The sequence below is a fragment of the Serratia sp. LSHTC3 genome, from assembly GCF_057197125.1.
Genome location: NZ_JBXUNP010000009.1, coordinates 1 through 55,603 on the forward strand (window position 1 = coordinate 1; position 55,603 = coordinate 55,603).

Genomic DNA, 55,603 nt, shown 5'->3' on the forward strand with positions numbered 1-55,603 from the left:
ACGCCGGGCAGCACCAGCTGTTCAGAAAGCAGGGCGTCGCGCTGCAGGCCGACGGCCTCGCCGAGGCGCAGCCAGGCTTCGATGCCGCCTTCGCTGCCGCCGTAACCGTCATGATCCAGGATGCGCTGCACCCATTTACGGCGGGTGTCCGGCTGCGGGCAGTTGGCCATGATCGCCGCATCCTTGATCGGAATGCTGGTCTGATAGTAGAAACGGTTGGCCACCCAGCCCTGGATCTGCTCGCGGGTCGCTTCGCCGTTGTGCATCGCGATGTGGTACGGGTGGTGAATGTGGTAATAAGCGCCTTTGGCGCGCAGCGCCGCTTCAAATGCCTGCGGCGTCAGGGGGCGTGGTTGCGTCATGGCGATTCCCTACAGTTCGATGTTCATGCCGTCCCAGCTCACTTCGATGCCGGCGGCGGTCAGACTTTGCCGCTCTGCCGAGTCTTCATTGAGGATCGGGTTGGTATTGTTAATGTGGATCAGGATTTTGCGTTTGGCGGGCAAGGCGCTGAGCAGGGCCGCCAGCCCGTGCTCTTCCGCCAGCGCCAGGTGCCCCATGTCCTTGCCGGTGTTGCGCCCCACGCCGGCGTTGGCCAGCTCATTGTCGCGCCACAGCGTGCCGTCGATCAGCAGGCAGTCGGCGCGGCGCAGCCAGGGCATCAAGGCCTCGTCCGGCTCACCCAGGCCCGGCGCGTACAGCAGACCGGCTCCGCGCGCGATATCTTCGATGAACAGCGCCACATTGTGGCCCGGCAGCGGGCGATCGCGGTACGGCGAATAGGGCGGCGCGTTGCTGAGCAATGGAATGGCGGTAAAGCGTACGTTCGGGCAGACCGCCGTGTGAAAAGGTTCGCCGGGCGTTACCGGGTGGTGAATCAACCCGCCGTTCCAGTGGGAGAGCATGGGAAACACCGGGAAACCGGTGCTGAGATCGTCATGCACTTCAGGGGTGCACCAGACGTGGTGCGGGCAGCCCTCACGCAGATTGAGCAAGCCCGCGCTGTGATCGATCTGGCTGTCGGTCAGCACGATCGCGCCGATGCCGGTGCCGCGCAGCACGTCGGGATTGTTCAATTCGGGCGAGGCCAGCAGCTGATGGCAAATGTCCGGTGAAACGTTGCACAGCACCCAGTTTTTACCGTCGTCGCTGACGGCGATGGAAGACTGCGTGCGGCGCGTGGCGTTGATGCTGTGGCTGCGAACGCCCCGGCAGTTGTCGCAGTTGCAATTCCACTGGGGAAAGCCGCCGCCCGCTGCCGAGCCGAGAACTTTTATCTGCATGTCTGAACCAGAAAAAGAGGGAAAGAAATGCCCGCGCGAAAGGCGGGCAGACGGGCGATTAACGGTTGGAAATGTACAGCGTCACTTCCAGCCCCAGACGCAGGTCAACAAACTCAGGTTTTTGCCATAACAGCATGATGTTTACCCTCTTTATGTAAAGTAACGGCAGCTAAGCCAAAAAATCCGTTCTATTCCGGCTCAATTCAGGGAGATATCATCAGATATCTCCCTTATTCACGACTACTGCCCGGTATATTCAAAGACCAGAATCGAACCGGGGTTGCTGTGATCGTGCGTAGGATGGTTGGTTTCATCCATAACGTTGCCAAAATTATCTGTCGCTACATAGATTTTCCGCGTATCAGGGCTCACCAACACCGTACGGTAACGATTCGCGGTGTGGAAATATTTAATCACATCCCCCTGCACATCCTTCTTATCCGCATTTAACGGCACTCGGTACAATGCCCCCATTTTCATGGAAGTGATAATAACCGAGTTGCGCCAAGCTTTTATCACGCCATTCTCAGGATAATACGCAATGCTGGAAGGCGCGATTGTCGGCCAACACATATAGGATGAATCGCCCTGACAACTGGCGTTGTTATAAGTAAACCCTTCTCTTACGGTAAAGAAGGTTTTCAACGGCGCTTTGAAATCAGGTGCGCTCCATTCGGTCTCTTTCTGGATCGGTACGCCCGCCGGGATATGGTTCGGATCCCATTGCAGAGACGGGCAATTTTTAGCCTCGGAGTAGTTCGCGTAAACATATGCTTGATCGTCGCGATAGCCTGCGACATGAGGCCAGCCATAGTTGCCGCCGGCTTCGAGGATATTCAACTCATCGTCGGATGAAGGCCCTTGTTCTGTGGCGTACAGCGTATTGCCGACGAAAACGAGACCTTGCGGATTACGGTGACCGTAGGTGAAAAGATGGCTTTTTATCCCGTGAATCACCGGATTATCACTTGGAACAGTGCCGTCGACATTTAAGCGAATGACTTTACCGGCGTAAGAAGAATAATCTTTTTTAGCCAGCTCGGCTTCGGTCGGGATTCGCTGAGCGTCAATTTTCTTGCAGAAATTGGCACCCTGGTTGTGGCCCTGCTCGCCGATCGTGTAATACAACTTGCCATCAGGCCCAAAACGCAGGCGCCCGCCGTTATGATCGTTGCCTGCCGGGAAACCCGCCAGAATTTCTTTCTCATTCCCCAGTTTTTTGGTTTTCTCGTCGTACTCGAAACGGACGATTTTTGCGTGCTCGTCATTGCCATTCATATAGGTATAGGAGGCGTAGACATAGTTATCCCCTCCCGGCTTCATGAAGTTCGGGGACAGCGCCAGCCCCAATACCCCTTCATGCTGCGGCCCGACATGCACGCCGTCAATCTTGATCGCCACCTGCTTTTCACCCGTTTGCGGGTTGATACGAACGATTGACGCAGCCTTGCGCTCCGTTACCCAGAGGTCGCCATCTGGCCCCCAAATCATGTCCCAGGGCGCATCAAGCCCATTAATCAAAACATGGGCCTTGAAAGGTTCTGCCGTTTGAACAACCGATTGTTCCCCTTTCGGCGAGTGAGAAGCATCCGCCGCATAGGCCATACCGCAGGTCATCAGAGATATGGCAATCGCGTTGAACATCACACTGAATTTGTTATTCATAATTTCCCATCCTATGCCCAGAAACTTTTATAGATGAATATAAAGAAAAAAGGCCTGTCGATTTAAGCTCAATCACAGAGCTCTGCGATAAGGGAAAAAACACTAGCATGATGCAACGCAACACATGCATCATGCCAAATATATGCAAAAAAGAGCGTTAGAAGATTACTTCTCGCTCATTTTATTAAAGCTGGTAATCAGATTTCTGTAATCTGGGATATGTGCTGAGAACAGCGCGCCCAATCCTTCAATATCATTACGCCAATCACGGTGCAATTCACAGGCAACGCCAAACCAGGTCATTAACTGCGCGCCAGCCTGAGACATTCTGTCCCATGCGGAGTCACGCGTAAGTTCATTGAAGGTGCCTGATGCATCAGTCACGACGAATACATCAAAGCCTTCTTCCAGCGCCGACAGCGCAGGGAATGCGACGCAAACCTCCGTAACGACCCCGGCGATAATCAATTGCTTTTTACCGGTAGCTTTAACGGCTTTAACAAAATCTTCATTATCCCAAGCGTTGATATTCCCAGGGCGAGGAATAAACGGAGCATCAGGATGGATCTCTTTTAGCTCCGGCACTAACGGGCCGTTCGGGCCAACTTCAAAACTGGTTGTTAACACCGTAGGCAGCTTGAAATACTTTGCTAAATTAGCCACAGCCAGGACATTATTTTTAAATTTATCGGGATCGATATCACGAACGAGAGAAAGCAACCCCGTTTGATGGTCGACCAATAGCACAGCGGCATCATTTTTATCAAGGCGAACATATTTCTTTGACATATCTCACTCCTTTAAATGGACCGAACGGACCGGGTATAGAACTACAGCGCCAAGACCAGCTGAAAGATGACAAAGCATAGAATAAATTTTAGTCTCTTTCAGCAGAGAAGCAAATTGAAGGCACAAAATCGGAATATTAACAAAAGGCTGATTAAATAAGCCACTCCATCAATCATTTACCTCCCCCCCTGAAACAAAGTTGGCTTGTCTTGTGAAAAAATCTAAAAAAAAATCAACGCTTTCTTATATAACCAGGGGGGCTATCAGCTCTTAAAACCCGGTAAAAATTGAAAAAGTATTTAAAAATCAAATTTTTACCTTTCCATGATCGCCATGTGCATTCCACTGTTTTCAGTCTAATGGAGAGCGTCCTTTTTAATAGGGTTAAACGTGCCATTTTTTTTGCTCAAAGTGACAAGGCATCAAAAGCAAAAGGGGCAATCACCAGACGCCAATTAAAATTAGAATTTAACTATATTAATAATTTACGCATTCCCTCCATGACAGAGACCCGCATGGCGGGATTCATGGAGGTCGTTGAACAGTAGCTGTTATTAATCAATGCCGGAAAAGAAACCGTGCCGTTTCTGCTTAGCCGACGAATAACACCGGGTGAAAGCGTGAATGTTTTATCAATCACTCGGCTAAATGCCTGTTGACTATTGAAGCCTAACATAAAAGCAATATCAATTATTGGTATATCTGTTTCCGTCAAAGCATAGTACGCAAAGAGCGCCCTTCTCTCCCTGACATAACCGCCCAGATTGATACCGGCTCGCATTTTAAACACTCGCTGCAGATGCCATTTAGAATAACCTGACTTTCTGGATATGGCATCAATACTCAAATCCCCACCTAAGTTATTATCAATCCAAATAATAATTTCTCGAACGACGCGCTCGCTGATCTTTCCGTTAAATTCGTCAGACATCTTCTCCCTCCTCATTTAATTAACTTCATTGCACAAATAACCAATGGCAGAAAAAGAATGTGCTGTCAAATTACCCCGCAACCTGTCACTCACAGCCAATTGAGTGGCATCCAAAGCAAATTCCGGTTGAAATAATTATCATCACGGCGGTTTACTTAAGCCCCTTAAAACAATCCCCTTTGTATTACATAAGAGAATTTAATGACATCAGAAACATCATCTGATAAATCCCCGTTCAAGCGATGCAATCAACTATAATTTATGATATTTACATCTTAAGACGGAACCTATCTCTTATCATTATAGGATGATGACTTACGGCACAGAGGAAAAGGGCTGCAACTTTAATAAAAGACAATAGGAACATTCCCAGTCATGCAGTCATTTTTTAGGCAATGTGAGAAAAATAAACGTTAACGGACAACGTAAAATGGAGAGCGGTGCAATGCGAAAGGACAAGTCCTCCTTATTTAACTGGTCAACTGCCGGCATGCTTGCAGAAGAGCGGCTGAGTGAATTTGATCGCCTGCTGAAACAAAGCCTGATCAGCGTTACAACCACCATCGACGATCACTCCCGCTTCTGGTGCCATCTGTCAACGCTCAAGGCCGGGCAATTCTCCATTACTGACATTAATGGTTCAGCCAAACGCTCACAGCGCGACAGAAAGAATATTCTACGTAGCGCCAGCGACGAATACCACCTCGTGTATGCCGGCGCCACATGGCGATTTATCAATCGATACGGCCAAGAGATCACCGTGCCTGCGGGCAGCGCAATCTTGCTCGATACGCGCAAGGAATATATTTCACTTTTGCCGGAGGGTTTCCTTAATCGCACGCTGGCATTGCCTGCTGAATGGCTCAACACCTGGGTCGCCAATCCCGAAAAAATGATCGAACAAAACCTGAGCGAGCTTTCAGGCTGGGGGAAAGTATTAGCCGCCTATCTGGAACAGATTTCTCCGCCTTATCTGAGCACAATCGACTTTCAACCGCCAATGATATTGGATCAAATCGGCATGCTGCTCTCGCTGCTCTATCACGATTTGGTTAGCGAAGATGCCTTGTCCCGCAAATTTAGCCGCGATAGAAATTATCAGAAAATCGTGGAAAGTCTGCATCAAAGACACATGAATTTAGTTCTGACCGCAACGGATATCGCGCGAGAGGTCGGCATTTCAACCAGAACATTACACCGCGTGATGGCCAATCAAGGCACCAGTTTCGGCCAGGCGTTAATCAACTACCGCGCCAACTCCGCATTACGTATGCTCAATACCGAAGAATTTGACGAACTCTCCATCGCAGATATCGCCAAACGGGCAGGCTTTGTCGATGTTTCACACTTCAATCGCGTGTGTAAAACCTATTTTGGCGAGTCTCCCGGCAAGATCAGGAAGAAACGCCCTTAAGCGAATCAAAATGTGAGCATTAACGCGCGCCTTGCAGGCCGGCGAGCTCACCATGTTGCATTACGCCGTAGCGTTGGGCAGGCGCACGGTCACGCGGTTATTGGCCGTGGGCAGCTGCAGCGGCGCTTCCTGCCAGCTCACCGCGATAACCAAGACCGGCGGGGCCGGCACGCGCGGCTCACGCCCGTCGGGCCCCACGCTGTAGGCATCCCATTCAATCACGAACACGCCGCCGTCTTGCGGTTCAACTCGTTCAACGAAAAAGGTGGTGTCTGAACCACGCCCACCTGCAGGTTTGTGCGCATAAGAGAGCAGGCAGAACCACTCGCCGGCGAAATAGAGGTGGTACAGGCCATCCACGATATGCTCGCCGCGGAACTGGCAACCGCCGACGCAGAAGGCATCACCCGCCGGGGATTCCGCCACGCGTTCGAGATCGCACACGAAGCGATCGGTCGGCCGGTTATCCAGCCACAACGCATAAGGCGGTGCGTGCAGCAGCGCGGCGGGATCGTCTGCATAGCGCAGATCGGGCGGCAACATCAAACGCGCCGCCAGCGCGCGGCCGCTGGGCAAGGTGATCTCCAGACGATCCGCCGGTTCCTCTATCCACTGCGGCACCCACAGACCGCGCACCTGCCGCAACGGCGTGGCCTCCACCTGCCGACACTTCGCCCGCAGCCGCGCCAGCGCCTCGGCGGAACCGGCGGCTAAGGCTCCCTGCTCACGATCGGTCAGCGCGGGCAGCGCGTACATCACCCGGGCGGCAGGCTCGTACACCGTCAGCCCCTCTCCCTCGCGGCTGCGGGTCGGGATCAGGCGCAACCTGCCGCCGTCCACGTCCTGCGGCTCGGCACAGGCGCCATGCACCATCGCCCCGTCGCGCAGCAGCAGCGTCCAAAAGCTGGGGCCGCCCATGCCCAGTTCCCCCACGCCGCCAATCTGCCGGTCACAGTCACCGGCGTGCGCCATTTCAATCGGCTGCGAACGCCAGTCGGTCTTGCGCCACTCTGCCGCCTCTTCGGGGTCTTGCGCGCCTTTAGCGGCGTACTTCGCCCATTGCAGCACGGCAAACAGCGCGATGCACAGCACGCCGACAATCGGCTGATCCTGCCAAATCAACACCCAACCGACGATCAAAAGGGCCCAGGCGGCCATGGCGATATCCTTTTCCAAGAGAAAACCGCCTGATTCTAGCGCAGGCGGTTGGAAGGATTGAAAAAAATATCGCTATCACTCCAGGCTCTATTTGCCTTTGGTCTGGAACAGCTGATTCACCAGCGTCGTGGCCGGCATATCCAGCGCGCCGTACAGCTCGCCGGCTTTGGCATCGCCGTTATCTCCCAACCATTCCACGCCCACCGTGCCGTAATCCGTCGGTATCACCCCGGCCTGTACCAGCCGCGCCATGCCCGCCTCATGCTTGGACTGATTGAACGTGCCGGAAGCGTCGATCACCACATAGGTGTCGTATCCTGCCGCTTTGGCCGTGATCGCCGGGAAGCCGGCGCACACTTCCAGCGATACGCCGGCGATCACGATCTTTTTGCGGCCGGTGGCCTCAACCGCTTTGCGCACGTTCGCGTCGTCCCAGGCGTTGACGCTGTGGCGATCGATAATGTTCACCCCCGGCAACGCAGCCTTAAGCTCCGGAATGATCGGCCCGAAAGGACCGTTGGCGCCGGTCGAGGTCACGATCACCGGAATGCCCATCACCTGGGCCGCCTTGGCGAGCGCCACGACGTTATGTTTCAGCGTTGCGCTCTCCATGTCGCGCACGCCGGTGATCAGACCGATCTGATGGTCAACCAACAGCAGCACCGAGTTGTGGCGATCCAACAGCTGCAAGGGGCCGGACGCCGGCTGTGCCTGAGTATGCGGCTGTGGCGCTGCCGGCGCCGCGAAGGCCGGTTGCGCCGCCCCGGCCATGGCGATGGCCAGAGCCAAAGTGCGGTAAAGGTTTTTCATGATGTTTATCCTCGTTTCAACAATGGTGTGCCTGCAGGATAAAACCGCATCGATCAGGGTTAAATAGGCGATAATAGAAGCTATCATTGCAAAAATGATCATGATGGAGTGTGTGATGAAGGTGTTTCCACTCGATCTCAACGCCATGTATTTTTTCACTCAGGTGGTTGAGCACAAAGGTTTTACCGCTGCCGGCACAGCGCTGGGCATCCCGACCTCTCGCCTGAGCCGCCAGGTGGCGCAGTTGGAACGTCAACTCAACCTGCGGTTGCTGCAAAGAACCTCGCGGCGTATTCAGCTCACCGAGGTGGGCCGCGAGGTCTATCTGCACTGCGTCGCCATGATGCAGCAAGCGCATCAGGCGCAGCAGACGGCGCTGCGCACGCTGGCGGAACCGAACGGCACCGTGCGCTTCAGCGCGTCGCCGCTGTTGGCGGACGAAGTGATCGCTCCGCTCCTGCCGGCATTTATGGCGCGCTTTCCCAAAGTGAACGTAGAAACGCACGTCACCGCCCGGCGGATAGATCTGTTGGAGGAAGGATTGGACTTCACTGTCCGCGGGCTTGGCATCGCCAACGAGGCCGCAGGGCTTATCCAGCGGCGACTCGGCACCGCCAAATGGCTGTTGGCCGCCAGCCCGGCATGGCTGGCGCGACACGGCGCGCCGTCAACACCACAACAGCTGAGCGATATGCCCTGTTTGCTTTACCCGCCACAACAGGGGGCACCGAGCTGGCGGCTCTACGGGCCGCAAAACGCCGTGGTCACCGTGCCCTTCTCACCCCGCTTAAGCAGCGATAATTTGCAGGTGATCCTGCGCGCCGCCCTTGATGGGCAAGGGATCTGCGGCATTCCCTATTACGCCTGCCGCCAGGCGCTTGCGCGTGGCGATTTGCAAGAGGTGCTGCGCGGGTGGCATCCGCAAAACGGCGAGCTGGTGCTGCTTTATCCCTCGCGCCGCGGAGTGCCACCAGCGGTAAAAGCGCTGATCGACTTTTTTTACCAGGAAATACCGCCGTTATTGAACGATCGATAAACGCGGCTCTCGCCGCGTTATTCTTTAATAACTTCAATAATAAGCCTGGCAATATATAATCACTTATCGCATCGTTTATGTGACCATACCACTCACATAAATAACGCCTCATGTAAAATCTCACGTTAAAAACACAACACACTGTATCGCATGGGATATTTCTCTCAACCTAAAAGCAAAAGGCACAAACAAAGAAAAAAAACTGCAATAATTTGTGCATATTCCAAACATTGACTATGTTTAGACAGACTATTTATATGCAGTTGGACAAAGACACTGACAGCAATTAAAAAGTCCGTTTTTTAGCGGGCGGTGAAATATTTTATCAACAATATTCCGAGGAGGCTTTATCTCCATGGAACGGGTCACTTTGCGTTTTATCAAGCCAATAGGCTACACACCGCAATTAATATCATTATTAGCATTCCGGAGACCGACAATGAAAATCGTTACGGGCATTATCTTTACCTCTGTGGCAGCCTTCAGCGGCGCGGCTTACGCGGCCGATGCGCAACCTACCACCGGCAACGCGGAAGTGACGCTGGAACATGTGCACGCCGTGATGGAAAACGGCAGCCCGGCACCGCAGCACGACGCCGCCTGCAAAAAAGAACTCTCCATGCCGGAATCGAAATATATGGGCATGAAGGTTAAAACCGATTACACCATCAACAGCAGCACCATGATGATGTCGGCCAAATCGATGTTCCCATCGCCGGATTCCATGAAACCGATGGAGCTGACGGTCGATCTCTCCGCGCTGGGCCTGGCGGATGTGTATGCCTTCGGCGCCTTTAAACCGGCGGCGCTGCCGCAGGCGTATATTTATTTCACCATCGACAAGAATTTTAAAGATCCGGTCAGCACCTTTATGGTCATTAACCAAGGCAAGCAATATAACTGCGTCATCTCCAGCTCGAATAAAATGATGAGCAAAGAGATGCGCGGCAAGATGATGATGAAGAAACAGTAACGGAATGAAAAACGGCGCTTCCCTTAACAGGAGGCGCCGTCAGAAAAGCATTAAATCAGACCAGGATTGTATTTCTGGTTGAATTTCTCTTCCGATTGGAACAGATAAATAATACCTTCGATAAAGCCGACAATCGCCGGGATCCCCGTCCAGCAGAACAGCAGGTAGAACAGCCCCCACCACTTCATGCCCAGGTAAAACTTGTGAATGCCCAATCCGCCCAGGAAGATGGCCAGCAGGGCCGCCGCGAGCTTGTCTTTTCTGCTCATAGTGCACTTCTCCTAACTTCTCACCGAACCACCGGCATATCCAAAAACGGATGCCGCTCCACAGAGCGCCGCATCGCACTGCTTGAGGAGGAAAACATTCACCCATCAAGGCTCAACAGGGGTAATTATAACAGTGATTAATTAAACGGTTGTTTAACCGGCGAAAGGATAAGCAGAGGGAAGCATGGGAAGTGAGGTTGCAGATACTCGGTTTCGGCTCAAAAAACACGCACGCTCGCAGGATCTCGTAAGCATAATAGATGAACGAACATTATCCCGCAGCAGTCATTGTAAGAGATAAGGTTAAAACAAATTTTCATTGCCTGATATTGGCATACCGTTCTAATTTTTAGTTTCCCTGGTGAATGCCTGCAGACGGCTAAAAGCAGCTCACTTGCAAGTGTTCAAAAAATGATTATATCACGACGCTAAAGCCCATCGCGTTGAGTATTATGCGCCGCGATCGCATTCGCCATCAGTGCATAATCCTTGATGACACCCGGATGACGACGCCCTGAGCAGAAGATAAAATCACAGCGTTGCTCATCTTCGATCAGTTTTTTTGCCAGATGCCTGACTCGCAACTTGGGTGTTGTATTAATTCTGGTCACCCGCTCTCTTTCAGTTTCATTACTTTGCGGATGAACCTTTTCTTCATACTCGCCGATCATCAAGGTTATTTTATTAACGCTTTCAGCGATTGTTAACTTGCCATCAGGAAGCAACGCCCCATTCCCCCACCAGATCGATGGACTGGCCGCCAGATAATTTTGAAACGCGTCAGGATGGTTCAACAGCGTATAAAGTACAAAATGCCCGCCATGTGAATGACCTGCCAGCGTTTGTTTGTCTGTATTGATTGAGTAGTGTGACTCAATCCAGGGCTTAACGCATGTGGTGATAAACTGATAAAATGCCGGCGCTCCGCCACCGTCAATAAACTCCTTATCATCAGAGGGAACCGTATAGTCGCGGGTTCTTGCTTTTAGTATATCCACCCCATCCTGATAGCCGATGCCGACATAAAGAATATTATCGTTACTTCTGCGCCGATGCTGGTCGGTCAGCTTGGAGAATTGAGTATTGGCATCGAGAAAGTAAAGCGCTTTTAAATCGCCATGCGCTTGCTTGTCATGAGCAATAAAAACTCTATAACGTTGACCATTAAAGTTAAAGTCCTTCGTTCTTGAAATCAAACATCCACACATAACAACCTCACTTTATAAATAAGCCAGTGGTTTAACATTGGCGACAATGTCTTTTTCCAGATAAAAAAAGACGGTGAGGTTCAACCGTAGCAACGTATTATTCTGCTTACGACGCTTGCTGGTTGTGTGAATGATTAAACAAACGCGTTTGTATTATACCTTGCAGCGCATTGCCACGTAGCGATAAGCAGAAATATCAACCGCAAACGTTGCAGACGCCAGTGCTGCGTATTTTTACAAGGAAGGCATTGCGAGACTTGAAATGGTGCGATAATAGGAACAACAATAAAACATTATAACTATGATTTTAAATGAATTTAAAGATACACATACAACCTCTATACCTATAGATATACACAGCAAACACAGGGTGAACCCACCTTTTAGATTGCAAACGGCGCAGCGAGCCAGGCATCGTCGCAAAAAAGATTGCCGGGAAAACTGTACCCCCTGTTCACAACCCTTAACTTGTACTTTAATTTCAATGAATTAACACGTCATCAGCTATCCTATCACTGCACATCGCTGTTCACCTTAGAGTTAACACCCCAGATCCGAGCAGGTTTGGTAACAAATACCGTTATGATTTTTACCCAACGCTATAAGCGCTCCAACATCGATTTTGAACGCTGAAAAATACTGCCGACGAACGCCGCACGCATCCACCAATGAGAAGCGCTCCCGCCCCCACGTTAAGAATTATGTTTACCCTCCTGTTCCGCAAGTATAATACGGCTAAACACCCCCTCCATTTCGCGCACTTTTTTTATAAACACGTCCGGTGAATACACCACTCCGGCATGAACAACATAATGCAATGCCATTTCACGCGCTTTTTGCGCCACCCATTGATGTCTTAACATAATAGTAACCTCTCTCATATCAAAATGATGCGAGATGCCGCCCATGCAGCAATCGCTCATAATTAAATTTTTAGTAAAATAAATTAAACAGATTAAGCAGTGAGTGAGGCGTATTCTCTAACCCCAGTTTCCTCAAACCACTGATCTTTTGACTGCTGATTGTTTTGATACTTTTTCGGGTTCTAAAAGCGATTGCCGTTAAACTCATTCCTGATGCGGCGAACCGCAACACGGTATATTCAGCTTGCGATAACAGATCACCTTTTGCTGCATCAGACTCCGACCCGCCCCCCTCGACAATTTCTCGTTCAAATGCCTCAACGCTTGCGCTCTCATCAATAAATCTCAGTGTTTTCATAGATAAATAATTCATGAGTGCCGCCAGGCGCTTCTGCGTAATGAAAATAGCCTTTCTTAACCAAAAGAACTGCCGACTTCTCATTAACACCAACAACTCGGAATAGTTTTCATCGGTTACATGGATCAAAATCGTTGTATTGGCACATTCTTTATCAATTTTATAACCAGAACAGCGATACTCCATTGTGTAGCCTGTCTTATTTTCAAAAACAGTCTTTAATGCCAGATACATAAATTGACATTGACTGATCAAAATGATCTTTTTCATATCGATTAATACGCTAATCAGTAAAGTATAATGCTGAAATGTGGAATGATATTTATTAACCTCCCCACCGGTTAGAAACCACGCCGCTCAAAACGCCTGTCAAAGGGAAATAATAGCGCCGCCTCGCGTCTCAATTCGTCGGCACGCACGTATTGTTGCTGCTGGTACAAGATAACCAGCAGGTTCGCATAAACGTTCTTGTCTATACGGCGATTCAAATACGCTTGAGCCCACTGCGCATAGCTCTCTAATAACTGCTCTTCCTGTGAAAAATTGAAGGTCATCAACGTGGCCAGTTGCCGGTCAAACTGCACTCTTTCTGCCTGTGTCCAGCTTACCCACGCCGGCATCGCATCTACGTGGCGCATCTCCTGCAACCCAGTACGCTCCGCCTGGGTGAGTATCTGGCCGCAGTACAATCCCGCAGCAGCAACGGCCAGGCCCGCCAGTGACATCAACAGCATTGGGTACTTCCATCGTTTCAGCGTTCCACCTTTGCCTAAACGTGGGCTGACCAGACGATCGAGCATCGCCAGCAGCATCAAAAATACCAGCCAATGAAGCGCAGATAGGTAGAAAGGGTATTCCGTCTGGCAGTGCAACACTATCGGCAACAGAGCGATAAGCAGCCCCAACGCTTCTCCGGCAGTGGTTTTGCCGCAGGAGAAAGCCCGTTTGTCGCGCCAGTGGGCGCGCGCAACCAATTTCAGCCCCGCCCACACCAGCAACAACATGCCCAGCAGAGCGACAATCCCGCCCTCAACCCACCACAGCAACAGCTCGTTATGCGGATGTCGGGCAATCCCCACGCCGTGAGTAGATAAACCTTGCGCAAGGCGAAAGTGCTGAAAGCTGTATTCGAAGCCGCCGTACCCCCAGCCAAGCACCGGTTTCTCGGCAATCATCGCCAACGTAGAACTCAGCATCGCGTAGCGCGCCTGATTGGAGCCGGCGTGGCTGGCGTAGCGCATATCGCTACCCAACCACATCACCATGACCGCGGCAGTGACACCGCCCACAACCAGTACTGAAGCAATCGTTACAGCCCGCGGATAACGGCGGCAAAAGCACAATAGAACTGCGCCTGACACTAAAACGCCAGCCAGCCAACCGGTGCGGGATTGCAACCACACCAACACCATCGGAAATAGTACCAGCGCTGCTGCCAGCGCACGGCGGCGCCAGCGTTCCCCGCTCAGCGTTGAGAGATGGAAGCCCGGCAGCACAAACGCAGCCAACGCCAGCGCGAACCCGGTCGCGATAAGACTGGCGGTAACGTTGGGCTGCTGAAAAATGCCAAGATCGCGCCCACCGTTTGCGGGCACCCACCATAGGGCAAGCTGCGGTGCAAACAGTTGCAACAACACTACCAACGCCTGCACCGCCGCTGCAGCCAGAATCAAATACAGCACCGCATGGCGCTGGCGTGCGATCATGCGCACCTGCAGCCAGGTGAAATAGAACGCTATTCCGGCAAATAAGCCAGCCAGCCGCCATAGGCCGGCGCTTTGCCATTCCGGCCGGGTAAATATCACCGGCAACAGCAACAGCCAACAGGCGGTTATTATTGCGCGGCAGGTCGGCGTTATCACCGCGCGGCACAACGGTGTTACCCGCCAGCAAACGCACAATAATAAAGCTGCGCTACCATAGAACAACAGATTAAACGGCAGCGCCAGCCCGGAACCACCGGGGTTGGGGATATACATAATCAACGGAATAAAAAGCAAAGATGTAAATAAGAAAAAAATACGATCGAATATCATAAGAAACCTGGAAATTTTAGAAAATGCCTAAATGGCGTTATCAATGGCGTCATTTAGACTATGAAATATCGGTCAAACATAAAACCTGTACGATAATTAGCGTACAGTACGATGATCTTATCAGCCGCGACCATCTTTAATACATCCGTCGTGCTAGGAACGGTCTGCCGATTGCCGTTTTTTATTTTTCCCAAAATTCGACTAGCGTTTCGAAAGCGATTTGCACTTCCTGAACATTAAAACGAAAATAATCGCTGTCACCCTACATCCAGAGCAGTATATCTCGCCACACCATGACCCCGCCTGCCGTAGAGAAGAACGTCACGACGCCCTCTTTCGCTGTCCACAGAGCACCCTGATTCCAATCCGCTGTAACTCACGGTAAGGCGGCGTCATGGTCGGCATCGGACCCGATTAGAGAACGCCAAAACCAATTCGACCCGGCGCATTGGCGTACCGAACATACACGATCATCAGACCACGGCAGCCTGCAATGTATCGACAGTTTTTTCCCCTCAGCCTATATTCACTCCCCCACTCCACCCGCATGGCCCCCCGTCCCTATCATGGACCCACTCTTATTCCTCCAGTTTCTTTAGATATGTTTGGTATTTGACAAGCCCGTCAGAGGCTTTCTTAGACAATCGCCTTGCGTCGGTTTTCGCATTCCATACCGTGTTCGAGACACCGAGATCCGCACCGTTATAAATCAACTCCAGGCAATTTGAGGCAGCCCGGACAGCCTAATACATGGGGGTAGACCGGCGGTCTTAACCGTGTATGAAGCATCGACCCAAGTCACAATGTAATGTTGGCGCGCCTGGAGGTCGGACGCCCATCGAGTTTGCGACGGCCATGGCAGGTATTCGCGCCGAGCACATGGACGAACCACCCGTGAATATGAGAGGTCCGCCGGCCGAGTTAACGGGGGGGACAGAACCCGGTGAGTGAGCAGCTGTACTCTGATGACGCGTCGGCCGGACCTGGGTCATCAATCGGCAATGCCAAAAAGAGAAGCTGAACATGATCGTCATTCAATTGGGCGATATTACTAATATTTTCGACCCGCTATATGATCCAGGTGTAGCAAGGGCGGTAGTTAACCGCGATTCTACACGGAGAACACCTTGCGATACCATGACAGCACTGATCTGTGTGCTAACCCCAGCACCCAGCACAAGTTCAGGCCCGTTCACAATGTCAATCACGGGTTTAGACCCACAATCCACGGGTACATCTGCGGTCACTGTATGACTGCCAGATCCCAACTGTTCGCCGTGATCCATTTCGGCGATCTGGCCGAGCATGCACGGGATGACAGGGTCATCGGCCTTGACACAGTGAGCAGAACCGCTGTTAGCAACTTGGGTCGGATCCAATTTCCCCCAAGGGGTACTAAGCGGGTTGTAGATTGGACCCTTTGCACTATCAGCGCCGAACACAGCACATTCACCTCCCGTATCGGCCCCGTTGTGGCCATTCCACGACCATGATGGCGGCGGCACCTTGCACCCCGGTTGGAGCTCCCAGTCACGAGCAAATTTAGTTACAAAGGCACACGAATGGGCCGGCCCGTGGGACTCCGGTTCCCAGGAGCAATCTTTGAACCCATAACGTTTGTTGCCAGACTTGCAATGTATGCCATAAAAACGACCCACGGACCACGAACTATCCCGTTGATTTAATGGCACCCCTATGTCTATGAGGGCAGCAGAGCCAACGAAGTCAGATCGCCCGCAAGGGCCCGAATCGTTCGGCCGGCAATTGGTCACTCGGTATTCGGTGACCACAGGAATTTGCACGGCTTTGGATATATTAGGGATAAGGCCGGAAAATAAAAGGGTAGTCAATACACTTGGTAACACGATGCGACGCATTGTGTGCCCCCTAGAAAAAGTATTAGAACATCAGGCAGAAGGACCCATACTGTAGTGAGTACCGGATAGGATTAATAAATCCGCATGTCACAGACAATCGAAATTATTCCCCAGCATCCTTCGTGCCCATAATGTCCACCGTGCTTCGTACGTTCGCACCCGCAATTCAGTCTCTGTCGATGACAGCCCCTGTCGGCGAGCCTGCTCGTAAAGCCGCGCGCGTCGTGCACGGTGGTTTTCCAGCGCTCTGGGCGCTATGGCGGCCCCCGCAGGGGTAAACCATACCCCCAACCAGTCAAAACCCTGCGCAATCCTGCCCAGTCGGGTCTTGTCCGGGTGAGTTTCAAAGCCGCCCAGGTCAAAAAATTCATGCAGCCGCTTAACGCTACGCCGCAATTGCCAACGGGTGCGGGTAAACAACAAAAAGTCATCCATATAGCGCGCATACCACACGCCCTCCTGAGCGTTAAAAAAACTGTCTACGTGGTGCAACAAGCTGCCGCCAATCAGCGGACTCAGCGCGCAGCCCCGGCAGATGCCGTTTGGCGGGGTATAAAACTCACCGCCGTCTTCGACGCTGTAATGCACGTACTGCTGCATCACATCGAACAGCACCGGGTCGGCCACCTGCCATTTCAGCTGATTGATGACCTGGTACTTACGAATGTGCCGGTAATAGCCGCGAATGTCCGTTCGGTAGACAAAGGCATATTCTCCGCCGGCCAGAGCTTCCCGTACTTCCGCCACCGACGCCGCGCTACCGCCATGCCCGCGCAAATGCAGGCAACGAGCCGGTTTTGGCAACAACGGTTCCGCCAGCAGCGCGGCCCACTTCAATATCAGCGCATCCTGCGCACACCACTGCACCCAACTGCGGCCACCACGTCGATACGCCTGCATCGGTGCCAGACGGTAACGTCCGTTTTGCAGTTGCTGCCAGAGTTGCTTCTCTTGCTGCGCCCAGTGAAAGCGCAGATGCCAAATGTCGGCATTGGGCGGCGCATGGCGGCGGCGTTGGCACAGCCAGCGATACGCGGCCTGCCATGCCTCAGTGCGGTTATTCATACTCCAGGCTAAAGGTCGCCACCGCGCTGAACGGCCCGCGCTCGATGGTTTTGTGCTTCAGCGCCTCCGGCTCACCCTGCACATAGGCCCGCGCCGTCAGGGTGTTGGCGCCGCTCACCAGCGTCTGCGCCTTACCTTGCTGGTTCACCGGCAACAGCTCGCCCTGCGGGGTTTCCATCCCGATGGCGATGCCGCTGGCCTGGCTGGCACCGTTCAGCGCCAGCAGTCCCGGCAGCCCCGCACTTTCCGCACCGCTGAACGTCACCCTCACCGTCTTGCCCAGGCTCAGGTCGCACTGCGCCAGGCGCAGCTCAAATGTCTGCCCGGGGGTGCGGGTGTTCAGGTACAGGTACTTGTCAATCACCGTGTCAAAATCCAGCACCACCGTCTCGTCCCCCGGTGGTATCACGCAGGGCTCCGCGACCAGCGCCCCATGCAACCGCATATTCTCTGCCGCGCCGGCCGGCATACTGCACAGCAGCAACGCCGCGGCGCAGCAGACCATCCTGTTCACCATGCCCGTTCTCCGCCTCATTGGTACACCGCCAGCAGCGTCGCCGTCGCCTCAAACGCCCCTTCTTTCAGCGTGGCACCCGGCCGTTTCACCGGCACCGCCTCAAGCACCGGTTTCGCGTTCGGGTTGATGGGTATCGGCTGATTGAGGATGAACCGCTTGCCGTTTTGCAGCAGGCGCACCGCCAGGTCATCCATGTTGCTCGCCACGGCCGCCGTATCGTAATCCGCCGCCGTACCGACCACTGCCAGCGTCATGTTCCAGGTCCCGGCTCCCGGGGTGCAGCTTATCCGGTAGTTCACCGGTTGCTGGTAGTTAGCGCCGTCCACCTTACTGACCCCTACGCGGTTGCCGAAGTCGACATCCACCTCACCACCGTCGTTGATGGTACATGGCGGCGGTTCGATAAGAACGCCGGAGAACCGCATGTTGTCCGCCGCCGTCGCCGGGCCGCCGAGGGCCATCAGCAGCAAAATGCAGCCATAGCGCGCCATTGCCTCCCCTCCTTTCACTGGTATTCCACCTTCATGGTCGCCCCGGCAGAAAACTCACCGCCGCGCAGGGTCGCCCCGGCCTGTTTCACCGGCACCGCTTCCAACGTCGGCTTCGTCGGGTAGGTAAAGTTAATCCAACTGTTGATGGGCTGCCGGCTGCCGTTGCGCAGCAGCGCCACCCCCAATCCGTCCTTGTTGGTTTGCAGCACCTCGCCGTCAAAGCCGGCACCGGTGCCCTGGATTTGCATTTTCATCGCGTTGTTCGGCGCATTTTTACACTCCACCGAGTACACCACCGGCTGCTTCTTGTAGCTGCCGTCGATGCGGGTGGTCATAACGTCGTTGCCGAAATTCACTTCAATCAGGTTGTTGTTGTTAATCACACAGGGCGGTGGCGCGACAATGGTCACCGTCACTTTGATGGTCGTGCTGGCCGCCTGTGCCTGCGGGCCGAACATCAATACCCACATCACCAGACCGCAACCGGGCCAGTACCGTCTGAACGTTGCCGTCATGCTGCTTCCCCTAGTCATAGCTGAGCTGAAAATCCACCACCGCCGCATAGGCGCCGGGCACCAGCGGCGCACGGGTACGCTCCGGCGTCACGGTATAGTTCAGCGCCTGTTGCCCTACCGCCAGCGCCAGCGGCGCACCGCGGCTGCCAAGGCGGACGTCGTGACCGTGCGCGTCGGTGATGCGCAGCGCCAGTCCGGCGGCGCCGCGCACCTTCACCAGTGCCGGGTTGTCAGCATCCGCCGGGGTGATAAAACTGACCGACACCGCCGGCTGCTGCGCGCTCCACACCAGGTTGCCGGTACGCGTATCCCGGTTGTTCGACGCGGTGCGCAGGCAGTCGCGCAGGTGCAGTTGCACATTCACCGGCACGCCGCGGTCACCAGCCTGTGCCAGCTGCGCCGTGGCGGTATTCCCCAGCGAGACCGCCTGGTACGCGGAGTCCATCTCCAGCCGGCAGGCGCTTTCGGTCAGCTCACCACGCACATGCAGCACGCCGTGAGCACCGTCCACCTGCCAGTTGTCCGCCGCCTGTGCCGGCGGCAACAACCACAGCATCACCGTCAGGCACAGCGGCACCATCAGCGCCGCCAGCGTAATCACCAGGGCATACAGCCATTCATGGTGGTGATAACCACCGTTCCATCGCCGGGTTCTTGTTCGCATCGCTTCCCCACCTGTGAGTTCCGTGAACCTTATTTACTGCCCGCCACTGCCTGGCAGCTCGCGCCGTTACAGCTAAACGTCAATTGCGGGCGGCCGCCGTAGTCGTTGACATAGGTCAGCACCGGCGCACTCCCCAGCGCAGAGGCGGACACCTTCAGCGGCGCACTGCCCTTAGGCGGCACCATCAGCGGCTCGAAGCCCGGCGCGCTGGCACCGCCCTTTTTGCTGCTGGCGTCAACCAGTGTCACGTAGTACGGCGTCGGGTTGTTCACCTGATAGCCATCGCCCTGTTTGGTCAGCGTCAGCTTCTCCTGCCACGGCGCGGCGGATTCCGGGTTGGTCACCGCAATCGCCTTTGGCCGGTAGAACAGCTTGATGCGCGTTTGCAGCGCCAGCTGCAGCGTATTGGGCTTGTTGCTCTTCGGCGGAATTTCACGCAGGTTGAAGTAGAACAGGGTTTCCCGGTCCTGCGGCAGCGTATTGGCCGCCGGCAGCCCCTGCACCTTCACCTGGCTTTTAGCGCCCGGCTCCAGCCGCTGCACCGGCGGCAGCACCGTCAGCGGGCTGCTGATTTTTTTTCCGTCGGCATCTTCAATCCAGCCCTGCGCCAGGTAAGGCAGCTGCTTGTTCTCGTTGCTGATGCTCATGCTCACCGACTTGTCGCCGCCGTTGAAAATCACCCGGGTGCGGTCCAGCGCGATGGCAGCGCTCGCCTGCTGGGCGATCAGTAGGCCCGCCAGGCCACCGGCAATTAATGTCACTGCATGTTTGGTTTTCATTGTTTCTCTACTCTTCACTCGTGTTTAACGCCTTGCCGTCGGCCAGCGGGCCGCAAGGCAGTAACAGGTTGGTTAATTCGCTCGGCGAGAGCGTCTGCGGCAGGGTAATGCCGCACTGCTCCGCGCCGCCCCAGCTCACGTGCATCCCTTCACCGGCATTGATGCCGCTCAGGTACACTTCGCCGTTGTCGTTGACGATGCCCACCTCTTGCCCCTTGCCGTTGCGCACCGTGGCGCCGAACGGCGGCGAACTGCCGTCCGCCAGGCGTATCACCGCCATTGCCTTCTCGCCGGCAACCACCTCGAAGCGGCGGTAACCGATGGCGCCTTCGGTCAGCGTGGCCTGCGCCACGCTCTGGCTGACCTCGGCGTTTTCCGGCAGCGCGTTCAGGTCAATACTGAACTGGTTGCGGTAATAGCTGCCCACATCCACCACCACCGCCTTGCCAAAGGCATTGCTCAGGGTCGGCGTGCTGTAGCCGCGCACAGGAATGCCCGGCACTCCGTCGGTATCCAGCAGCATGCGGGTGCCGCCATTGACACTGCTGCGGTGCAATGCCGCTCCCTTCAGGGTGGCGGTCGCACCGCCCTGCAGTGACAGCCCGAACGAACTGTATTGGCCGGCCTGATAACTGGCGCTGGCATTCATCTGGCTGATATCGCCGCTGTGGCTGTAGTAGCCGCGGGCGGTAGCGCCGCTGCGCGCGCTGCCGGCGCTCACCTGATAGGTGTCGCGCTCATTCAGCCGGTCGTAGTACCCCACCTGCTGGGTGGAATCGTTGCGGTTGTAGCTGCCGCTGTAGCTCAGCGAGCCGTTGCGGCCCCACGGCAGCGACAGCGACAGGTACATGCCGTCGTCGTTGGTGCCGTTGTACTTGTTGCGGTAACCGGTCAGCGACAGGCTGATGTTCCGGAAACGCCCTAGGTCGAAATAACGCGACAGCGTCAGGTTGTAACGGTCGTTCGCCGGCCGGTCCCAGTAGGTCTGGTGGTTGTAGTTGAGATAGGCGCTCAACCCCAGGTCCCGGAACTGCTGGTTAAAGGTGATGGTGTACATCTCCTTGCTGCTGTTATGGCGCGTGCCGTATGTGCGTGCATCCAGGTACTCGCTCATCGACATGTAATTGCGCTCCGAGAAGCGGTAGCCGGCGAAGGTCACCTGGCTGTCGTAGTCGTCAAAGCGCTTGGAGTAGCTCAGCCGGTACGAGCCGCCGCGCAACGTGCCTTCTTCCGGCAGGCTGGCACGCGACTGGGTGACGTCGAAGGAGAGCGCGCCGAACATCATCAGGTCGCGCCCCAGCCCCAGCGCCAACGCGTTGTAATCGCCGCCCGCCACGCCGCCGCCATACAGCGACCAGCCGTTACTCACGCCCCAGGAGAACTCGCCGGTGCCAAACATTGGCCCGTTGCTGTGGTGCTCCCAGTCCGCCGGCCGGCCGGCCGCCAGCTTGTAACGCACCGACCCAGGACGGGTCAGGTACGGGATGCTGGCGGTGTCCATCTTGAACTCCTGCACGCTGCCGTCCTGCTCTTCCACCCGCACGTCCAGCTGGCCACTGACCGCGTCGTTGATGTCCTGGATACGGAACGGCCCCGCCGCCACCTGGGTCTCGTACAGCACGCGCCCTTGCTGGCGAATAATCACCTTGGCATTAGTGCGCGCCACGCCGGTCACCTCCGGCGCATAGCCGCGCAGGTTGGGCGGCAGCATGTTGTCATCGGTCACCAGGCTGGCGCCGGCAAAGCGGAAGCTGTCGAAAATGTCGGAGTTTAAATAGTCCTCCCCCATCGTCAGTCGGGCGCCTAACTTCGGCAGTGCGCGATAGGCGTAGTAACGGCTCCAGTCCCAACTGGTACGGGTCGATTTCGCGGTGCCGCTCTGGCGATCCAGCCGCGATTGCCAGTCCGCCCGCAGCCGCCAGGCCCCCAGGTTACCGCCCAGCGTGCCGTTGCCGCTGAGGTTATAACTCTGTGTGCCCTGTTTTTGCTGACGCTGGGCCTGCCCATTCAGGTTGTAGTCGAACAGCAGACCGGGAATACCCTCGTCCCAGCGCGACGGCGGGTCCCAGTTCTCGGCGGTGTATTCCAGGTACGCCTGTGGAATACTCAGGTACAATGCCGCTGCACCCAAATCGCCACGCACTTCCATACCCTCTAAGCTATTAGGGTTCATACACTGGTTTTGGTGCCACCAGGTTAGCTTTTGTAATGCGCTCTCTTTCAGCCCCAGCTGTTCAACCAGCTGCGGCGTAATGCAGGCTTCACTGCCCTTGGCGTCGTCATCCGGCGGGTAATACACCACCGGCTGGTCCGGCAGGGTTTGTTTATTAATATGCACGGTAAACAAATAATCACCGGGCATGATAAAATTGCCGCGAGAAAACTGTTCCAGGTCAATATTGGCGCGATCCGTCACATCCAGTACGTCGGTATTGAATTCAATATCAGCAGCCACGGCGCAAGCCGCATTTCCCGCCAAAATAAAGGCAATCAGCCGCCCCAATATTCTCGGTCGTAATTTCCCTGCACAACCATATGACGGAATAATTGACATCCGCAGACCCTTATCAAAAATTATTTAATTCACAGCTTTGGTATTCAGTCAGGTTTAGTAGTAATCCATTTTAAAGCGCACCGTGGAGTAATAACTCCCGGCTTTCATTACCTGACTATTTCCCACCAACCGCAGGCCGTAATTAAACACCAGTGCGCCGGGTTGAATGTCATTTTTTGCCATGGGTACTCCCGGCATGGCGATATTTCCCTGCTTATCGGTTATTTGTAAGGCAATACCTTTCACATTACCGTCTATACCAAATAATCCGGCATCCTCTCTGCCGTCAAACGTCACGGCAAAATAGCGCCAGTCATCCAGCGCAGGGTTAAATTTCTCCAACGCACAGTTCACCAACTTAATGGTAAACTCGTGCAATTCCCCCTGACCGTCGCGAATAATTTTGCTGACGGGCACTGTTGCCATCGTAATGGTTTGATCGAGGCTTTCGGTATCAATGGCGCAGGCCGAGGCGATAATCCGGCCGTTTACGGTCACTTCGCCACGCCCCTGATTGGCGGATTGCGCCAAAGAAGAACACAGCAACAGATTGATAAACACCGCACTGTGCAATATCCATTTGCCACACTGTGAATACATACCTACTCCCCCACATAACGCGTTAATCAGCAGCATGCGGGTTGCCCCGCATGCAATTAACTGTGCGAATTAATCGCCGTGGACTTACTGGTACGCCAGGGTAAAGTCAGCAACAGAGTTGAATTCACCCGGGGTAATGGCGGCAGATGCGCCGTCGCCCTGCAGGTGAGCGCTGAAGCGCAGGGTCGCCTGACCGTCTTCAATTTTTTGCGCCTTGCTGACTTTGGTCAGCGGCAGCAGTTTACCGTCAACATCGTTGATAGCGATGCTGGCACCACGTGCAGAACCTTTCATCGCCAGCAGCCCAGGCGCAGCGTCAGACTCAGTACCGCTGAAGGTGGTGGTCACGGTTTTAGCCGTTTGCACATCGCAACCAACCAGTTTGATCAGAATATCCTGTGGGGTAGACTTGCCGCCATTTTTCAACTGGGCAGAAGCAATGTCACCCAGCTTCACGGTCTGATCCAGAGTGCCTGGCTCGATAGAGCAGGGTGCATCAATGATCGAACCTTTAAAGGTAACAGAACCGCCACCCTGGTTAGCTGCGTTAGCCATAGAAATAGTGCCCAGAGTCATTACCGCTGCCAGCATGATTTTGTTCAGTTTCATTGTGTTAATTCCATATATACAAGTAATTAATTAAGGAAAGAGCCCTGCGATAACGCCCTACTCTTTTTATACTTTCACTCTCGCCAACACAGAGAGCTAAGTTCTCCCCCTGTTTCGGCGATGTGAGAATGATACCCCCCAACAAACCTAACAGCAAAATAAACTAAATAAATTGATTTATACGACATAAAACACCAAAAATAATTTGTTTATTATTTTTAAATTCTGATATTTTTTAAAAAAACAACATGCTGAAGATTTTTAATTCATGATAATAAACATAAATTTTCAATCGATATCGTGAGCATCAGAAAAGATAAGATTTTTCTTGAAAATTCCAATCAGGCAGATAGGATAACGATAGACACACTCACCTGAAATCAAATATAAAACTTATAAAAATGAAATATATAATCAACAAAACTGTTGTTTTCGATTCAAATGAACTGACATTGTGCCTGTATGAAAATACACAGATCGTGGCCAGACTAACCAAACCTGCCACACGTTTACTACTGGCATTAATACAAAATAATGGGGTCAGTGTTACCCGGGAGACATTATTGGACAATGTATGGCTTACCTATGGCTTTACAGCTTCCAACGCAGGATTAAATAATTACATCAGTGAATTGCGTAAAGCATTTACATCGTTAGGTTGTCATCATGAGTTGATCATCACCATCCCTAAACTGGGCTTCAGATTTGAAGCTGAGGTAGATCTTTCCGATGCAGGTACCGCCGCGCCAGAACAAAACCTGAACGATGAAGAAAATAGGGTGTTAACCAAACCTGATGAAATTCAAGAAGCGGTGCTGATAAAACCACCGACTTCAAAAAATGAGGTGCCTTCGAAGCGCAATCGGAATTTTATTTTTTTGGCCAGCTCCGCGCTATTCCTTGGGCTTCTTGGTGCTATAGTTTTAAGTATTACAGATAGCAAAAATTATGATTACCATAAAATTATCAGCATTGAACGCTGCGACATTTATGTACTGAACAAAACACCTCTGCTTGTAGATCCAGCGGAAAAAATAAATACCGCACTAAAAAGAGAGGGAGTGGATTGTAAAAACATACCGAGCGATGTTTTTTACCTAGAGGATCGTATTAGTAAAAAAAACGTGCGAACAGATTTAATCTCCGTTTGCAGCAAAGCGGATAACAACCGGTACGACACCTGCTTCAATATCAAAAACCAGAGAAATACTTCAATATGAAAAAACTGCTGACAGGGCTCTTAACTCCACTCTTCTTGCTTTTTTTTTCATTCAACACGCTTGCGGAAGAACCGTTCAAATGCACATCACATTACAAAATAATGATAGAAAATGACAGGGGCCCCGTTCAGTTTGATGGCCGCCTAACCTTATTTTTAAAAAATGAGAAGGAAGGTTTGTTTTCGTTAACGGGTAAAGTAAAAACCAGCAAAAGTAGCTACCTGCTTTTCCGCACCAGCCATTTTTCTCTGGTTCCGCAAGAGATCAACCCTGTCAAGCAGGCAAACATTACTAAAGTGATTAAACACCCCAGCGATACGACTCCAGAGGATATCTGGCTGGCAGACATCTTGCCGGAAATGCCTGGTATCGATTTTCAGATCGAAATATGGCACTTGAGAAATAATCTGATCTTGATTAAATCCCTGAACAGCGGATATCTTATCTGCGCCGCAGAGCGCTAATTTATCTCAAATAGCGAAATTATTGCCGGTTATCTACCTTGGTAACCGGCACATCGCGGCAATTCATCTTTATCGTACTCACTTTGCTGAGTAGCCATATCTTTATATAGATATCCGCCGCCTGAAGTCGTCACGTGGTTGTTACTTGAATCCCCCCTGCCTCTTGTTCTGTGAAAAACCGGTGACAAAATGCTAAGTGAAAGTTAGCTTCCTATCCGTATCTAATGTACTCATTTCTGATAAAAGCTACTCATATCGGAAAATAAGTAACAGCACCCTGCCAACACGTAGAATCAGTTATAAAAAACAGCCCCATGAAAAACCATAACACATTGATAATTATCATATTAAAAAACACACAAACACCGCCCGACCACCGTCAATAATAAATAATTTAATTATATTATTTATTAAAATTATAAAAATCAAACAACCAAAATTAAAAAAACCACTTTCTTAATATTGACTTTGGCTAAAATAAAAAACATGATTAATGCCACAGGCAATAAGAACACTTATGGCAAACACCAGCAAAAAACCTGTTATTTAACGCGTCGTAATTAACAGGCCACATATTTGTAAACACGGTTTCCGCATAGGGTATATACAAAACATATCAATTCCATTGTTTATACCTTCTAATTACGCTCACGCGTAGCGTTTCCCCTAACCAAGGAGTTGTTATGTCGGACCATCAAGTCACCTGCATCAAAAAATCCGACCGTCAAAATGCGCATGAGCGCATTCAGGCTATCGGCGGCGTCAATGCTGATGGCACCCGTTGGTCTCTGTCCCAGGCAGACGCCATTGCCGGTATCGAGGCGGGCACCTGGCGCTTTTGGGTCACCGCGAATGGCCATTCCGTCTGGGTCATTGTCTCAACCAGCGCGGCGGGCAATAAATACCTCAAAACGCAAAATGACGGCGAACACCCCAATAACCTGCTGAGCCTGCCGGAATGCCCCTGACGCAACCCGAGTTTCATGATTGATACGGTTTGTGGGGCCGCTTGCGGCCCATCGCTTCACCCCTTTTTATTATTGGCCGCCGTGTCGTTTTCACGCCCGCAGTACAGCGGCCCCATAGCATAAGGAAATACTATGTACGGTTCCGCGACCGCCAGAAACCTGCCTTCAGGGAATAAACAGCGTATCGCCGATTTATTATCGCAAATTATTGAAACGCTGGATCTCACCAAGACCCAATATGCCAACATCGAAAGCGCCTATAACGGCGTCGGCACCTTCCTGGCTGAAGGCGACGACCCGCTATTGCAAGATGCCGTTATTTACCCGCAGGGCAGCGTGCGGCTCAACACCACCGTAAAACCCAAAAATGAAGAGCAATACGATATTGACCTGATTTGTTATCTGCCCCATGCCACCCAGGCGGATTATACCGGCGTGATATCGACCATTCGCCAGCGGCTGGAATCACATAAAACATACAAAACGCTATTAAGCGAGTTACCGCGCGGGTTTCGCATCAATTACGCCGGGGATTACCATCTGGATATCACGCCGGGCCGCGATCACACCGGTGCAGCAGAACGTTTAGGCCAGCCGCTGTGGGTCGTGGATGCGCAAACCGCCTGGAAGGAGTCCAACCCCAGCGGCTACGCCGAGTGGTTCGAGAGCAGCGCCAGCGCGCAGCCCCTTCGCTCCATTCTGGTCATGGATTCCGCCAGCCGCGTGGGCACCGAGGCGCTGCTCCCGTTGCCGGACAGCAGCGATAAAAAACTGCTTAATCGCATCGTACAAATTCTCAAACGCCACCGAGACGAATGGGCCGTCGAGCAGGATGAGGTCCGGCAGCGCTGCCGCCCGATTTCGGTCATCATTACCACGCTGGCGTGCCATGCCTACAACCACATCATTGCTGACAGGCGTGCCTACGACAACGACCTGGATATTCTGTTAGACGTGCTGGAACTGATGCCGGATTTCATCGTGTCGACACAGGGAGCAATTCACGTCAACAACCCGCACATGCCGGAGGAGAACTTCGCCGAGAAGTGGAACCGCTCAGAGCAGGATGAGGGCCCTCAGCGCAGTGAAACCTTTTACCAGTGGCATGCCGCGGCCCAGGCGACGTTTAACACCATCGCCGCCAGCGTGGGGGAAGATAACCTGTTCCTGAGCCTCGAAGACAGCTTCGGCAAAAAGCCGGTCGATGTCGTCAGGCAACGTCTGATGGAGCATATGCAGTCAGCCAGAGAACAAGGCAGCCTGCATCTTGATAAGAAAACCGGCGGGCTGATTGCCACCGGCCTCGCCGGTACGGCGGCCCAGGCCGGCGTGCCTAAAAACACCTTCTACGGTGAATAACGTGGTTATCAGGCATCACTGCAAACCGCTGACCATCGCTCAGCAATATCGCGCGTTGAAAGCCGGCGGCCCGTATGAACGGCTGCGCATTATCCATCACGACCGTACCCTGCTTTGGGAAGGGTGGCTGCAACCCTCACTGTTCAGCCGCCGCTACAAGGTCGCAGTCCGGTACAGCCTCGGCACCCCACCGATTTGCGTGGTGACAGAGCCTGACCTTTTCGCGTTGGCAGGCACGCGAGCCATCCCGCACCTGTATCCCGCCGACAAGCATATACCCGGCGCCAGGCTGTGCCTGTTTCTGCCCCGTTCACAGGCCGACGACGGGCTCAGCGAATGGCGCGCCCAGTTAAAAATCAGCGACACCCTCATTCCCTGGGCGTCGCTCTGGCTGTTTTATTTTGAACAGTGGCTGCACACCGGCCACTGGGAAGGCGGCGGTAAGCACCCACGCCCCAGCGAGGTTAAAAATGAGCGTTGAACATGAAGGCTTTATCTCGGTCGATATTGAAACCGCCGGGCCCATACCCGGCGTGTGCAGCCTGCTCTCCATCGGCGCCTGCGTCATCGACCGCCCGGCGGAACGCTTTTACATTGAAGTGCAGCCGCTGAATCTGCATTACGAGCCTGAGGCGCTGGCCGTCACCGGTTTCAATCTGCAGACCCAAATAATGCGCGGCATCGACCCGAAAGAGGCCATGCAACAATTTGCCCACTGGGTAACTTCCGTCACCAACGCCACGAGCAAACCGATTTTGGTCGGTTTCAATGCGGCGTTCGACTGGTCATTCATCAATTACTACTTTCACGTTTATCTCGGTCATAACCCGTTTGGCTTTGCCGCCCTCGATATCAAAGCTCTGTACATGGGCGCCACCGGCTGCGACTGGCAGGACACCCGCTCCAGCCGTATCGACGCCCGATTTAATCTCAAAAACCACGGCAGCCACAACGCGCTGGATGACGCGCTGTATCAGGCTGAGATGTTTGTGAAAATCAACGCATACATGAGGGAAAAGCACTGACATGGAAACGGTAAAATACATTCTGATTAAGCTGGTCGACTGGAAAACGCGCCAGCGGAAAATTCAATACCTCATCATGCTGCTCGGCGCCGGGATCCTGAGTGTGAATAACTCGCTGGGAAAGGCATTAACGCTGGAGAAAGGCGATGCCCGCTTCTCGCTGGCCGTCTCGGAGGGGAATGTTATCACGGACTATTTCGTCAATTTCGTGGCTGCATCCATCATCCTGGGGGGATTTGTCTGGTTGCTGGTCGACGCCTACCGGGAGGCTAAAATCGCGGTGCGCAAAAAGGGGGTAGTTATCGAAGGGAGAGCGCTGCGGAAAGTCGCGACAACGCCGCTGCATAAAACGGTCTCCCGTCATTTCAACGGAAAGATAGATGCATTAACCCTCGATATGACGCAGCGGATGCGGGATGGCGCAATCAGTCACCCGGAGGAGGCCTTTGACGACAATATCAGCACGCTGGCCAGCAATATCGCCACCCGGATTGACGGTATCGACCATCAGGACCTGACGCTGGTATATGGCGGGCAATTGCCGGTTCCGTTCACCTTCTACATTGGCGCCATCCTCGATGACAATGGCCCGGTCTGCGTCTATGACTGGGACAGAGCGCAAGAGGCCTGGCGGTTGATTGACAACAAGGCCGACGACGACGGCGACGATTTTACCCTGATGGAAAGCCTCGTCACCTCAGCGGCCAAAGATGTGGTGCTGGCGGTTTCGGTGTCCTACCAGGCGGACATTGCGGCCATACGCCAAACCTTCCCAGCCTACCCGCTGTCGCATCTCTCGCTGAACGCCACAACGCTCGGTAATCACTGGTCGCTGTCCAAACAAACCCGGCTGGCGCTGCAATTTATCGAACAGGTCAAAATGCTGACGGCGTGCGGCGCCGAACGCATCCACGTGATTCTGGCCGCCCCCAGCAGCATTGCGCTCAATTTCGGCCGCCGTTATGACCACCGCAACCTTGCGCAACTCATTGTTTATCAGTATGAGAAAGAACAGCAACCAGCCTATCCCTGGGGGGTGGTGATGCCGACGCAGGGGCAGCGTCGGGGAGCGGTCGTTAAGCCTCCCGCCGCTCCCTTATCCGACTGACTGTGGGCTGTCCTGCGACTCAGTACAGCATCAATAGGGGGGCGAAACGAGGATGTAAAAAAACCGGCCTGAGCCGGTTTGGGAGCGCTTGTCGTTATGATACCGGCCGCTCCGCGGCCGGGGTAATGCCCTGGTGTTGCTGCGTATTTTTCACTGTCACTATAGGCGGTGCGACGAGTGAGCGTCCAATGGGTTCGGCAGATCAATAAGGGGCGATTGATCGGCCCGGCCGATCGTACTGCTCATCGTCACACCGCCCCGCATTTCGGCAGCCAGTCCGCTTCGCACTCTTCGCTCAGTACCACATTGGTCTGCATCCCCAGCCGGGTTTTACGTTTGAGCAGGGTTTTCGCATACTCTCTGAGCGTTTGCGGCACCGCCAGACCAAAGGCCGTCAGGTTCATCACGTGCTGATAACCCCGTGCCGCCATAAACGACAGGTAGGCATGATACAGGTAGCGGCGCGGGTTCGGCGGGGTGATGTTGGCGTTGCCTATCATCATGCCTTCCGGGGTGCCTAGCACCGTCAGGTAGCCGCAAAAATCAACCAGCGGGTCAGCCTGGCGTTTGATGGTCAGCGCCTCGTCCGAGCTTTGCTGCGCCTGAAGCAAGGTACGGGCCTCGTTCGGGTTGGCAAAACGCTGCATCAGGTGACGCACAATCACCGCCAGCTCCTGGGTGATTTTGTCCAGCAACTGCGGGTCGCGCTCGGCCAGCGGTATCGCGTCCGGGAAGGTGATAATCACCCGCCGCCGGGAGACACCGCCGCTGCGGTCGCTGAACTGCATCGGGTTGTTGTTCACCGCCAGTATCACTGCCGGGATGTGCGCCGCGTAGGCGTCGCGGTATTTGGGGTCGATAGCGACCGCATCGCCACCGGTGATGGCCTTGATACCCGCGCCGTCACCGCTCCACTTCTCCTGGTCGGGCAGGAGTATCAGCGAGTAACCCACTACGCTGGCGCGCTCGCGCGCCGACTCCAGGTTATCGATGGTGGCGGAGGTGGTGTTATCACTACCTGCCAGCAGTCGGGCGATGGCCGCCATCACGCTCTTGCCGCTGCCGCCCGGGCCGGTCACTTCGAGGAACAGCTGCCAGTCGTAGCGGTTGGCCAGCACCATAAAGAGCGCCGCGAGGATACGTTCTTGCTTGTCGTGGTTGCCCCCGGCGGCCCGCGTCAGCCAGTGCCAGAAGTGTGGTGCATGGTCGGCCAGGTTCTCCCCGGCACGCGGCGGCGTGTAGTCCACGCTGTTGACGGTGCGCAGCCAGTGTTCCTGGCGGTGGGCGCTGAACTGCCCGCTGACGGTATCAAACACCCCGTTACGAAAACCAATCAACCGGCGGGCCGGGTCGCCCATCTGCGGCACCATCAGTTTGAGGGTGTCCAAAATGCTGTTGATACCGGCGGCAGAGAACGGCGCGCGCACCTTCTGGAACAGCGCGGCAATCTCCCGGCTCAGTTGCCGGTGTGGCAGCACCTGCCAGGCGCCGCGCGCATAACGGCACAGCTCCTCCCCCACCGGCGGCACCGCCAGGGTGTTGCCGTAGTGCTCGGCCAGCAGCTCGGCCTTCTCGCTGGCGCTCATGGCTTTGAGGTCAGCATCGCTCAGCGTGTCGAACGGGCTCGGCTGCGGCGGTTGGCTGAGCGCCTGGAGCTGGGCGCGCGTGGCCTCAATCCCCTGATTACAGTAGACGTCGTTCCAGTCGCCCTCCGTGGGCGGCAGCGCCGGGACACCGCCGGTCAATTGTGCCGCCTCAGCGGCGCGGGTCTGCCCGGTGCCGCTGCGGTCATTATCGGCAGCCAGCAGCAGCCGTGCGTCCGGGTAGTGGCTGCGCAGCTGCTCTGCCACCGCCGCCAGGTTGTTGGCGCTCAGTGCCACACAGACCGTCTCACCGGTCAGGTTGTGCACGGTAAGGCCGGTGGCGTAGCCTTCAGTGAGCCAGATAACCGCGTTGTCCGGGCCGCTCAGGGTGTGGCAGGCGGCTTTCACCCGCCCGCCTGCCAGCATGCGCTTGTCCCCGCTGGCGTTAATCAGCTGCACGTTAACCACCTCGCCCCCGGCATTGTGCAGCGGCAGCAAGAGGTCGCCGGGCTGGAAGGTAATACCGCCGACGCGCAGCGGCAGGCCGTGCAAGGTCAGCGTGCCCACCTCCGGCCAGCCTTTGGCGCTCAGGTAGGCGTTTCCGCTTTTGCACTGAGCGGCAGCCACCAGAGCCTGTGCCTGTCGCGCGGCCTTGCGCTGGGCCTCGACCTTGTCTTGCCCGCCGCCCTTCTGTGATGCATGGCGGGCCTCAGCGGCCGGTGGCAAAGAGTTGGTGTTATTCCCCATCACGGCGGCCACCTGTTCGGCGGCGGCCTTTGCTGACAGCGACAGGGCTTTTTCTACCAGGTTGAGGCCGTCACCGGCCCCGCACTGATTGCAGAACCAGGTGCCGCGTCCGTCCTGGTTGTCGAAACGGAAGCGGTCTTTACCGCCGCAGGTCGGGCACGGCTGCGGCTTGCCGTTCGGCTGCAAGGCGATGCCGAGGGCCGGGAGTATCACCGGCCAGTGGCCGGTGGCGGTGCGTACGGTCTGGGAAACGAACTGGGCGCTCATGCTCTTCTCCTCAGTGTACGGTGGCGTTCTGCGCTGCCGACAGGCGCTCGCAGCACAGCTCGTCCATCATCTTTTGCCCCAGCGCGGTCAGGCGCGGCGCGGCCACCAGAACGTCCGGCTGCACCATGTCACTCAACATCGTGCACGCCATGTCCATGCCATCCTCTGCGCCGTACTGACGCACAAAGTGCCCCTCCAGGCGCAGAGCAATCGTCATCTGCAGCTCGTCCAGCGTGTACCCGAGGCTCACCCGGTAAAAGGCGCAGGTATCCAGATAGGCCTGCGCCACGGCGCGGCGGAAAACGGCGGTGCGGACTTCAATCGGTAAACAGGATGAGGTGTTCATGCGGCGGTGGCCTCCATGCGGGCAAGAATTTGGGATTCACAGGTGTTGACGACGTGGCCGAGCTGGTCGGTCAGCAGGGCAATGACCGAGGCAAACGACGCCTGTTGCGTGGCATCGGGGCGCTGCCCGCTGAGGTCAAGGGTGTCCAGCAGGTCGAGGAACAGCACGCCGGTGGCGTGCGCATGCTGGAGACGCAGAAAATCGGCGTGCGGGATAGGGTAATGGGTGTCGCGGTAGTAACGGTCGGCCAGGGTGTTCATGCCACCGCCTTAACCGGCAGACGACCGGCAAAGGACAACACGTAATCACGGGCCAGCAGGCGGCGAGCGTTGTGCTCAGAATCCGCCACGGTGCGCACCATACGCGGTGAAGCGGTCAGCGCAGAACGGCGCACGGCCGCAAACAAAAAGCAGAATGTAGGGTGAGTCGGGGTGAGGGTCGTAGCCATGGTGGCAGCCTCCTTAGAGTAAAGGTTATTGCTACCACCAAAGTTCTCACGCAAGGGTGGTAGCCCAGACGGGGGTGAGAAACCGGCCTCTAAGAATACCGGCCAACCCGAAGGCTGCCCCGCCTGAGCCACCATTGATTGACTGCTGCGATAGCATAACATCCACCGCGCAAAAAATGAGCGAGCAAAGGCCGCGACATAAAAAAACACGCCTGGCGCGTGTTGTGTCGCCTTAGAGATACACGGGTTCTCACGCCCGGCTGCCGATTTTGCGACAGCGAGAGGACTATAGCGCAGGGCCGGACGTGGGGGCAAGCCGTAAGACGCCCCCGGACGTTCAATCGATCGCATTGTGATCAACCACTTCGTCAGCACAGATACGACGCAACTCCGTCTGCCGGTTCGTCAGGCAAATCACACCGTGTTTTTCACTGCGATGTTCAGGCAAGACGACGCCAGGCTCTTTACGCTGCAACAGGATAGCTTCCGCCACAAACAGCGCGTCGCGCTCATCAAGGGTGAAATGCTGGCGACCAAAGGTTAGCTGCATCATGCGGCGGCCCCCTGGTGACGGTTAGCGATACGTTCGTCCATCCACTGCTCGACCTCAGAGGCCAGCCAGGCGACGTTTTTACCGCCGAGGGAGACCTGGGCCGGGAACTGCCGGCGGCTCATCATCTCGTACACGGTGGAGCGGGATAGACCGGTGGTGTAGAGCACTTCCGGCAGGCGGATAAAGCGCTCGCGCGGGGTGTAACTGCCAGGAATAACCGGCGACGGGGTGGATGGGGTGGGGGTGGAAACGGTCAACATAAAACGCTACCTCTTTGTGTCCGACCAACGCTGGCCGGGACTGTGTGAACTTCGGTAGCGCCCTATTATGTGAATATTTACCGGGGTGGCAACAAGGTGTTGTTGTGTGGTGGAACAGATTCTATGCTTGTTTTTCAATCAAGTGGACAACGTTGGCCGATATTGGCCTTTATTGGCATTTATTGACCGTTGTTGGCAAACCGGCCGAAAAGCCTGAGCGATGAATGGGCGGTTGATTAATAGGGAAAAACCGCCAAACATCGCTAGCCAGGGAAAAGGCCTCGCGAGAGCCGGTGAACAGGCATGAACACCAGGTGAACGGATACGGTCACTACTCTTCACCCCACTACCTACTGATTTATCTCTATTTTTTATTTTGGTGAACAGTATGAAGAGTGAATAATAAAACTAAAAACACTCTGATGTGATTATCGTCAGCGCTAGGTACATCTCCCCCAGCTTCAGCAACGGCCCTCGGCCATGTCATTGAGTAACGCACGACAACGCCAGGCGCAATACCCTCTCTCTCGCCCCGTCATCAAAAGGTTTTTTTCTGGCTAGCGGGTGTCAAATTGTGTGTGCATGCATAGGGTGCATGATTTTGCATGCGGGAAGATGCGTGTTTTATCCCCCGCCGCACCGTTACTGGCGCTGCCTGCGGGTCCTCATGCAGGTGCATGAAAAGCAACACAGAAAGCGCGCAGGCGTGGCGGGGGTAGCATTGCGCGCCAGGGGGTTTTAACGCTTTATTGGCTGTGAGACTGGCGAGCAAGGCCCGCGATAAAATCGGCGTACCACTGCAACATGTCACGACGCTTCTCAAGGTACTGAGCATGGTTGTAAGTGCCGCGAATGGCGTTCTTGTCCACGTGGGCGAGCTGCATCTCTATCCAGGCGGTATTGAAGTCCTGCTCATGCAAAATCGTGGACATCATGTGCCTGAAGCCGTGGCCGGTGAGTCGACCGTGATAGCCGATACGCTTAAGGAGCTGGTTGATACTCGCTTCGCTCATCGGCTTGTTGACGTCATTACGGCCCGGGAAAACATAGCGATAGTTGCCAGTATAGGTTCTCAGTTCATTCAGGATGGCCGCCGCCTGCGTCGATAACGGCACGAGATGATCCCGGCGCATTTTCATGCGCTCCTGCGGAATTTCCCAAAGCGCGTTATCCAGATCAAACTCATGCCATTGCGCCATGCGCAGCTCAATCCCCCTGACTCCGGTCAACATCAGTAACTTCGTCGCCAGCTGTACCAACCGACTGCCGGAGTGCATCTCCAGCGCCGCAAGAAAATCGGGGATTTCGTCAACGGATAAAAAAGGATAATGAGTAGATTTTGGGCTAATCAAAACGCTGGAGAGATCGGCGGCTGGGTTGAACTCCGCCCGCCCGGTTGCCGTGGCATATCGGAAGACCTCACCGCAGCGCTGTCTGACCTTACGCATTTTCTCAAGCGCCCCACGCGCCTCAATTTTGCGAAGCACTGTGAGTAGCTCAAGCGGCTTTATCGCCGAAATGGGATGCTGTCCCAGATAGGGGAAAATATCAATGTTGAACGCGTCCATGATATCGGCCGCATACCCTGCTGACCACGTCGCCAATTTGGACTGATGCCACTCCTTCGCGATCGCTTCAAAGGTGTTCGCATTCCCGTATAGCTGCGCCAGCTTTTTCTCTTTACGAACTGTGCTGGGGTTCTGCCCCTCAGCAACTAACTTTCTGGATTCATCACGCTTTAACCGAGCATCGGCCAACGAAACGGCAGGATAGACGCCGAATGAAATCATCTTGGGCTTACCGGCAAAGCGATAACGAAAGCGCCAGCTCTTGCTGCCATTGGGTTCGACCAAAAGGGATAAGCCCAATCCATCACTCAACGTGTAAGGTTTAGGGGTAGGTTTAGCATTCCGGATTTGTAAGTTATTAAGTCGCATGTGTATAGAAATTCAAGACCGAACAGAAGTACACGCAATTCTACACACACCTGATATTGGATTCCACAGGACAGCGCCGGACAGCCACGGACATAAAACCCTATCAATGCATTGTTATTTAATATTTTTTTGGATGATTGCGGACGTTACAGGAAGAGGGAGTGGTGCCGATAATAGGAGTCGAACCTACGACCTTCGCATTACGAATGCGCTGCTCTACCAACTGAGCTATATCGGCATCGAGCCGGGCCTGCGGGGCAAGCCGGAAGTGCGTTGAACAAGGTAGACCTGCGCGCGAAATGAGTCAAGAGCCGCCGGGGCGTTTGGTCGTTTTACAAGCAACCAGACTGTCGTGCAGTCCCGTTTACAAAAACAATCAGGGCGCAGCATGCTGCGCCCTGACCTCTTTATGACCGCAATCCGGCCTTAGCTGCGCACCAGATCGTCGCCGTAGCCGATCCATTTGTAGGTAGTCAGCGCGTCCAGGCCCATCGGGCCGCGGGCGTGCAGTTTCTGGGTGCTCACCGCCACTTCCGCGCCCAGGCCGAACTGGCCGCCGTCGGTGAAGCGGGTGCTGGCGTTGACGTACACCGCCGAGGAGTCCACCGCGCGCACGAAGTGCTCGGCGCTGCTCAGCGAGCGGGTGAGGATCGCGTCGGAGTGGTTGGTGCCGTGGGTGCGGATGTGGTCGATAGCCTGATCGATATCGTCCACCAGCAACACGTTCAGATCCAGCGACAGCCATTCGTCGTCGTAATCCTCCGCATTCACCGGCACCACCGTCGCCGGGCCGCCCTGCAGCAACGGCAGCGCATTTTCCGCCGCGTGCAGCGTCACGCCCACCGCCGCCATTTTGGCGCTCAGCGCCGGCAGGAACTCGGCGGCGATGCTGCGGTTCACCAGCAGCGTCTCCAGCGAGTTACAGGCGCTCGGGCGCTGGATCTTGGCGTTTTCAATCACCGTCAGCGCCTTGTCGAAATCGACGTCGGCATCCACGTAGGTGTGGCACACGCCGATGCCGCCGGTGATCACCGGGATGGTCGATTGCTCGCGGCACAGCTTGTGCAGGCCGGCGCCGCCGCGCGGGATCAGCATGTCGACATAGCGATCCAGGCGCAGCAGTTCGTTCACCAGCGCGCGATCCGGGCTGTCGATCGCCTGCACCGCCGCCGCCGGCAGGCCGCACTGTTCCAGCGCCTGCTGGATCACTTTCACCGTCGCCTGGTTGGTGTTGTGCGTCTCTTTCCCGCCGCGCAGGATCACCGCGTTGCCGGTTTTCAGGCACAGGCTGGCGACGTCGATGGTGACGTTCGGCCGCGCCTCGTAAATCACGCCGATCACGCCGAGCGGCACCCGGCGGCGCTCCAGCTTCAGCCCGCTGTCCAGCAGGTTGCCGTCCAGCACATGGCCGACCGGATCGTTCAGGCGGCACACCTGGCGCACGTCGTTGGCGATCGCCGCCAGCCGCGCCGGGGTCAGCAGCAGGCGATCGAGCAGCGCTTCGCTCATGCCGGTGGCGCGCGCCTGCACCATGTCTTGTTCGTTCGCCAGCAGGATCGCTTCACTGTTGGCTTCCAACCTGTCGGCCATCACCGACAGCACCTGATTCTTCTTCGCCGTGCTCAGCACCGCCAGCTGCCAGGAGGCCTGCTTGGCGGCCTTCCCCATCTGCTCCAGCATGCTCACTCCTTAACTGACAATCATATCGTCGCGGTGCACTGCCACCGGACCGTATTCGTAACCGAGGATCTCGCTGATTTCCTGCGAGTGGTGCCCGGCGATCATGCGCATCGCATCGCTGTTGTAGCGGCTGACGCCGTGCGCCAGATCGCGCCCCGCCAGGTTGCGGATGCGGATCACTTCGCCGCGCGAGAAGTCGCCCTTCACTTCGCGGATGCCTTTCGGCAGCAGCGAGCTGCCGCGCGCCATCATCGCTTCCACCGCGCCGTCATCGACGGTGATCTCACCGGCCGGCGGCGCGCCAAAGATCCAGCGCTTGCGGTTTTCCAGCGGGGTTTCCAGCGCGTGGAAACGGGTGCCTACCGGTTTGCCCTCGATCACGTCCGCCACCACGCCCGGCTTGCTGCCGGCGGCGATCACCACGTCGATGCCGGCGCGGCAGGCCACGTCGGCCGCCTGCAGCTTGGTGCCCATGCCGCCGGTGCCCAGACCGGAGACGCTGTCGCCTGCGATGGCGCGCAGCGCGTCGTCGATGCCGTGCACCTCACGGATCAGTTCGGCCTGTGGGTTGTTGCGCGGATCGGCGGTGTAGAGGCCCTGCTGATCGGTCAGCAGCAGCAGTTTATCGGCCCCGGCCAGAATGGCCGCCAGCGCCGACAGGTTATCGTTGTCGCCCACTTTGATTTCGGCGGTGGCGACGGCGTCGTTCTCATTGATTACCGGCACGATGCGGTTGTCCAGCAGCGCCGTCATGGTGTCGCGCGCGTTAAGGAAGCGCTCGCGGTCTTCCAGATCGGCGCGCGTCAGCAGCATCTGCCCGACGTGGATGCCGTAAATGGAGAACAGCTGTTCCCACAGCTGGATCAGCCGGCTCTGCCCTACCGCCGCCAGCAGCTGCTTGGAGGCGATGGTGGCGGGCAGCTCGGGATAGCCCAGGTGCTCGCGCCCGGCGGCGATGGCGCCGGAGGTGACGATGACGATGCGGTGGCCCGCGGCGTGTTGCTGCGCGCACTGGCGCACCAATTCGACGATGTGGGCGCGGTTCAGACGCAGCGATCCGCCGGTCAACACGCTGGTGCCCAATTTCACAACCAATGTCTGGCTGCCGTTCATAGTATTTCTGCCGTGTGTAATGATGAGAAGAAGAGTGCAAAGGTCTTTGTAACAGGAGAGACGCGTTATGCCAACAGGCACAACGCGAAATCAGCACAATACGTGGTCAAACGGGGTCAGGCGGAGAGTTTGATCAGTTTTTCTTTGAAATCATCGGCGGGTTCCAGCCCCAGCTCCATGGTCGCCAGCAGCTCGTCCAGGCGGCGATGGAAGTCGCGCAGGGTGTCTTCCAGTTTGGCGTTCACTTCATCATCCTTAATGTTTTGCGCCGTCCAGTCGCCTTCCTTATCGAACAGGCCGAATTGGTACGAATAGGTGAAGCGCGCCTCTTCCGCCTGCAGCTCCATCCACCAGCCCCAGAACTCGCGCTTCTCCGGAGCGGGCTTTACATTGACGCAGACGGCCAAACAATCAAAGAAAAAACGGTCGTTTTCACATTGCCCTTCACGCAGGTACGGCCCCAAGCTGGCAAAACGTTTCATTAGTCGGCTTTTAGGGTGACCACTCGGTAACGTCATTCTCTCACCTCCTCAATGTAGACCACTCTTTTTAACAAACTGTTAAAATTTAGCAACTAATTAACGCATTTTGTCCCTCAGCCAACCGGACATCTGCAGCAACGCCCGGTGGAAGCTGTCGTAAACCGGGGTGCGCGGGATGGCGACCAGCTTGCCGCTCACCGAGGAGGTGACGATCAGCTGCGACTCCTCTTTCGGGCTGAGCGTATCGCGCTCCCAGTAGCCGGAGATCATCGGCGTCGGACAACGGCGCCCCAACAGCCCCTGCATTTTCAGCGAGTAGCTGTTCAGCTCCACCTTCAGCACGTTGTCCGAGGCGTTAGCCATGCCCATGCGGCTGGCCAGCACGTCCATATACATGTCCGGCACGTTCAGCTGGGTGCTGCTGTCGCACAGCAGGCGATGCACCACCGGCCCCAGGCAGGCTACGCCGCGCAGCCGCTGCGGCTCCAGGTAGGCCAATCGCACCGCCACGTTGGCGCCGAAGCGGAAGCCGAAGGCGCTCACCCGCTGATGATCCACCCACGGCACCGAGGCCAGCTGGATCAGCACCTGCTGGTGCAGGTAGCTGGAGTCCTGCGTCAGCTTCCATTTGCAGGAAGAACCGATCGACGGCATGTCGAGCGTCAGCATGGCGATGCCGTGCGGCGCCAGGTAGTCGCGGAACAGGCGATGATAGTCGGTCTGCAGCGTATCGAGGCTGCCGCACATCAGCACCGTCGGGAACGGCGCTTCGCCCTTCTCCGGCATGTGCAGGAACCCGGTGACGCTGCCGCCGCCTTCGATGCGAAACTCCAGCTCTTTCAGCTGATACGGCAGCAGCAGCGCCGCCTCTTCGTACGCGCGGTTGGCGAGCATCTCCGCCTGTTCGGCCAGTTCGTCGCCCTTCAGGTGCGGGTAGCCGGCGATGCTGTACAGGCTCGCGGCCTTCAGCCAGTATTCGCCGCCGAGCAGCGGATCTTGCTGCTCCGTCGCCCGCTGTTGCCACTGCATGCCCTGATGGATCCATTCGTAGATCCAGTTGCCGTTGCGGTAGCCCACCACGGTATCCAGCCGCTGCGGATTGCTGCGCTCGGCGTCGGAGGCGGCGATGCGCGCCAACACTTCGTGGATTTCGATCGGGCTGACGCCGCGCCAGGCCCACAGCAGCGGGTTCAGCATGCGGTACCAGCTGCCGGTGGTGTCGCCTTCCAATGCGGAATGCATGGCGGCGCTGACTTTGTTGCGCGCGCGCAGCACCAGCGTCGAGGTTTCAGGGTGTTTGAATTTGGGCTTGAAAAGAATTTCAGAAAGGTTGGCCTGTGCCATGGTAACAACAGCCTCCGTAAATCTGGCGATAGGCCGCAACAGGCCTACTTAACTGGAGGTAGTGTACCTAACTCTGGCGGGATAAACCAAGATAACGCAAACGCCCGGCATAACCGGGCGTCGGGCGGCTGACAAAGGAGGAAAAAGCGTGGTTTTTCCTCCTTTGTGGTCAACGGCCGAAAATCAATAAATTGATTTTCCTTATTTTTTATATCTTGCCTTCGGTAAGCCTGACAACGCCATCACGTTTATCCTTAAACAAACGCCCGACATAACCGGGCGTTGACTTGGAACTGGCTGAGCTTAGCGACCGCCGATAGGGGGAACGAAGCTGACGCCCATGTCCCACGGCTGCTCAATCCAGGTGTCCTGCGGGATGTCGATCACGTAGTCGTCCACCAGTGGACGGCCCGCCGGCTTGGCGAAGATGGTGACGAAATGCGCTTTCGGGTACATGTCGCGGATCGCTTTTGCGGTGCCGCCGGTATCCACCAGATCGTCCACCACGATGAAGCCTTCACCGTCGCCTTCGGCGCGCTTGAGCACTTTCATTTCGCGCTGGTTGTCATGGTCGTAGCTGGAAATGCAGACGGTATCCACATAGCGAATGCCCAGTTCGCGCGCCAGCAGGCCCGCCGGCACCAGGCCGCCGCGGCTGACGGCAATGATGCCGGTCCATTTGTCGGCAGGCAGCAGGCGGTGCGCCAGCTTGCGTGCATGTATTTGCAGCATATCCCAGGTAACAACGTATTTTTCGCTCATAGAATCGTGTCCCAGCCGGCTGGTGAAGCGGCTTACTTTATAGTTCAGGGGAAAAAAGGTTGCGCGAGATTATAGAGACTGGCCGCGTTGAATTCCAGCTGTACCGAGGAAAACCTCGCGATTTCCGCCGCGCGGCTTTTCGGTGATTGATGCTGAAAAAGCGAACGTTCCCGCCGCGAAGCCGTGTGATCAAGCGCTTAAACCGCACAATACGGGGCGCGCGCCGCCGGAAATAAAGTGATATTCTCTAACGATCGTGCCACGACGCACAGATACCCGCTCACCTCAACCGCGCGGCACGCCCGTCCTGTCGGAGCCTGCCGTCACAGGAGACTTATAGTGTCTGAATTGTCTCAGCTTTCGCCACAGCCGCTGTGGGATATTTTCGCCAAGATCTGTTCTATCCCGCACCCTTCTTATCATGAAGAAGCGCTGGCGCAGCACATCCTCACCTGGGCCAAAGAGAAGAACCTGCACGCCGAGCGCGATCAGGTCGGCAATATCCTGCTGCGCAAACCGGCCACCAAAGGCATGGAAAACCGCAAGCCGGTGGCGCTGCAGGCGCACCTGGACATGGTGCCGCAAAAGAATAACGACACCGTGCACGACTTCGCCAAGGATCCGATCCAGCCTTATATCGCCGGCGAGTGGGTGAAAGCGCGCGGCACCACGCTGGGCGCCGACAACGGCATCGGCATGGCCTCCGCCCTGGCGGTGCTGGCCGACGACAGCGTTGAGCACGGCCCGCTGGAAGTGCTGCTGACCATGACCGAAGAAGCGGGGATGGACGGCGCCTTCGGGCTGCAGCCAAACTGGCTGCAGGCGGACATCCTGATCAATACCGACTCCGAAGAAGAAGGCGAAATCTACATGGGTTGCGCCGGCGGTATCGACTTCATCACCACCCTGCCGCTGCAGCGCGAAGCGGTGCCGGCCGGTTACCAAACCCTGAAGCTGACCCTCAAGGGCCTGAAAGGCGGCCACTCCGGCGCCGAGATCCACGTCGGTCTGGGCAACGCCAACAAACTGCTGGCGCGCTTCCTGTTCTCCCATGCGGCGGCGCTGAACCTGCGCGTGCTGGATCTGAACGGCGGCACCCTGCGCAACGCCATCCCGCGTGAAGCCTCCGCGGTGGTTGCGGTGCCGGCGGAAAAAGCCGACGCGCTGAAAGCGCTGAGCCAGGAGTTCCTGGCGGTGCTGCAGAACGAACTCTCCGCCAAAGAGAAGAACATCACCGTGCTGCTGGAGCCGGTCACCAGCGCTTCGCAGGCGCTGAGCGCCGACAGCCAGCAACGCTTCCTGGCGCTGCTGAACGGCACGCCGAACGGCGTGATCCGCATGAGCGACGCGGTGAAAGGCGTAGTGGAAACCTCGCTGAACGTCGGCGTGGTCACCACCAGCGAAAACGAAGCGGAAATCATCTGCCTGATCCGCTCTCTGATCGACAGCGGCAAAGATTACGTGGTCGAGATGCTGACCGCGCTGGGCCAGCTGGCCGGCGCCAAGGTGGCACCGAAGGGCGGCTACCCGGGCTGGCAGCCGGACGCCGACTCGCCGGTGATGCACCTGGTGCGCGAGCTGTATCAGGAGCTGTTCAACAAGACGCCGAACATCATGGTGATCCACGCCGGCCTGGAATGCGGTCTGTTCAAAAAGCCGTATCCAAACATGGACATGGTATCGATCGGGCCAACCATCACCGGCCCGCACTCGCCGGATGAGCAGGTGCATATCGAAAGCGTCGGTCTGTACTGGAAGCTGCTGACCTCGCTGCTGAAAGCGATCCCTGAGCGCGCGTAATCTGCGCGCTTAACGCAAAAAGCCGGCTAATCGCCGGCTTTTTTATTCCCAAGGCAGCGCCAGCTGCCGCTCCAGCTGCGGATCGAGCAGCGTCACATGTAGCCCCACCAGCCGCACGCCGCGCCCTTCACGCCGTTCGCGCCACGCCTGCCGCGCCACCGCCAGCAAATCCTGCTGATTCAGCACCGGGAACACGTGCTCCTGGGTGGTTTGCTGAAAATCCTGAAACTTCAGCTTCACGCCCTGCCGGGCGATATGCAGATCCGGCTTCACCTTACGCAGCCGCATCTCCAGCTCGGGGTAGAGTTTGTCGATAATCAGCGTTTCGCAATCTTCCCAGTCGTGAATGTCCTCCGCCAGCGTGCGCTCCACGCCCACCGATTTACGCAGCCGCTCCGCCGAGATTTCGCGCCGATCGATGCCCTGACACCGCTCCCACAGCACCCGGCCGAACTTGCCGAAGCGCTTGAGCAGCTGCGCCAAATCGTATTGCTGCACGTCGGCGCAGGTGATAAGCCCCACTTCCTCCAGCCGTTTGGCGGTCACCTTGCCGACGCCGGGGATTTTGCTGAGCGGCAGCTGCTGCAAAAACGCCGGCACCTGCGCCGGGGTGATCACGTATTGCCCATTCGGCTTGTTCATCTCGGAAGCGATTTTGGCGAGAAACTTGATCGGCGCGACGCCGGCCGACGCGGTGAGATTCAGCTCATCGGCGATCGCCTGACGGATCTCCTGAGCGATCAGCGTCGCCGAGCCGTTGCATTGCGGGCTGTCGGTCACGTCGAGATAGGCTTCATCGAGCGACAGCGGCTCGATCAACGGGGTATAGCGGGCGAAGATTTCACGGATATGCAACGAAGCCTCTTTGTAGGCCGCCATGCGCCCCGGCAGCAGGGTGAGATGCGGACACAGCTTGAGCGCCATCGCCGTAGACATGGCGCTATGCACGCCGTAGCGCCGCGCCGGGTAGTTGGCGGTGCTGATCACCCCGCGCCGATCGGCGCTGCCGCCAATCGCCAGCGGGATATCGCGCAGGCTGGGATCGTCGCGCATTTCCACCGCCGCGAAGAAGCAGTCCATATCGACATGAATGATTTTACGCATCGCACCCTCCAGTAACACTGTATAAGTATACAGTCAGATACCGAAAGCTCAAGGCCGCAGGCTTCGATGAAAGCGCCGTTTCCGCCAGATATTTCCGCGTTGTTAAAAAAGCTTAATTTTTCAATAGTATGATCTCCGCTATCCCGTGCGGCTCACCACAACGATAACGACAAGGTACCCTACATGATCAGATTTTCTCATTGGCTGCTGGCTTCCGCGCTGTCGCTGAGCGCGTTGGCGGCCAGCGCCGCCACCGGTCACGCGCCGGCGATCGTCGCCCATCGCGGCGGCACCGCCGATGCGCCGGAAAACACCCGCATCGCCATCGAAACCGCGCTGAAAAACGGCGCCGACGCCGTTTGGATCACCCTGCAAGCATCCAAAGACGGCGTCATCGTGCTGTATCGCCCCTCGGATCTGAAGGCGCTGACCAACCGGCAGGGCCCGGTCTCTGCCTATACCGCCGCGCAATTGGCCGAGACCGATGCCGGCTGGGCCTTCGCCAAAGGCGATGCACATCCGTTCCGCGGCCAGGGCATCGGCATTCCGCGGCTGGACGAGGTGCTAAAGGCGTTCCCGCACGTCACCTTCTATCTGGACATCAAATCCCCGGACGCCGATCCGGCGCAGTTTGGCCAGGCGCTGCTGGCGACGCTGGAAAGCACCGACAGCCTGAACCGCACCCGCGTCTACTCTACCGATGCCAAATACCTGCAGGCGCTGCCGCCGGCCATCCCGCGCTTCGAAAGCCGCGACGAGACCCGCACGCTGCTGGCTAACGTCACCATGGCGCACCAGTGCGATGTCAAACCGGACAACCGACAGCCGCGCTGGTATGGGCTGGAGCTGAAGCGTGAGGTGGAAGTGGTAGAGAAGTACACCCTCGGCGAAGGGCGCTCGAAGGCGTTTCTGACCTGGGATAAAGAGTCGATGGATTGTTTCCGCTCGCAGGGCCCGGCGCACATCATTCTGTTCGGCGTCAACACGCCGCAGGAGTATCAGCAGGCGCTGGCGCTGGGGGCCGACGGCGTGATGGTCAACTCACCGGCCGAAGCGAAAAGCTTCCGCAAGGCGAAATAAAAAAACCCGGCCAAGGCCGGGTTTTCGCTTCGCTACAGAATGCGGTGCTTGTCCAACTGCTCGCGCCGCTGTGCCGCTTTGGCTTCGCGCTTTTTGCGCGCATCGCACGGCTCCGGGCAGTCGCAGACTTTCTCCATGCCCAGCGCGGTGATGCCGCCGCAGCTGCCCTGCAGGCTTTTGCGTTTGAACACGTAACCCAGCGACATCCCGCCGACGATCAGCAGGAACAACACGAAGGTAGCGGCGAATACCGTCAACATAGCAACCTCACGAACGCTTTTTCAGATAGGGTTTGAACGCGTCCGAATAACGCTCCTCAAACCCGTCGGCGGTTTTCACGATCATGAACACCGGGATACCGAGCAGGTTGGCCAGCGCCATGCCGCGCTCTGGCCCCATCACGTTCAGGCCGGTGGACAGGCCGTCGGCGGTCATGCAGGTTGGGCTCAGCACGGTGATCGACACCAGCCGATGATGGATCGGCCGCCCGGTGACCGGATCGATGGTGTGCGAATAGCGCACCCCGTCCTGTTCGAAGTAGTTGCGATAGTCACCCGAGGTGGCGATCGACATCTCCCCCGGCTGGATCACCAGCTGCGCCTGCTGCTGCGCGCCGGCGGTCGGGCGCTCGATGGCAATGCGCCACGGCTTTTGCTCGCCGTTGCGCCCGCGGGTACGAACTTCACCGCCGATATCCACCATGTAGTCTTTCACGTGTTGCGATTGCAGATACTCCGCCACCACGTCCACGCCGTATCCTTTGGCAATCGAAGACAGGTCGACATACAGCTCGGGGATGCTTTTCACCAGCGCGCTGCCCTGCACCGACAGCTTGTCGGCGCCGGTCCAGGCGCGGCGGTGCTCCAGTTCCGCCTCGCTCGGCACTTTGTCCGGTCGCCCTTCCGGGCCGAAACCCCATAGGTTGACCAGCGGCCCGACGGTCACGTCCAGCGCGCCATCGGTGACGCGGTTGATGCGCAGCGCTTCGCGCACCACTTCGGCGGCGGCCGGCGAAACCGGGAACGGCCGGTCAATGTCGCGGCTGGCGTTGAAGCGGCTTAGCTCGGAATCCGGCCGGTAGGTGGACATCTGATCGTTCACCTGTTCCAGCCGTTTGTCGATCTCCGCCTGCATCTCGCGCGCCGACGGCGTATCGTCGCCGGTCACGTAACGGATCGAATACGAGGTGCCCATGGTTTTACCCGTCAGATCCACCTGTTCCGGCCCGCAGCCGGTCAGCAGCAGGGTGGCGCTCAGCGCCACGCCCGTCAGCCAGTTCTTCGTCGCCAATGCGCGCAATTTAGCCACCAAAGTCATCCAGCATGATATTTTCGTCTTCGACACCCAGATCTTTGAGCATCTTGATCACCGCGGCGTTCATCATCGGCGGCCCGCACATGTAAAACTCGCAGTCTTCCGGCGCCGGGTGGTTTTTCAGGTAGTTCTCCAGCAGAACATTATGGATAAAGCCGGTGTAGCCGGTCCAGTTATCTTCCGGCTGCGGATCCGACAGCGCCACGTGCCAGGTGAAGTTTTCGTTCTCCGCCTGCAGCTGGTTGAAGTCGTCTTCATAGAACATCTCGCGCAGCGAACGCGCGCCGTACCAGAAAGTGATCTTGCGCTTCGAGTTCAGACGCTTGAGCTGATCGAAGATGTGCGAGCGCATCGGCGCCATGCCCGCGCCGCCGCCGATAAAGATCATTTCGGCGTCGGTGTCCTTGGCGAAGAACTCGCCGAACGGCCCGGAGATGGTCACCTTGTCGCCCGGCTTCAGCGACCAGATATAGGAAGACATGATGCCCGGCGGCACGTCCGGATTGTTCGGCGGCGGCGTGGCGATACGCACGTTGAGCATGATGATGCCCTTTTCTTCCGGATAGTTGGCCATCGAGTAGGCGCGCACCGTGGTGTCGTTCACCGTCGAGCGGTAGCGGAACAGGTTGAACTTGTCCCAGTCGCCGCGATACTCCTGCGGCACGTCGAAGTCGGCGTAGCTGATGTCGTGCGCCGGCGCTTCGATCTGGATGAAACCGCCCGCGCGGAACGGCACGTCTTCCCCATCGGGGATCTTCAGCTTCAGCTCTTTGATAAAGGTGGCTTTGTTATCGTTGGAGATAACCTCGCATTCCCATTTCTTCACGCCGAAGATCTCTTCCGGCAGCTCGATCTTCAGGTTCTGCTTCACGTTCACCTGGCACGCCAGGCGGCAACCCTCTTTCGCTTCGCGCTTGTTGATGTGCGAGAGCTCGGTCGGCAGGATATCGCCGCCGCCCTCTTTGATCACCACCCGGCACTGGCCGCAGGAGCCGCCGCCGCCGCAGGCCGAGGAGACGAAGATCCCCTGGCTGGAGAGCACGTTGAGCAGCTTGTCGCCCGCCGGCGCATGGAAGCTCTTATCCAGATCGCCGTTGATTTCCACCGCGATGTCGCCGGTGTTCACCAGCTTCGATTTGGCGAACAGGATCAGCAACACCAGCACCATCACGATGGCGGTGAACATCGCTACGCCTAAAATAATTTCCATAAATTCTTCCCGCCTTTACAACTGAACACCGGAGAAGGACATGAAGCCCAGCGCCATCAGTCCGGTGGTGATAAAGGTAATGCCCAGACCGCGCAGCCCTGCCGGCACGTTGGCATACTTGAGTTTTTCGCGGATCCCCGCCATGGCGACGATCGCCAGCATCCAGCCGGTGCCGGAACCGATGCCGTACACCACCGATTCGGCGAAGTTGTAGTCGCGCTGCACCATGAAGGACACGCCGCCGAAGATGGCGCAGTTCACGGTGATGAGCGGCAGGAAGATGCCGAGCGCGTTATACAGCGACGGGAAGAAGCGATCGAGGATCATCTCCAGAATCTGCACCAGCGCCGCGATCACGCCGATGAAGGTGATGAAGTTGAGGAAGCTCAGATCGACGCCTTCCACCAGCGCGCCGTCGCGCAGGATCAGGTTGTAGACCAGGTTGTTCACCGGCACCGAAATGCCGAGCACGATGGTCACCGCGATGCCCAGGCCAAAGGCGGTCGAGACCTTCTTCGACACCGCCAGGAAGGTACACATCCCGAGGAAGAACGCCAGCGCCATGTTCTCAACGAACACCGCGCGCACAAACAGGCTGATATAGTGTTCCATCGGCCTTTACTCCTTTTCGATCTGCGCCGGCTTCAGGGTGCGCAGCACCCAGATCAGCAGGCCGATGATGAAGAACGCGCTCGGCGCCAGCAGGAACAGGCCGTTCGGCTGGTACCAGCCGCCGTTCTGCACCGTTTCCAGCACCGGCACGCCGAACAGCTTGCCGGAGCCGATCAGCTCGCGCAGGAAACCGACCAGCACCAGGATCACCCCGTAGCCCAGCCCGTTGCCGATGCCGTCCATAAAGCTCTCGATCGGCGGCGATTTCATGGCGTAGGCCTCGGCGCGTCCCATCACGATACAGTTGGTGATGATAAGGCCAACGAACACCGACAGCTGCTTGGAGATCTCGAACGCATAGGCACGCAGCAGCTGATCGACCACGATCACCAGCGAAGCGATAATCGCCATCTGCACGATAATGCGCACGCTGTTGGGAATATGGTGACGGATCAGCGAGATGAAGAAGCTGGAGAACGCCGTCACCAGCGTCACCGCAATGGTCATCACCACCGCCGTCTCCAGCTTGGTGGTCACCGCCAGCGCCGAACAGACGCCCAGCACCTGCAGGGCGATCGGGTTATTGTCGAACAGCGGCCCCAGCAGGACCCGCTTTATCTCTTTGGAATCAGCCATTTTTCAGCGCTCCTTCACGAACTTTTTTCAGGAACGGGCCGAAGCCGTGCTCGCCCAACCAGAAATCAAACGTATGCTGCACGCCGTTGGAGGTCAGCGTGGCGCCGGACAGGCCATCTACCCCGTGCACATCCCCCTGGCGCGCGCCGCCTTTCACCACGCGGATCGCCGGCTGGCCGTTGTCGTCGAACAGCTGCTTGCCGACCCACTGCTGGCGCCAGGACGGGTTCTCGACCTCACCGCCCAGCCCCGGGGTTTCCCCCTGGTCGTAGTAAGTGATGCCCTTGACCGTGTTGCCGTCGTTATCCAGCGCCACGAAGGCGTACATCATCGACCACAGGCCGGTGCCGTATACCGGCAGCACAATCTTGTTCACCTGGCCGCTTTCATCGCGCACCAGGTAGATTTCCGCCTGGTTGCTGCGGCGCTTGATGCCGGCCGGATCGTCGCCCGCCGCCAGCGCCACGCTTTTGGCGTCGTCGCGCAGCGCGGCGCCCAGATCGAACGCCGCCGCTTTGCCGGCGACAAACTCGCCGCTGTTCAGATCCACCAGGCGCGGTTCGATGCGCTCGCTGTACAGGCGTTTGACCTGCTCGCTCTCCATTTTCGGCTGCAACAGGCCGGCTACGTCGAGAATATTGCGCTGCTTATCGAGCAGCTTTTGCTCCTGCTGTTTGGACTTCAGGCCGACGGCGGAGCCCGCCACCACCACTGAACACACCAGACACAGCAGCAGCACTACCAGCAGCGTTTTACCGATGCCGTCATTTTTCGCTTCATTCGCCACGGGCTTTTCTCCGCTTGATGTTGGCCTGCACCACCAGGTAATCGAACAGCGGCGCGAACAGGTTGGCGAACAGGATCGCCAGCATCATGCCTTCCGGATAGGCGGGGTTGACTACCCTAATCAGCACGCACATCACGCCGATCAGAATGCCGTACCACCATTTCCCCTTATTGGTGAAGGAGGCGGAAACCGGGTCGGTCGCCATAAAGATCATGCCGAAGGCGAAGCCGCCCAGCACCAGATGCCAGTACCACGGCATGGCGAACATCGGGTTGGTGTCCGAACCGATGGCATTGAACAACAGGGCGGAAGCCACCATGCCGAGCATTACGCCGGCGACGATGCGCCAGGAGGCCACGCGGCCGAACAGGATAATCGCCCCGCCGATCAGGATCATCAGCGTGGACACCTCACCGATCGAGCCGGGAATATTGCCGAGGAAAGCGTCCATCCAGCTGATGGACTGGCCGGTGGCGACGTTGCTCAGGCCGTGCGCCCCGCCCGCGCTCCACTGCGCCAGCGGCGTCGCGCCGGAGAAACCGTCTGCGGAAGTCCACACCAGATCGCCGGAGATCTGCGCCGGATAGGCGAAGAACAGGAAGGCGCGGCCGGCCAGCGCCGGGTTGAGGAAGTTGCGCCCGGTGCCGCCGAAGATCTCTTTGGCCACCACCACGCCGAAGGTGATGCCCAGCGCGGCCTGCCACAGCGGCAGGGTCGGCGGCACGATCAGCGCGAACAGGATGGACGTGACGAAGAAGCCTTCGTTGACCTCATGCTTGCGGATAATGGCGAACAGCACTTCCCAGAAGCCGCCGACGACGAACACCACGGCGTAGATCGGCAGGAAGTAACAGGCGCCCAGCACCATCTTGCTGACCCAGCCGGCGTCGGCCGCCAGCGAGGCGCCGAGCCACTGCGCCAGGCGATAATGCCAGTCGCCCGCCAGCACCTGTTGCAGCGCGTCGCCGCTGTACAGATGGTGCAGCGCCGGGATCGCCTGCTGGCCGACGTTGTACATGCCCCAGAACATCGCCGGGAACACCGCCAGCCACACCAGGATCATCATGCGTTTCAAATCGATGGCGTCGCGCACGTGCGAAGCGCCGCGCGTCACCGTGCCGGGGGTATAAAACACCGTGGTGGTCGCTTCATACAGCGGGTACCACTTTTCCAGTTTGCCGCCCGGCGTGAAGTGATGCTCTATCTTCTCGAAATAATTCTTCAGGCCCATCGGTTATCCTTCCTGCTCAATCTTGGTCAGCACCTCGCGCAGCACCGGCGCGTACTCATACTTGCCGGGGCAAACGAAGGTGCACAGCGCCAGATCTTCCTCGTCCAGCTCCAGACAACCCAGCGCCTGCGCGCTGTCGCTGTCGCCCGCCAGCAGATCGCGCAGCAGCAGCGTCGGCAAAATATCCAGCGGCATCACCCGCTCGTAGTTGCCGATCGGCACCATGGCGCGCTCGCCGCCGTTGGTGGTGGTCGAGAAGGCGAACAGTTTGTTCTTCAGGAAATGGCCCAGCGTGGTGCGGGTAATGGAGAACTTGTTCGGCGACGGCACGATCCAGCCGAACAGCTCTTTGTCGCGCCCTTCTTCCAGCACCGACACCTGCGAGTGGAAACGGCCCAGCCAGGCGTTCGGCCCGGCTGCGTGCATGCCGTTCAGCACCGAACCGGAGATCACCCGGTTCTCGCCCTCTTTCAGGCGGCCGGCGGTCAGCTCATCGAGGCTGGCTCCCAGACGAGTGCGCAGCAGCGCCGGCTGCGTCACCTGCGGCCCGGCCAGCGCCACGACCCGGCGGGTGTCGAGCTTGCCGGTGGTGAACAGCGTGCCGATGGCGATCGCGTCCTGGTAACCGATGTGCCAAACGGTTTTCTTCAGGCTGACCGGTTCGAGGAAGTGAATGTGGGTGCCTGCCAACCCGGCGGGATGTGGGCCAGCGAATTCGCTGTAGGCGATCTGCGGGCCGCTCTGCTGGCCAACTGAGGCGCCGGCGGCATGGCACACGTGCACCTTGCCTGCCGTCAGGCGCGCCAGCACCACCAACCCGGCGTTGAACGCCGCCTGCTGCTCGGCGATGATCACCTGCGGATCGGCGGCCAACGGCTGGGTGTCCATAGCGGTGACGAAAATGGCGCGCGGTTCGCTGCCGGGAGCCGGCGTCTTGCTGAACGGACGGGTGCGCAGCGCGGTCCACAGTCCGCTGGCGATCAGTTCGCTTTCGACCTGTTCGCGCGGCAGCTGGCTCAGTTCACCCAGCGGGTAGTGCGCGAACTCGAGCTGATCGTCGCCGCCGTTTTCCAGCGCAATCACCACCGATTGCAATACGCGCCGCTCGCCGCGGTTAATCGCGGCGATGCGGCCGCTGGCGGGTGCCGTGAAGAAAACCCCGGGGTTTTTCTTGTCTTCGAACAACGCCTGGCCTTTCTTAACGGTATCGCCTTCCTGCACCAGCATGGAGGGGCGCATTCCGACATACTCTTCCCCAAGCAGGGCGACATGCTGAATGTTCGGGCCATCTTGGATCGCCTGAACCGGAACCCCGGCTATCGGCAGATCTAACCCTTTTCTGATCTTAATCATAGGATTTATACGATGTAGTTTGGTTTACACGTCTGACCGGCCCCAGAGGCGGGTGCGGACGATGCCAGGATTGCCGGGCAGTGCGCATGGCGGCACGCCCAACATGAACTTTCTCGCAGTGAATATATGGGGTAACGCGCATTCCCTTGATTCCCCCCTTTCCGTTGTTTGCGTGATAATCGATGTGTTAACGGCCTGTAGCCAAATAACCACCAAAACGGCCGGGTTATATGCCATAACCCCTGCCGCTTCAATCGCTACCGCGCGTTAAATTGAAGAGGGAATATTAACATTGTTCGCAACATTGTTCTGCGTTCCGTCGTGACTTGGGTCAAGCAAACGCAATTAAATTTCGCCGGTTTTTCACTACTTATCGTTAAAATCTGCCGGTCATTTCACTTTTATCGAGCTTTGTCGTTTTTTTATACATATCACGTATTGCTAAAAATAAACGCGCTGGTAATCTGGCGGTGTTTTGCAGCAGTAAAAACAATAATCAGTGGCATGCTGGCCAGGTTGATTGCGCCGGCAGATAAATATAAGCAGGAATTATAATGAGCAAAATCGCGCTGTTGTTTGCGATGCTTGTTTCTATGCCGATGATCACGGCCTGCAGCGCCAGCGAGCAGGTACCCGAAGCGCCGGTAGTTAAACAGCAATTATTGGGTTCGCCGGTCTATATTCAGATCTTCAAAGAGGAACGCAAGCTGGAATTGTATGCCAGAATGGGCAATGAATTCCGCCTGGTCAACACGTTCCCGATCTGTAATTTCTCCGGCGGGCTGGGTCCTAAACGTCGTGAAGGCGACTTTAAAAGTCCTGAAGGCTTTTATAGCGTTGACGCGCGCCATCTGAAACCCGACAGCAAGTATTATCGGGCGATCAATATCGGTTTTCCTAACGATTACGATAAGTCGCAGGGCTATTCCGGCGCTTATCTGATGATCCACGGCGAATGTAAATCGATCGGCTGTTACGCGATGACCAACACCTATATGGATGAGATCTATCGCTACGTCGAAGCCGCCTTCGCCTATGGCCAAAGCCGCGTCGACATCAGCATCTACCCGTTCCGCATGACCGAACAGAACCTGAAACGCCATGCGTCATCCAGCTATATCGCCTTCTGGCGCCAGCTGAAGCCGGGCTACGATTACTTCGCGAAGAACCGCCAACCGCCGACAATGGGCGTGGTCAATGGCCAGTACGTCTTGGGTCAACCGCTGATGAGCAGCGGCGGCATGATGACGCAGTACGCGTCAGCCAGCCCGACGCCCAACACCAACCCCTTCGCTCAGAACAAGCCGCTCACCGAAGTGAAATAACGCGAACTCGCCTGGCTCAATCTTGTGCCAGGTTTCGTTGGCGGTCAGCGGTTGGGTGGCGATCACCGTGACCACATCGTTCGGTGTGGTCTGTTGCTGAAAATCAATCTCCACGTCCTGATCAAGCAGCGTCGCCTTGCCGAACGGCGCGCGGCGCGTGATCCAATACAGGTTGGTGGAGCAATACGCCATCACGAAGCGCCCGTCCGACAACAGCATATTGAACACCCCTTTCTTGCGCAGCTGGCTCGCCAACAGGCCAATGTAGCGGAATACCGCCGGCCACTGGCTCGGGGTGCGCGGGTATTTCAACGCCAGCTGATGCAGCAGCCAGCAAAACGCGTATTCGCTGTCGGTCTGGCCGACCGGGCGGAACGTGCCGGTATCCAGCTGGCGATAGCCTTTCAATTGGCCGTTGTGCGCGTAGGTCCAGTTGCGGCCCCACAGTTCGCGGGTGAACGGATGGGTGTTTTCCAGCGCCACTTCGCCGCGGTTGGCCTGGCGAATATGGGACACCACCGCGCAAGACTTGATCGGATAGTCCTGCACCAGGCGGGCGATCGGCGAGTTGAAGCTCGGCTGCGGATCCTTGAATGTACGGCAGCCGTTCCCTTCATAGAAGGTAATGCCCCAGCCATCCTTATGCGGCCCGGTGCGGCCGCCGCGCTGTACCAGGCCGGTAAAGCTGAAGCAGATATCGGTCGGTACGTTTGCGCTCATCCCGAGCAGTTCACACATCGCCAGCACTCCTTAACCACACTGACACAGGCTGTGCGGGCGCGGCATATATGCGGCGCCCGCAGTCTTATTCATGGGGAGCTGCAGCCCCCCGAAGGCTATTACGCCTTAACCATCTCTTTTTCGATCAGCTGAATCAAGATGTGAATCGCTTTAATGTGGATCTCCTGGATGCGATCGGCGTAGCCGAAGTGCGGCACGCGAATTTCCACATCGGCGGAACCCGCCATCTTGCCGCCGTCCTTGCCGGTCAGGGTGATCACTTTCATCCCCTTGGCGCGCG

58 protein-coding genes and 1 tRNA gene (1 of these 59 cut by a window edge) are annotated in these 55,603 nt (G+C 56.7%); 13 read left to right on the forward strand and 46 right to left on the reverse strand.

The features are described from left to right. The 6 genes from AC2CGI_RS22735 to AC2CGI_RS22760 all read right to left on the reverse strand — a co-directional run. Positions 1–362 (reverse strand): thiaminase II/PqqC family protein (locus tag AC2CGI_RS22735; RefSeq protein ID WP_484593974.1); only part of this gene is annotated, 362 nt, incomplete at its 3' end. Positions 363–371: 9 nt separating this feature from the next. Further along, complete coding sequence (gene pqqB / locus AC2CGI_RS22740; protein ID WP_076740172.1) at positions 372–1,283, reverse strand: pyrroloquinoline quinone biosynthesis protein PqqB; 912 nt, start codon at positions 1,281–1,283, stop codon at positions 372–374. Between the two features lie 58 nt (positions 1,284–1,341). Next, positions 1,342–1,419, reverse strand: coding sequence for a pyrroloquinoline quinone precursor peptide PqqA (pqqA, locus tag AC2CGI_RS22745; RefSeq protein WP_004930284.1), 78 nt, complete (start codon positions 1,417–1,419; stop codon positions 1,342–1,344). Between the two features lie 104 nt (positions 1,420–1,523). Next, positions 1,524–2,948, reverse strand: a complete 1,425-nt coding sequence (locus AC2CGI_RS22750) for a glucose/sorbosone family PQQ-dependent dehydrogenase (RefSeq protein WP_015376767.1) — start codon at positions 2,946–2,948, stop codon at positions 1,524–1,526. Between the two features lie 165 nt (positions 2,949–3,113). Continuing rightward, positions 3,114–3,737, reverse strand: a complete 624-nt coding sequence (ycaC, locus tag AC2CGI_RS22755) for an isochorismate family cysteine hydrolase YcaC (RefSeq protein WP_015376766.1) — start codon at positions 3,735–3,737, stop codon at positions 3,114–3,116. Positions 3,738–4,209: 472 nt separating this feature from the next. After that, positions 4,210–4,668, reverse strand: coding sequence for a helix-turn-helix domain-containing protein (locus tag AC2CGI_RS22760; protein ID WP_004930275.1), 459 nt, complete (start codon positions 4,666–4,668; stop codon positions 4,210–4,212). Between the two features lie 445 nt (positions 4,669–5,113). On the opposite strand from AC2CGI_RS22760, the gene AC2CGI_RS22765 reads away from it, so the two are divergent. Next, on the forward strand, positions 5,114–6,082 hold the full coding sequence (locus tag AC2CGI_RS22765) for a helix-turn-helix domain-containing protein (RefSeq protein ID WP_004930273.1): 969 nt from the start codon (positions 5,114–5,116) through the stop codon (positions 6,080–6,082). A 60-nt stretch (positions 6,083–6,142) separates the two neighbouring features. Here AC2CGI_RS22765 and AC2CGI_RS22770 read toward each other — a convergent pair whose 3' ends face one another. Both AC2CGI_RS22770 and AC2CGI_RS22775 read right to left on the reverse strand, forming a co-directional pair. Beyond that, a complete protein-coding gene (locus tag AC2CGI_RS22770) occupies positions 6,143–7,240 on the reverse strand; it encodes a hypothetical protein (RefSeq protein WP_076740201.1) in 1,098 nt (365 codons plus the stop codon). Positions 7,241–7,327: 87 nt separating this feature from the next. After that, positions 7,328–8,050 carry an isochorismatase family protein gene (locus tag AC2CGI_RS22775; RefSeq protein WP_021505281.1) on the reverse strand — a complete coding sequence of 241 codons (723 nt, stop codon included), beginning with the start codon at positions 8,048–8,050 and terminating at the stop codon, positions 7,328–7,330. A 115-nt stretch (positions 8,051–8,165) separates the two neighbouring features. On the opposite strand from AC2CGI_RS22775, the gene AC2CGI_RS22780 reads away from it, so the two are divergent. After that, positions 8,166–9,086 carry a LysR substrate-binding domain-containing protein gene (locus AC2CGI_RS22780; protein WP_021505280.1) on the forward strand — a complete coding sequence of 307 codons (921 nt, stop codon included), beginning with the start codon at positions 8,166–8,168 and terminating at the stop codon, positions 9,084–9,086. Between the two features lie 439 nt (positions 9,087–9,525). After that, positions 9,526–10,059, forward strand: coding sequence for a hypothetical protein (locus AC2CGI_RS22785; RefSeq protein WP_015376762.1), 534 nt, complete (start codon positions 9,526–9,528; stop codon positions 10,057–10,059). Between the two features lie 50 nt (positions 10,060–10,109). On the opposite strand, the gene AC2CGI_RS22790 is transcribed toward AC2CGI_RS22785, so the two are convergent. The 14 genes from AC2CGI_RS22790 to AC2CGI_RS22855 form a co-directional block, all read right to left on the reverse strand. Then, positions 10,110–10,328 (reverse strand): TM2 domain-containing protein, encoded by a 219-nt coding sequence (locus AC2CGI_RS22790; protein WP_015376761.1) that lies wholly within the window; start codon positions 10,326–10,328, stop codon positions 10,110–10,112. Between the two features lie 428 nt (positions 10,329–10,756). After that, complete coding sequence (locus AC2CGI_RS22795; RefSeq protein ID WP_015376760.1) at positions 10,757–11,536, reverse strand: alpha/beta hydrolase; 780 nt, start codon at positions 11,534–11,536, stop codon at positions 10,757–10,759. Positions 11,537–12,228: 692 nt separating this feature from the next. After that, positions 12,229–12,399, reverse strand: coding sequence for a hypothetical protein (locus tag AC2CGI_RS22800; protein ID WP_437199274.1), 171 nt, complete (start codon positions 12,397–12,399; stop codon positions 12,229–12,231). A 70-nt stretch (positions 12,400–12,469) separates the two neighbouring features. Then, positions 12,470–13,027, reverse strand: coding sequence for a response regulator transcription factor (locus AC2CGI_RS22805; RefSeq protein ID WP_085058538.1), 558 nt, complete (start codon positions 13,025–13,027; stop codon positions 12,470–12,472). A gap of 71 nt (positions 13,028–13,098) precedes the next feature. Beyond that, complete coding sequence (locus AC2CGI_RS22810; RefSeq protein WP_484593975.1) at positions 13,099–14,793, reverse strand: PglL family O-oligosaccharyltransferase; 1,695 nt, start codon at positions 14,791–14,793, stop codon at positions 13,099–13,101. Between the two features lie 1,964 nt (positions 14,794–16,757). After that, on the reverse strand, positions 16,758–17,735 hold the full coding sequence (locus AC2CGI_RS22815; RefSeq protein WP_213929783.1) for a reverse transcriptase domain-containing protein: 978 nt from the start codon (positions 17,733–17,735) through the stop codon (positions 16,758–16,760). Continuing rightward, positions 17,728–18,252, reverse strand: a complete 525-nt coding sequence (locus tag AC2CGI_RS22820) for a fimbrial protein (protein ID WP_085058535.1) — start codon at positions 18,250–18,252, stop codon at positions 17,728–17,730. Before AC2CGI_RS22820 ends, AC2CGI_RS22815 begins: the two co-directional genes overlap by 8 nt. Before the next feature lie 14 nt (positions 18,253–18,266). Next, the gene (locus AC2CGI_RS22825) at positions 18,267–18,743 is read right to left on the reverse strand and encodes a fimbrial protein (protein WP_085058534.1); all 477 of its coding nucleotides are present in this window, start codon (positions 18,741–18,743) and stop codon (positions 18,267–18,269) included. Positions 18,744–18,757: 14 nt separating this feature from the next. Further along, positions 18,758–19,258, reverse strand: a complete 501-nt coding sequence (locus AC2CGI_RS22830; RefSeq protein ID WP_085058533.1) for a fimbrial protein — start codon at positions 19,256–19,258, stop codon at positions 18,758–18,760. Between the two features lie 10 nt (positions 19,259–19,268). Further along, on the reverse strand, positions 19,269–19,922 hold the full coding sequence (locus AC2CGI_RS22835) for a fimbrial protein (RefSeq protein WP_085058532.1): 654 nt from the start codon (positions 19,920–19,922) through the stop codon (positions 19,269–19,271). A 29-nt stretch (positions 19,923–19,951) separates the two neighbouring features. Beyond that, positions 19,952–20,701 (reverse strand): fimbria/pilus periplasmic chaperone, encoded by a 750-nt coding sequence (locus AC2CGI_RS22840; RefSeq protein ID WP_085058531.1) that lies wholly within the window; start codon positions 20,699–20,701, stop codon positions 19,952–19,954. A 7-nt stretch (positions 20,702–20,708) separates the two neighbouring features. After that, positions 20,709–23,255, reverse strand: coding sequence for an outer membrane usher protein (locus AC2CGI_RS22845; RefSeq protein WP_085058530.1), 2,547 nt, complete (start codon positions 23,253–23,255; stop codon positions 20,709–20,711). A 54-nt stretch (positions 23,256–23,309) separates the two neighbouring features. Further along, complete coding sequence (locus AC2CGI_RS22850) at positions 23,310–23,855, reverse strand: fimbrial protein (protein ID WP_085058919.1); 546 nt, start codon at positions 23,853–23,855, stop codon at positions 23,310–23,312. 84 nt (positions 23,856–23,939) lie between these two features. Then, positions 23,940–24,464: a fimbrial protein gene (locus AC2CGI_RS22855; RefSeq protein ID WP_085058529.1), complete on the reverse strand. Its 525-nt coding sequence runs from the start codon at positions 24,462–24,464 to the stop codon at positions 23,940–23,942. 401 nt (positions 24,465–24,865) lie between these two features. Here AC2CGI_RS22855 and AC2CGI_RS22860 point away from each other — a divergent pair, with 401 nt between their 5' ends. The 7 genes from AC2CGI_RS22860 (at position 24,866) to AC2CGI_RS22890 (ending at position 30,608) form a co-directional block, all read left to right on the forward strand. Next, the gene (locus AC2CGI_RS22860) at positions 24,866–25,684 is read left to right on the forward strand and encodes a winged helix-turn-helix domain-containing protein (protein ID WP_085058528.1); all 819 of its coding nucleotides are present in this window, start codon (positions 24,866–24,868) and stop codon (positions 25,682–25,684) included. After that, positions 25,681–26,148 (forward strand): hypothetical protein, encoded by a 468-nt coding sequence (locus AC2CGI_RS22865; protein ID WP_135637813.1) that lies wholly within the window; start codon positions 25,681–25,683, stop codon positions 26,146–26,148. Before AC2CGI_RS22860 ends, AC2CGI_RS22865 begins: the two co-directional genes overlap by 4 nt. A gap of 683 nt (positions 26,149–26,831) precedes the next feature. Next, entirely contained in the window at positions 26,832–27,116 is a 285-nt protein-coding gene (locus tag AC2CGI_RS22870; protein WP_484593976.1) for a DUF3892 domain-containing protein, read from the forward strand. A 132-nt stretch (positions 27,117–27,248) separates the two neighbouring features. Beyond that, positions 27,249–28,475, forward strand: coding sequence for an SMODS domain-containing nucleotidyltransferase (locus AC2CGI_RS22875; RefSeq protein ID WP_484593977.1), 1,227 nt, complete (start codon positions 27,249–27,251; stop codon positions 28,473–28,475). 1 nt (position 28,476) lies between these two features. Further along, entirely contained in the window at positions 28,477–28,956 is a 480-nt protein-coding gene (locus AC2CGI_RS22880) for a type II CBASS E2 protein (protein ID WP_228988473.1), read from the forward strand. Further along, positions 28,946–29,500, forward strand: a complete 555-nt coding sequence (locus tag AC2CGI_RS22885; protein WP_176326452.1) for a 3'-5' exonuclease — start codon at positions 28,946–28,948, stop codon at positions 29,498–29,500. The genes AC2CGI_RS22880 and AC2CGI_RS22885 overlap by 11 nt, the downstream gene beginning before the upstream one ends. Before the next feature lies 1 nt (position 29,501). Then, positions 29,502–30,608 carry an SAVED domain-containing protein gene (locus tag AC2CGI_RS22890; RefSeq protein ID WP_176326453.1) on the forward strand — a complete coding sequence of 369 codons (1,107 nt, stop codon included), beginning with the start codon at positions 29,502–29,504 and terminating at the stop codon, positions 30,606–30,608. Positions 30,609–30,856: 248 nt separating this feature from the next. Here the strand turns inward: AC2CGI_RS22890 and AC2CGI_RS22895 are convergent, their stop codons facing one another. The 13 genes from AC2CGI_RS22895 to gpt all read right to left on the reverse strand — a co-directional run bounded on the left by AC2CGI_RS22895 (position 30,857) and on the right by gpt (position 42,130). Continuing rightward, positions 30,857–33,205, reverse strand: a complete 2,349-nt coding sequence (locus AC2CGI_RS22895) for a primase-helicase zinc-binding domain-containing protein (protein ID WP_484593978.1) — start codon at positions 33,203–33,205, stop codon at positions 30,857–30,859. A 10-nt stretch (positions 33,206–33,215) separates the two neighbouring features. Continuing rightward, the gene (locus AC2CGI_RS22900) at positions 33,216–33,551 is read right to left on the reverse strand and encodes a DUF5375 family protein (RefSeq protein WP_033631431.1); all 336 of its coding nucleotides are present in this window, start codon (positions 33,549–33,551) and stop codon (positions 33,216–33,218) included. Next, positions 33,548–33,811: a hypothetical protein gene (locus tag AC2CGI_RS22905; protein ID WP_033639063.1), complete on the reverse strand. Its 264-nt coding sequence runs from the start codon at positions 33,809–33,811 to the stop codon at positions 33,548–33,550. The genes AC2CGI_RS22900 and AC2CGI_RS22905 overlap by 4 nt, the downstream gene beginning before the upstream one ends. Further along, a complete protein-coding gene (locus tag AC2CGI_RS22910; protein WP_176326455.1) occupies positions 33,808–34,350 on the reverse strand; it encodes a host cell division inhibitor Icd-like protein in 543 nt (180 codons plus the stop codon). Before AC2CGI_RS22910 ends, AC2CGI_RS22905 begins: the two co-directional genes overlap by 4 nt. Next, on the reverse strand, positions 34,337–34,552 hold the full coding sequence (locus tag AC2CGI_RS22915; protein ID WP_176326456.1) for a hypothetical protein: 216 nt from the start codon (positions 34,550–34,552) through the stop codon (positions 34,337–34,339). Before AC2CGI_RS22915 ends, AC2CGI_RS22910 begins: the two co-directional genes overlap by 14 nt. Further along, positions 34,549–34,812: a helix-turn-helix transcriptional regulator gene (locus tag AC2CGI_RS22920; RefSeq protein ID WP_033645095.1), complete on the reverse strand. Its 264-nt coding sequence runs from the start codon at positions 34,810–34,812 to the stop codon at positions 34,549–34,551. The genes AC2CGI_RS22915 and AC2CGI_RS22920 overlap by 4 nt, the downstream gene beginning before the upstream one ends. Positions 34,813–35,558: 746 nt before the next feature. Beyond that, a complete protein-coding gene (locus tag AC2CGI_RS22925; RefSeq protein ID WP_060558628.1) occupies positions 35,559–36,749 on the reverse strand; it encodes a tyrosine-type recombinase/integrase in 1,191 nt (396 codons plus the stop codon). A 162-nt stretch (positions 36,750–36,911) separates the two neighbouring features. Beyond that, positions 36,912–36,987, reverse strand: a tRNA-Thr gene (locus AC2CGI_RS22930). A 188-nt stretch (positions 36,988–37,175) separates the two neighbouring features. Next, positions 37,176–38,429 carry a glutamate-5-semialdehyde dehydrogenase gene (gene proA / locus AC2CGI_RS22935; RefSeq protein ID WP_075686147.1) on the reverse strand — a complete coding sequence of 418 codons (1,254 nt, stop codon included), beginning with the start codon at positions 38,427–38,429 and terminating at the stop codon, positions 37,176–37,178. Between the two features lie 9 nt (positions 38,430–38,438). Then, positions 38,439–39,542: a glutamate 5-kinase gene (proB, locus tag AC2CGI_RS22940; protein WP_015376738.1), complete on the reverse strand. Its 1,104-nt coding sequence runs from the start codon at positions 39,540–39,542 to the stop codon at positions 38,439–38,441. 116 nt (positions 39,543–39,658) lie between these two features. Then, complete coding sequence (gene crl / locus AC2CGI_RS22945) at positions 39,659–40,060, reverse strand: sigma factor-binding protein Crl (RefSeq protein WP_484593979.1); 402 nt, start codon at positions 40,058–40,060, stop codon at positions 39,659–39,661. Positions 40,061–40,120: 60 nt separating this feature from the next. Next, positions 40,121–41,368, reverse strand: a complete 1,248-nt coding sequence (frsA, locus tag AC2CGI_RS22950; protein ID WP_021504999.1) for an esterase FrsA — start codon at positions 41,366–41,368, stop codon at positions 40,121–40,123. A gap of 303 nt (positions 41,369–41,671) precedes the next feature. Next, positions 41,672–42,130: a xanthine phosphoribosyltransferase gene (gene gpt, locus AC2CGI_RS22955; protein WP_004930253.1), complete on the reverse strand. Its 459-nt coding sequence runs from the start codon at positions 42,128–42,130 to the stop codon at positions 41,672–41,674. A gap of 339 nt (positions 42,131–42,469) precedes the next feature. On the opposite strand from gpt, the gene pepD reads away from it, so the two are divergent. Next, on the forward strand, positions 42,470–43,930 hold the full coding sequence (gene pepD / locus AC2CGI_RS22960) for a beta-Ala-His dipeptidase (protein ID WP_076740192.1): 1,461 nt from the start codon (positions 42,470–42,472) through the stop codon (positions 43,928–43,930). Positions 43,931–43,972: 42 nt separating this feature from the next. Here pepD and dinB read toward each other — a convergent pair whose 3' ends face one another. Further along, entirely contained in the window at positions 43,973–45,034 is a 1,062-nt protein-coding gene (gene dinB / locus AC2CGI_RS22965) for a DNA polymerase IV (protein WP_021505001.1), read from the reverse strand. A 183-nt stretch (positions 45,035–45,217) separates the two neighbouring features. On the opposite strand from dinB, the gene AC2CGI_RS22970 reads away from it, so the two are divergent. Continuing rightward, on the forward strand, positions 45,218–46,114 hold the full coding sequence (locus AC2CGI_RS22970) for a glycerophosphodiester phosphodiesterase family protein (protein WP_076740193.1): 897 nt from the start codon (positions 45,218–45,220) through the stop codon (positions 46,112–46,114). A gap of 32 nt (positions 46,115–46,146) precedes the next feature. On the opposite strand, the gene nqrM is transcribed toward AC2CGI_RS22970, so the two are convergent. The 8 genes from nqrM to AC2CGI_RS23010 are packed head-to-tail and all read right to left on the reverse strand — an operon-like array spanning position 46,147 to position 53,257. Next, positions 46,147–46,374: a (Na+)-NQR maturation NqrM gene (nqrM, locus tag AC2CGI_RS22975; RefSeq protein WP_004930244.1), complete on the reverse strand. Its 228-nt coding sequence runs from the start codon at positions 46,372–46,374 to the stop codon at positions 46,147–46,149. Between the two features lie 7 nt (positions 46,375–46,381). After that, on the reverse strand, positions 46,382–47,431 hold the full coding sequence (locus AC2CGI_RS22980; RefSeq protein WP_076740194.1) for an FAD:protein FMN transferase: 1,050 nt from the start codon (positions 47,429–47,431) through the stop codon (positions 46,382–46,384). Next, entirely contained in the window at positions 47,415–48,638 is a 1,224-nt protein-coding gene (gene nqrF / locus AC2CGI_RS22985; protein WP_033634097.1) for an NADH:ubiquinone reductase (Na(+)-transporting) subunit F, read from the reverse strand. The genes AC2CGI_RS22980 and nqrF overlap by 17 nt, the downstream gene beginning before the upstream one ends. Positions 48,639–48,653: 15 nt before the next feature. After that, positions 48,654–49,250: an NADH:ubiquinone reductase (Na(+)-transporting) subunit E gene (gene nqrE, locus AC2CGI_RS22990; protein ID WP_015376732.1), complete on the reverse strand. Its 597-nt coding sequence runs from the start codon at positions 49,248–49,250 to the stop codon at positions 48,654–48,656. 6 nt (positions 49,251–49,256) lie between these two features. Continuing rightward, complete coding sequence (locus AC2CGI_RS22995; protein WP_004930232.1) at positions 49,257–49,886, reverse strand: NADH:ubiquinone reductase (Na(+)-transporting) subunit D; 630 nt, start codon at positions 49,884–49,886, stop codon at positions 49,257–49,259. Then, complete coding sequence (locus tag AC2CGI_RS23000; protein ID WP_015376731.1) at positions 49,879–50,673, reverse strand: Na(+)-translocating NADH-quinone reductase subunit C; 795 nt, start codon at positions 50,671–50,673, stop codon at positions 49,879–49,881. Before AC2CGI_RS23000 ends, AC2CGI_RS22995 begins: the two co-directional genes overlap by 8 nt. After that, entirely contained in the window at positions 50,663–51,904 is a 1,242-nt protein-coding gene (locus AC2CGI_RS23005) for an NADH:ubiquinone reductase (Na(+)-transporting) subunit B (RefSeq protein WP_044031889.1), read from the reverse strand. The genes AC2CGI_RS23000 and AC2CGI_RS23005 overlap by 11 nt, the downstream gene beginning before the upstream one ends. A gap of 3 nt (positions 51,905–51,907) precedes the next feature. After that, on the reverse strand, positions 51,908–53,257 hold the full coding sequence (locus tag AC2CGI_RS23010) for a Na(+)-translocating NADH-quinone reductase subunit A (RefSeq protein ID WP_031300185.1): 1,350 nt from the start codon (positions 53,255–53,257) through the stop codon (positions 51,908–51,910). 554 nt (positions 53,258–53,811) lie between these two features. On the opposite strand from AC2CGI_RS23010, the gene dpaA reads away from it, so the two are divergent. Beyond that, positions 53,812–54,582: a peptidoglycan meso-diaminopimelic acid protein amidase gene (gene dpaA / locus AC2CGI_RS23015; RefSeq protein WP_004930225.1), complete on the forward strand. Its 771-nt coding sequence runs from the start codon at positions 53,812–53,814 to the stop codon at positions 54,580–54,582. Here dpaA and AC2CGI_RS23020 read toward each other — a convergent pair. Continuing rightward, positions 54,517–55,320 carry a class II glutamine amidotransferase gene (locus tag AC2CGI_RS23020; RefSeq protein WP_004930222.1) on the reverse strand — a complete coding sequence of 268 codons (804 nt, stop codon included), beginning with the start codon at positions 55,318–55,320 and terminating at the stop codon, positions 54,517–54,519. The genes dpaA and AC2CGI_RS23020 overlap by 66 nt on opposite strands. A gap of 101 nt (positions 55,321–55,421) precedes the next feature. After that, a protein-coding gene (lpcA, locus tag AC2CGI_RS23025) for a D-sedoheptulose 7-phosphate isomerase (RefSeq protein WP_004930220.1) crosses the window boundary here: on the reverse strand, positions 55,422–55,603 show its end. The gene runs 400 nt beyond the window's last position; the window shows 182 of its 582 coding nt (coding positions 401–582); its start codon lies off the right edge, out of view — the gene reads right to left on this strand; it ends in the stop codon at positions 55,422–55,424.

What these genes read in the sequence shown, in the direction of transcription:
- AC2CGI_RS22835 (WP_085058532.1), bottom strand. Translation starts at nt 19,922, where the DNA reads ATGCGAACAAGAACCCGGCGATGGAACGGTGGTTATCACCACCATGAA.
- nqrE (WP_015376732.1), bottom strand. Translation starts at nt 49,250, where the DNA reads ATGGAACACTATATCAGCCTGTTTGTGCGCGCGGTGTTCGTTGAGAAC.
- AC2CGI_RS22885 (WP_176326452.1), top strand. Translation starts at nt 28,946, where the DNA reads ATGAGCGTTGAACATGAAGGCTTTATCTCGGTCGATATTGAAACCGCC.
- AC2CGI_RS22875 (WP_484593977.1), top strand. Translation starts at nt 27,249, where the DNA reads ATGTACGGTTCCGCGACCGCCAGAAACCTGCCTTCAGGGAATAAACAG.
- AC2CGI_RS22905 (WP_033639063.1), bottom strand. Translation starts at nt 33,811, where the DNA reads ATGAACACCCTGGCCGACCGTTACTACCGCGACACCCATTACCCTATC.
- AC2CGI_RS22915 (WP_176326456.1), bottom strand. Translation starts at nt 34,552, where the DNA reads ATGATGCAGCTAACCTTTGGTCGCCAGCATTTCACCCTTGATGAGCGC.
- AC2CGI_RS22910 (WP_176326455.1), bottom strand. Translation starts at nt 34,350, where the DNA reads ATGCGATCGATTGAACGTCCGGGGGCGTCTTACGGCTTGCCCCCACGT.
- AC2CGI_RS22795 (WP_015376760.1), bottom strand. Translation starts at nt 11,536, where the DNA reads ATGTGTGGATGTTTGATTTCAAGAACGAAGGACTTTAACTTTAATGGT.
- AC2CGI_RS22830 (WP_085058533.1), bottom strand. Translation starts at nt 19,258, where the DNA reads ATGACGGCAACGTTCAGACGGTACTGGCCCGGTTGCGGTCTGGTGATG.
- AC2CGI_RS22850 (WP_085058919.1), bottom strand. Translation starts at nt 23,855, where the DNA reads ATGTATTCACAGTGTGGCAAATGGATATTGCACAGTGCGGTGTTTATC.
- AC2CGI_RS22890 (WP_176326453.1), top strand. Translation starts at nt 29,502, where the DNA reads ATGGAAACGGTAAAATACATTCTGATTAAGCTGGTCGACTGGAAAACG.
- AC2CGI_RS22845 (WP_085058530.1), bottom strand. Translation starts at nt 23,255, where the DNA reads ATGTCAATTATTCCGTCATATGGTTGTGCAGGGAAATTACGACCGAGA.
- pqqB (WP_076740172.1), bottom strand. Translation starts at nt 1,283, where the DNA reads ATGCAGATAAAAGTTCTCGGCTCGGCAGCGGGCGGCGGCTTTCCCCAG.
- AC2CGI_RS22760 (WP_004930275.1), bottom strand. Translation starts at nt 4,668, where the DNA reads ATGTCTGACGAATTTAACGGAAAGATCAGCGAGCGCGTCGTTCGAGAA.
- dpaA (WP_004930225.1), top strand. Translation starts at nt 53,812, where the DNA reads ATGAGCAAAATCGCGCTGTTGTTTGCGATGCTTGTTTCTATGCCGATG.
- dinB (WP_021505001.1), bottom strand. Translation starts at nt 45,034, where the DNA reads ATGCGTAAAATCATTCATGTCGATATGGACTGCTTCTTCGCGGCGGTG.
- AC2CGI_RS22805 (WP_085058538.1), bottom strand. Translation starts at nt 13,027, where the DNA reads ATGAAAAAGATCATTTTGATCAGTCAATGTCAATTTATGTATCTGGCA.
- AC2CGI_RS22865 (WP_135637813.1), top strand. Translation starts at nt 25,681, where the DNA reads ATGAAAAAACTGCTGACAGGGCTCTTAACTCCACTCTTCTTGCTTTTT.
- AC2CGI_RS22995 (WP_004930232.1), bottom strand. Translation starts at nt 49,886, where the DNA reads ATGGCTGATTCCAAAGAGATAAAGCGGGTCCTGCTGGGGCCGCTGTTC.
- nqrF (WP_033634097.1), bottom strand. Translation starts at nt 48,638, where the DNA reads ATGGAAATTATTTTAGGCGTAGCGATGTTCACCGCCATCGTGATGGTG.
- nqrM (WP_004930244.1), bottom strand. Translation starts at nt 46,374, where the DNA reads ATGTTGACGGTATTCGCCGCTACCTTCGTGTTGTTCCTGCTGATCGTC.
- AC2CGI_RS22785 (WP_015376762.1), top strand. Translation starts at nt 9,526, where the DNA reads ATGAAAATCGTTACGGGCATTATCTTTACCTCTGTGGCAGCCTTCAGC.
- AC2CGI_RS22855 (WP_085058529.1), bottom strand. Translation starts at nt 24,464, where the DNA reads ATGAAACTGAACAAAATCATGCTGGCAGCGGTAATGACTCTGGGCACT.
- AC2CGI_RS22895 (WP_484593978.1), bottom strand. Translation starts at nt 33,205, where the DNA reads ATGAGCGCCCAGTTCGTTTCCCAGACCGTACGCACCGCCACCGGCCAC.
- proB (WP_015376738.1), bottom strand. Translation starts at nt 39,542, where the DNA reads ATGAACGGCAGCCAGACATTGGTTGTGAAATTGGGCACCAGCGTGTTG.
- AC2CGI_RS23005 (WP_044031889.1), bottom strand. Translation starts at nt 51,904, where the DNA reads ATGGGCCTGAAGAATTATTTCGAGAAGATAGAGCATCACTTCACGCCG.
- AC2CGI_RS22800 (WP_437199274.1), bottom strand. Translation starts at nt 12,399, where the DNA reads ATGTTAAGACATCAATGGGTGGCGCAAAAAGCGCGTGAAATGGCATTG.
- AC2CGI_RS23010 (WP_031300185.1), bottom strand. Translation starts at nt 53,257, where the DNA reads ATGATTAAGATCAGAAAAGGGTTAGATCTGCCGATAGCCGGGGTTCCG.
- AC2CGI_RS22920 (WP_033645095.1), bottom strand. Translation starts at nt 34,812, where the DNA reads ATGTTGACCGTTTCCACCCCCACCCCATCCACCCCGTCGCCGGTTATT.
- AC2CGI_RS22790 (WP_015376761.1), bottom strand. Translation starts at nt 10,328, where the DNA reads ATGAGCAGAAAAGACAAGCTCGCGGCGGCCCTGCTGGCCATCTTCCTG.
- AC2CGI_RS22860 (WP_085058528.1), top strand. Translation starts at nt 24,866, where the DNA reads ATGAAATATATAATCAACAAAACTGTTGTTTTCGATTCAAATGAACTG.
- AC2CGI_RS22750 (WP_015376767.1), bottom strand. Translation starts at nt 2,948, where the DNA reads ATGAATAACAAATTCAGTGTGATGTTCAACGCGATTGCCATATCTCTG.
- AC2CGI_RS22870 (WP_484593976.1), top strand. Translation starts at nt 26,832, where the DNA reads ATGTCGGACCATCAAGTCACCTGCATCAAAAAATCCGACCGTCAAAAT.
- crl (WP_484593979.1), bottom strand. Translation starts at nt 40,060, where the DNA reads ATGACGTTACCGAGTGGTCACCCTAAAAGCCGACTAATGAAACGTTTT.
- AC2CGI_RS22780 (WP_021505280.1), top strand. Translation starts at nt 8,166, where the DNA reads ATGAAGGTGTTTCCACTCGATCTCAACGCCATGTATTTTTTCACTCAG.
- AC2CGI_RS22775 (WP_021505281.1), bottom strand. Translation starts at nt 8,050, where the DNA reads ATGAAAAACCTTTACCGCACTTTGGCTCTGGCCATCGCCATGGCCGGG.
- AC2CGI_RS22770 (WP_076740201.1), bottom strand. Translation starts at nt 7,240, where the DNA reads ATGGCCGCCTGGGCCCTTTTGATCGTCGGTTGGGTGTTGATTTGGCAG.
- AC2CGI_RS22925 (WP_060558628.1), bottom strand. Translation starts at nt 36,749, where the DNA reads ATGCGACTTAATAACTTACAAATCCGGAATGCTAAACCTACCCCTAAA.
- AC2CGI_RS23020 (WP_004930222.1), bottom strand. Translation starts at nt 55,320, where the DNA reads ATGTGTGAACTGCTCGGGATGAGCGCAAACGTACCGACCGATATCTGC.
- AC2CGI_RS22810 (WP_484593975.1), bottom strand. Translation starts at nt 14,793, where the DNA reads ATGATATTCGATCGTATTTTTTTCTTATTTACATCTTTGCTTTTTATT.
- AC2CGI_RS22970 (WP_076740193.1), top strand. Translation starts at nt 45,218, where the DNA reads ATGATCAGATTTTCTCATTGGCTGCTGGCTTCCGCGCTGTCGCTGAGC.
- AC2CGI_RS22840 (WP_085058531.1), bottom strand. Translation starts at nt 20,701, where the DNA reads ATGAAAACCAAACATGCAGTGACATTAATTGCCGGTGGCCTGGCGGGC.
- AC2CGI_RS22825 (WP_085058534.1), bottom strand. Translation starts at nt 18,743, where the DNA reads ATGGCGCGCTATGGCTGCATTTTGCTGCTGATGGCCCTCGGCGGCCCG.
- AC2CGI_RS22900 (WP_033631431.1), bottom strand. Translation starts at nt 33,551, where the DNA reads ATGAACACCTCATCCTGTTTACCGATTGAAGTCCGCACCGCCGTTTTC.
- ycaC (WP_015376766.1), bottom strand. Translation starts at nt 3,737, where the DNA reads ATGTCAAAGAAATATGTTCGCCTTGATAAAAATGATGCCGCTGTGCTA.
- frsA (WP_021504999.1), bottom strand. Translation starts at nt 41,368, where the DNA reads ATGGCACAGGCCAACCTTTCTGAAATTCTTTTCAAGCCCAAATTCAAA.
- AC2CGI_RS22765 (WP_004930273.1), top strand. Translation starts at nt 5,114, where the DNA reads ATGCGAAAGGACAAGTCCTCCTTATTTAACTGGTCAACTGCCGGCATG.
- pqqA (WP_004930284.1), bottom strand. Translation starts at nt 1,419, where the DNA reads ATGCTGTTATGGCAAAAACCTGAGTTTGTTGACCTGCGTCTGGGGCTG.
- AC2CGI_RS22815 (WP_213929783.1), bottom strand. Translation starts at nt 17,735, where the DNA reads ATGAATAACCGCACTGAGGCATGGCAGGCCGCGTATCGCTGGCTGTGC.
- AC2CGI_RS22820 (WP_085058535.1), bottom strand. Translation starts at nt 18,252, where the DNA reads ATGGTGAACAGGATGGTCTGCTGCGCCGCGGCGTTGCTGCTGTGCAGT.
- AC2CGI_RS22980 (WP_076740194.1), bottom strand. Translation starts at nt 47,431, where the DNA reads ATGACTTTGGTGGCTAAATTGCGCGCATTGGCGACGAAGAACTGGCTG.
- proA (WP_075686147.1), bottom strand. Translation starts at nt 38,429, where the DNA reads ATGCTGGAGCAGATGGGGAAGGCCGCCAAGCAGGCCTCCTGGCAGCTG.
- gpt (WP_004930253.1), bottom strand. Translation starts at nt 42,130, where the DNA reads ATGAGCGAAAAATACGTTGTTACCTGGGATATGCTGCAAATACATGCA.